The organism is candidate division WOR-3 bacterium, from assembly GCA_039802205.1.
Taxonomy (GTDB): domain Bacteria; phylum Hydrothermota; class Tepidihabitantia; order SM23-42; family JAOAFX01; genus JAOAFX01.
The window spans coordinates 1-41,613 of sequence record JBDRWD010000017.1 but is presented as its reverse complement, the minus strand read 5'-3'; the positions used below and the strand labels follow the sequence as shown (position 1 = coordinate 41,613).

Sequence of the window (41,613 nt, the reverse complement as noted above, 5' to 3'; positions counted from 1 at the left end):
GCCTGGATCGAGTTTGCCGTTGTTATTGTTGTCATTGACGACTGAGGTGCGGGAAAGTACTAAATAAGGTTTATTGCCCAAATAGAGCAATTGCACATCATCGGCGAAGACCTTCGCCAATTGCTGTGCCCCTCAGCAAGTATGGGCAGTGGTATCATAAAAAGCAATTTCAATCTTTTGAACATTCGCCGGATTCACACCAGGTAGATTCTGCAACTCACTCGATAAACTAAATGAATGAGTATGCCAGAGCGAATCGTTCACCATAATCAGATGGCAGGTTGGAGTATTCTGCCAAGGACAGGGTGCAGTAAACTGACAGATTCGAGTCTCACCTAAAAGAACACCACTTGAATTACGATAGCCAATGATAACCGCAGCAGCCGCGAAGGTCAATGTATCCGCATTATTATCATAGGCATAGAGTTTTGCCTTGACCGAAAAGGTGATATTATTTACCGATGGAATATCAACAATCTGTTTCACCCGGGCATAACCACTACTCGTCTGTTTTTCTACACGCAGCTCATAATCAGGGTCTGGTTCATAATCGGTAGCACGGTCGATATAGATAGAATAACCTGAAGTATCCTTAGTCCACCCTACACTTATATCCTGCTCAAAATCTCCATTGACGAGCAGATTTTGAGCAAGAGCACATACAAAAGGGATTAGAGTTATTACGATTGTTCTCATAACACCCCCTTTCATGCTCAATATAGTGCCTAAAGATTTTTTATGTTTCACCTCCCTGTTGTTAATAATATCATATTCAAAATCCTGAAAAAGTCAAGACGGCGAGTGATTTTCTGACTCCACTCCAATTTTTTTGTCAAATTATTTTTATGCACTGGATTATTAGCGGTAGCCGCACCCTTCAGGGTGCGAAATATTCTGGGATGTAAAAAGATTTACCCGCAGGCTAAAGCCAGCGACTACCATTTTACCGGTTACTATCCGATGACTTCAAATTGGCATCTCTTATTTATGCAAGGTGAAACCCTTGTCCAACAAAAATACCAAACGCTAAATCATTGATTACCTTTACAAATTTGCACATGAGATATTTCTTTACAAATTTGCACATGAGATATTTCGGCGCAGGCTGAAGCCTGCGACTACCGGGTGGATCATCAATAAAATTCGGTGCAGGCTAAAGCCAGCGACTACCATTTTTGCGAGGCTACAATCTCGCCCTAAAAATTCATTTTTCTTGACAGGCGGAAAAATATCAGTAGAATAAATTCAGGAAATGGTAAAATGACCGAACCGATTTTAAAACCACTTCTTTTTCCTGAGCAATCGTAGAAAGTAGGGTTGATACAATGGACCTTAAACCTCAGGAAAGAAGACTTATCACCATCATCTTCGCGGACCTTTCGGGCTTTACTGCCTTATCTTCCCAACTTGACCCTGAAGATGTCCAGGAAGTTGCAAATACCACTTTTGAGATATTGAATAAACCTATCATTGACCAGGGTGGCATAGTCCATAAGTATGAAGGCGATCTGGTGATTGCTTTATTCGGACTGCCTTTTGCCCATGAAGATGACCCGGAAAGGGCAATAAAGGCGGGATTAAGAATGCTGGAACTCATTCCCGAGGTGAACGAGTGTATCAGCAAAAAATTAAAGAAAAAGACGGATCTGGGCCTCCATATAGGTATCAATTCCGGGATTGTGGTCGCAGGCGAAGTCGGTTCCGAAGAGAAAAAAGAATGGACAGTGATGGGCGATGTAGTAAACTTGACTTCCCGATTAAAAGATATTGCCCAGAGGGGTGAAATCATCGTCTCAGAAACGGTCTACCGGGCTTCAAGGTATCTTTTTGAATATGAGATATTGGACCCAGTGGTGGTGAAAGGCATAGAAAAACCGGTGAGGATTTTCAAACCTTTGAGGTTAAAAGAAAAACCCGAACCCAAAAGAGGAATTCACGGGATATCCTCACCCCTTGTAGGAAGGGACGAGGAGTTGGCATTGCTTCAGGAATGGGTAAAAAAGATAGCAAAAGGTGAATTTGGCGCCGGCTTTATCTTGGGCGATGCCGGTATTGGCAAATCAAGGCTTTTTATGGAATTTAAAAAATACCTCTCCTCTGAAGTCTCAACACCCTTTCTGCTTCTTGAGACTGCTTGCCTTTCCTTTGGTGATGCAATTCCTTTTCTGCCGATTTTACAGATAATAAAGCAAATCTTTAAAATTTCTGATGCCGATTCCTTAGAAGTGATACAAGCAAAATTGCTCAAAAAGGCTCAGGAATTCTTCAGAGATGAATATGGAGAGGTGCTCCCCTATTTAGGCTATCTTTTTTCCATCCGTTTTTCTGAGGAATTAGAAGAAAAGATTAAATATCTCACACCCCGGGATTTGAAACTCCAGATTTTTTTGAGTGTATGCAGGCTTTTTGCCCGGATAGCCCATGACCAGCCGGTTATTCTCGCAATTGACGATTTCCACTGGATAGATGCCGAATCCCTGGAATTATTGGATTTCATCTTCTCTTCACCCCGGCCCTTTCCCTTTTTTCTGCTCGCGATATTGCGGCTTGAAACAGAACTGCCGGGTTACCGTTTTATAGAAAAACTAAAGAAAAGACTGCCGGATATTTATTTGAAAATAATCCTCAAGCCCCTTGATATCCATGCCAGTAGCCAGATTATCGCTAATTTATTAAAAAGTCCCGGTTTTCCTCAGACACTGTGCGATAAATTGCTTAAAAAGGCTGAGGGCAACCCTTTTTATCTGGAAGAACTCATACGGTCTCTTATTGATGGTGGCTATCTGGTGCTGGAAGCTGGTGTCTGGCGCATGACCGCTGATATCCAATCCATTGCCATACCGGATACGCTCCAGGCTTTACTCACTGCCCGATTAGACAGGCTCAGTCCAGAACTCCGCAAAATTCTCCAGGCTGCTGCGGTGATGGGCAGGAATTTCTATGTGCGGATATTAGAAATGCTCAATGGGTTTGAAGAACTCATGCTCACATTCCATTTAGCCACCCTGGAGGAGATGGGATATATCAGAAGATTGGAGACTGAATCGGATTTAGCCTATACCTTTAATCATCCCCTGATTCAGGAGGTGGTGTATAACAGTCTGGTGAAGAAAAAACGCCGGGAACTCCACCGCCGCGTCGGCGCGGCGATAGAGCAGGCATTTTCTCACCGACTGGATGATTTCACCGAGATTCTCGCCTATCAGTATAGCCAGAGCGATGAACTGAAAAAGGCGCTGGAGTGGCTAAAAAAGGCTGGAAAGAAGGCAAAAGACCGGTATGCGAATGAAGAGGCAAAGGGATATTTTGAAAAAATTTTATCGATGATAAAAGAAGAACAACCTCCAGAGACAGATTATCAATCGGTTTTCATTGAGGCATTGGAAGCCCTCGGCGATATTTATGCCCTAAAAGGGGAATATGAAAAGGCAATCAAAAATTATGAAGAGGTTTTTAATGTAACTGATGATACAATCACTAAAGTGATGGCACAAAGAAAGATTGCCGGAGTCTATCAGAATCAGGGAAGCTGGGATGAGGCATTGATGGTGCTGGGCGAGGAGTTAGTAAAGTTGACAGATAATTCTCCAGAAGGACTGATGGAAAAAGCCGAAATTCATTTCTCAAGAGCCACCTCCTTAAGAATCAAGGGAATGATGGAGGAGGCACTAAAAGAAATCGAAGAAGGATTGAAGATAACTGAGAAACTGTCGACGACCCATCTAAACCCGAGGTTGGAAAACATACGTGCGAAAGGGTTCAATAACTGGGGAACGATTCTCTATGATAAAGGGAAGTATGACCAGGCAATTGAAGCCTATAAAAAATCATTGGCAATTTATGAACGAGTAGGTGATAAACGCGGCACTGGCATTGCCATGAATAATCTGGGCAATGTCTATATGGATAAGGGCGATTATAAAGATGCAATAGGTGCATACCAGCAGGCTCTAAAAATCTTTGAAGAAATCGGTGACCGGAGAAGTCTGGGTATCGCCCACATCAATCTGGGGATTATTTACTACAAGGAAAATGCCTATGATAGGGCGATAGCGGTGTATAAGAAAACCCGGGAAATTTTTGAAGAAATCGGTGATAAACATGGTTTTGCTGTTACCGGGAGCAACTTAGGATTGGTGTATTATGATATCGGGGCATACGACCAGGCAAGGGAAGTCTATCAGCAATCGTTGGCAATTTTTGAACGAACCGGTAATCAACAGGGCATCGGCATTGTTAATAACAATCTCGGAATGGTGAATTTGAAAATTGATGAACTGAAAGAAGCCGAAGGTTATCTTTTAAACGCAAAAGAAGTTTTGGAACTGATTGGTGATAAATCCACGCTGATACATACCTACTGTTTGCTCGCCCAAGTTTTACTGCGCCAAGGGAGAGATTTTGAAGAAGTAATCGGGTTGGTGGATAAGGGCTATAAATTTGCTGAAGAGATAAATTCAAAACCGGAAAAGGCAAATTGTTATTTCACCTACGGCAAAATATACGCACATTATCCGGATGCCCACCATTCCCCGAAAGCAGAAGAATATTTCTTAAAGGCGATACAAATCTACACCGAGTTAAGGCAGAAAAAAGAACTGGCAGAATGCTATTTCGAGTATGCCTGTTTGCTGAAAAATCTTGAGGAACAAAAATCACCGGTCATGATAACAGAAGGGTCCGCCACTTATTTTGCAAAGGCGTCAGCCCTTTTTAAGGAACTGGGATTGATACACCGCATTGAAGAAGTAGCAAAAGATTTTAAACCCGGTTCTGGTGCACAGAAAAAATAATAGAGTATAATCGGTTTTTGAAAATTTATTCAGACTTGATTAACAGCCGTTATTGGATATAATTAAACAAAAGGAGCGATAATGGATGAAGAAAAAAGACCACCCATCAATATTGAATTAAGTCCCGAACACTCGGATGGAGTATACTCTAATTTTGTGCTGATTGCCCATTCACCTTCGGAGTTCATCCTTGACTTTGCACGGATGCTACCAGGGCTCCAAAAAGCAAAGGTGTTCTCAAGAATCATAATGACCCCACAGAATGCCTATTTATTGAAAGAGGCCCTTGAAGAGAATCTCAAAAAGTATGAAGAACGGTTTGGAAAAATTAAAATCTTTGGTAAAGAAGAGAAAGAAATCGGTTTTAAGTAAGGTCGTCGATTTCTTTCTTAACTCAGAATACGAAGCTTACCTGGTCGGTGGTATCATTAGAGACACCCTTTTAGGAAGGAAGACCAGGGATATTGATATCGCAGTCCATGGGGATGCATTGAAAGCTGCCCGGGAATTAAATAAAATCCTCCAGGGCAAACTGGAAATCCATCCGGACTTTGGCACAGCGACGATTTTTAAGAATCGAACCCGGGTTGATATTGCGATGACCAGAGATGAAATTTATCCCAAGCCCGGTGCCCTGCCCCAGGTATTTGAATCCGATATCCACGGCGACCTACGGCGCCGGGATTTTTCGATAAATGCAATGGCTCTTGAATTAAAAAAAGAACGAATAAGATGGCTTGATCCTTTCTTAGGTCGCATCTATCTTGAAAAACGCTGGATACGGGTAATCCATCCCAAGAGTTTTTTGGATGACCCCACCCGGATCTTCCGGGCATTACGCTACAAAAACCGGCTTAATTTCAAATTAGAACCCAAGACCGAGAAATTAATCTATGAAGCGGTATGGTTGCGGGTATTGAAAAAAGTATCAAAACAGCGCATCCTGAATGAACTGCGTTTGATTTTTGAAGAAAAAACCTATCTGCGTACTTTAAAAGATCTCCATAAATACGAGGTCCTGGAATTTGATATCAAGAAACTCAACTTAATTAAAAAAATTCCCGAGGATTTGAGACTTTACTATTTTTTGAGTCTTCTGGAGGATAAATTTCCTCTGAGCAAAGAGGAAGAAGAACTCGTGAGCAATTTTCAGAATCTCCAGCGCATCCGGAATACATTAAAGGATGCGAAACTGAATAGCGAAATCTTTTATGCCCTGCGTAATGTCAATCCCCGGGTCATAAGGTTGCTGGGTAGACTGTATAAAAGTTTGCGAAAAAAAATAAGGAGGTATTATATCTTAAGCAAGATAAAACCCCTTATCCGGGGCAATGACCTGCTGGCGTTGAATCTAAAACCCGGACCGATATTTAGAGAAGTCCTCTCCGGGATCCATAAGATGCAACTCGATGGATTGGTGAAATCAAAAAAAGAGTCGTTGGAGGTGATCAAAAAATGGCTGAACGTATCTTAGAGTTATTATTGTCGCTTCCCCCACTTCTCCTCGCCCTCACTGTCCATGAATACTTCCACGGGTTTGCTGCCTTACGAATGGGCGATCCAACCGCAAAGTGGCAGGGACGACTGACCTTCAATCCCCTGAAACATATTGACCCGATTGGATTTCTTGCATTTTTGTTCTTCAGATTTGGCTGGGCAAAACCGGTTCCAGTAAATCCGTATAACTTTTATAATCTTAAAAAGGGAATAATCTTCACCTCCCTTGCCGGGCCAGGTGCAAACTTCCTCCTCGCCATGGTCTCGGGCTTACTCCTGCGTCTGCTTAACACCACACATTTCAGTCCTGCTGTCATTTTTCCAATATTGCTAATGTTAAAATTGAGTCTCTATTTCAATCTTGTGCTCTGTGCTTTTAATCTCATCCCAATTCCACCTCTGGATGGTTCCAAAATACTATTCAACCTCCTTCCTTATCAATATAAATCCCTGGAGTATGAAATGGAACGGTATGGTTTTTTCTTACTCCTTGCGCTGATATTCATCGATAACCTGGGCTTCCCGGTACTCTGGGGCTGGATTGGCCCATTTGTAAAATTGTTCAGCGTTATTTTTTCCGGGCATATTTTGATTTAAAAGGAGGCGGAGATGAAGAAATTATTAAAAATTTTAGGGATCATTCTCGGAATAATCGTACTTTTAATCGTGATCGGTTATATCGCAATCCGATCATTTCTCACACCCGCTTATCTCAAGAATTTAGTTGCCCGGATGGCATCTGAAGCCATCAATTATCCGGTAGATGTAGGAAATGTTGCGTTGAAATTAGGATTTAAGATTTCCATCGGTATTGAAGATCTATCTTTGAAGAATCCGCCCGGGTTCAGTGACCGAAAAATGGTGGAGATAAAAGAAGTGCGATTGAATTTGCGGCTCTTTCCCCTATTCAGGCGCCAGGTTGTTGTCAATAGCATCACCATTGACGGTGCCAAGTTCAACATTGAAAGGAATAAGGATAATTACTACAATATCACAATCCCGCGCTTACAAAAATTTGAGGGACCGGATTTTCGCATCGTCATTGACCGGATTGATATTGAACGGACAAGCCTTTCCTATGAAGATGCGATAACCAATACCACCTTCAATATCCAGGATATAAAACAGCAAATCACCATCGCCAAAAACCTCCTTACCATCAGCGGCCAACAGACTATGGAGGCAAAAAGTAAAACGCTACCGGTGGTCGCCTTGAAGATAAACAACACCTTAGAGTATGATACCCTGACCCGAAATATCGACCTGAAAGAATTAAAAATTGTCTATGATCCGATCGAAGTCCAGGTTTCGGGCACAATTGAAAAAGCAGAATTATTGAACCTGAATGCACATTTACTCATCCCCGAAATAGCGAAATTGCGGGAGCTCTTTCCACAAAAGGTAAAGATTGAACGCTTATCCGGCTCAATAAGGGCTGAGGCAAAAATCCTGGGTAATACAAAAGAACCCAAAATAAATGGTCAATGTGAACTGGTGAATATCACAATTAAATTACCCGAACTGAAACAACCAATCCAGAAAATCAACGGTAGTTTTTCCTTCGACCTCAACTCCATCAAGAATATCATCATCCAGGGGCTGATAGGAAACTCACGGTTCGATATCACTGGATCAATAAATGACCTAAAAAAGCCCCTTCTTGACCTCATTGTAAAATCAGCGCTGAATCTTAGGGATATTGAAAACCTCTCAGACCAGAGTGCGGGTATGAAATTATCTGGGGATGTCAGTTTGAATATTGCCCTGAAAGGAAGTATAGAAAAGATTACTTATTTTGGCGAGTATGCAATCACCGATGCAACCATTGATGGAATCGGACTGGCAAAGCCGATAACCAATTTCCGGGTTAAAGGGACCGTTCAGAATGACGGAGCAAAGATTACCGAATGCTCAGGGCACATCGGCCGGTCAGATTTTTCCTTGAATGGTTATGTATCGAACTTCCAGCACCCTATCATCCAGATCAATAATTCATCCAATCTTATTGATTTAGATGAATTATTCCCAAAAACCCGCCAAGAAAAAAAGGCTGAACAGAAAGGAATTCCCGTGACAATCCAGGGTAATGTGAAGATAAACCGGCTCACAGGGATGGATATGGAATTCAAAAATATCAATACCACCATTAAATATGAAAACGGGATCATTGACCTCCGGAATTGTAGTGCTGAGACATTTGATGGCAAGGTCCAGTTTGATTTTTACTACAATATCAACAGTCCAGAACCCTACCGGATTCACAGCTTGATGGAGAATATAAATGTCCAGAAAATCTTAAAGCGCTTTCTGAAATTTGAAAACCTGACCGGCAGACTCACCGGTGTGAACAATTTCAGCGGTATGGGTTTCCAGCAGAAACAGGTGATCGCCAACCTCTCGGCTTCAGGTAATGTAAAACTCCTCAACGGAGCCTTTAACAACTTTGAATTTCTCAATCGGTTATGCGAATGGCTTGGCTTCAAGGAGAGAAGGACCATTAACTTCAATGACCTTGTCTTATCTTACAAGATTGAGAATGGCCGTGCCCATATCGAAGACTGGTCTATGGCGACCGATATAGGAAATTTTCTGGTTGATGGCTATGTAAAACTTGATGGCGACATAAGACTCAACCTCACCCTTACCCTTAATAAGAGGGAATCGGACCTGCTCAAAAATTACCATGCAGACTGGTTATTATCCTATGACCCCCAAGGAAGGGCAACACTGGATATCCTTGCCACTGGCAAGTTATTCTCCCCTCAGTTCAGGCTGGATACAGATAAGATAAAAGAACGCCTCAAGGGTAAGATAAAAGAAGAATACGATAAAAAGAAGAAGGAACTGGAGAAGAAACTAAGAGATTTGTTCAAGAAATAATGCCAGAACTACCTGAGGTTGAAACGATAAAAAGAGAATTAAAATCAGAAATAATAAACCAGAGGATTCTTGATTGTGAAATTCTAAGAAGAGATATAATCGGCTATCCCTTACCCGAGAAATTCTGTAGGAATTTGATAAATGAAAGAGTCTTAGATGTAATAAGAAGGGCAAAATATCTCATCATTGTTTTGAGCAATGGGAAAAGATTGATATTTCATTTGCGATTGTCAGGAAGGATATTCATTCTAAAAAAACCAAAAATCGCAAATCCTAAACAGTTTTTAAACTCCAAATTAGAAACATTTGTGTTTAATGAAAAAGCAAAATTTGTGAGGTTGATAATAGAGTTAGAAGATAAATTGCTTCTCTTCAGTGAGCCGAGGGCACTGGGAAGGGTTTATTTGATAGAAGAAGACGAAAGGCCAAGGGTTTTAAAAGGATTCTTTAACCTGAGTTATGAACCATTATCACCGGAATACGACTTCGCGTATTTCAAAGATAAAATAAAAAATCGCAAGGCAAAGATAAAATCTGTATTGCTTGACCAGTGTATATGTGCGGGTGTGGGGAATATCTATTCAGATGAGGCACTGTTCCATGCTGGAATAAGACCGACAAGAAGGGCAAATACATTAAAGACCGATGAGATATTCAAACTCCTATTGGCGATAAAACAGGTATTAAAGAAAGGGATTGATGAATGCGGAACAACAGTATCTGATTACAGAAGGACGGACGGAAAAACCGGTAATTTCCAGAATTTTTTGTATGTTTATGACCAGGAAGGCAAACCCTGTAAGAAGTGTGGGGCAAGGATCGTGTTGACAAAGGTAGGTAATCGGTCAACGCGATATTGTCCAAAATGCCAGAAGTGATTGAGAACGGCATTGCGGATTTCGAAAAATTGAGATGCGGGATCATTTCATTCGCAGGAGTGCTACGCTTGTTCCTACTAATCTCGCTCTTTCCCCCTTTAGAAAAGGGGGACTAAAGGGGATTTTAATAGATAAAATCCTTACGGATTAACTCCATATTTAAAACCAAAGACCAATTATTATACCAGCATCCATGCCCAATAACCATCTTTTGTGGTAGTCGAGTTTGCTCGACATTGATTATTGCAGAGTAAGCTCTGCCACTACAGATATGGGAATGTGAAAAATAAGGATATATTGACTTAAAGAAAATTCTATGTATATTTAATATATGGAAGATTTCTCAACCCGATATGAACCGAAAGGGATTGAAGACCGGATATACGATTTCTGGTTAAAAGAAAAGCTATTCACCCCGGATTTAAATTCAAACAAACCAACTTACACAATCACCATTCCTCCACCCAATGTAACAGGAAGGCTCACCCTTGGACATATTCTCAATAATACAATACAGGATGTTCTGATTAGATATAAGAAAATGTGCGGGTATGAGACACTCTGGGTTCCGGGAATGGACCATGCGGGAATTGCAACCCAGGTAAAGGTAGAAGAAGAAAGACTCTTGCCAAGAGGGATTAAAAAGGAAGAACTGGGCCGGGAAAAATTTTTGGAAGAAGTCTGGAGATGGAAGGAAGAATATGCCGATGTAATAAGGATGCAGTTAAAGAAGATGGGCTGTGCATTAGACTGGACACGGGAACATTTCACCCTTTCTGAAGAATACTCAAAGAAAGTGATAAAGGTCTTTGTTGACCTCTATAAAAAAGGGTTGATATATCGGGGTGAAAGAATCATCAACTGGTGTCCCCGATGTCTTACTGCCCTCTCTGATGAGCAGGTGGAGAACGAAAATAAAGCCGGAAAACTTTATTATATCAAATATCCTATAAAGAATACCCCGGAATTCATCACGGTGGCGACGACCAGGCCCGAGACGATGCTGGGCGATACTGCAGTCTGTGTGAATCCTGACGACCCGAGATACCAGAATTTAATAGGTAAAACCGCAATCCTGCCGATTATGGACCGGGAAATTCCAATTATTGCGGACAGTTATGTGGACCCCGAATTTGGAACTGGCGCCTTAAAAGTAACTCCTGCCCATGACCCGTTTGATTTTGAACTTTCTCAAAAACACAAACTGGCAATTATAAATATCATGAACCCTGATGGCACTCTCAATGAGAATGCAGGCGAATACCAAGGGATTGAAAGGTTTGAAGCACGAAAAAGAATCATTGAACACCTTGATCGGCTAAAACTTTTGGAGCGGATTGAAAATTATACAGTGCCCATGGGTATCTGCGAGCGTTGTGGAACACCGATTGAACCACGGCTGTCAAAACAATGGTTTGTCCGGATGAAACCCCTGGCCGAACCTGCACTCAGGGTGGTAAAAGAAGGCAAAATCAGAATCTACCCCAGACGGTGGATAAATCTTTATAATCATTGGCTGGAGAATGTAAAGGACTGGTGCATCTCCAGGCAACTCTGGTGGGGTCATCGGATTCCGATATATTACTGTAAAAAATGTTATAACCCGGAGGCAGAGAAAAACGGCGTGATCCAAGGGATTATTGTTGCCGAAACCAAGCCCGAGAGATGCCCGAATTGTGGTTCCACAGAGATTTACCAGGATGAGGATGTGCTGGACACCTGGTTCTCATCCTGGCTCTGGCCTTTTGCGACTTTGGGTTGGCCTGATGATACTGAAGACTTCAGACGTTTTTATCCTACCCAAACCTTAGCCACAGGTTGGGATATCATCTACCTCTGGGTAGCAAGGATGATCATGGCGGGATTGGAGTTTACCAAAAATATACCCTTCAGCAATGTTGTCTTTCACCCGATGATTCGCGATGAGAAAGGTCGGAAGATGTCAAAAAGCCTGGGGAATTCACCCGAACCCATGGATTTGATTGAAAAATACGGTGCTGATGCCTTGCGCTTGGGACTTATGCTGATCACTCCCCGGGAACAGGATGTCCTATATAGTGAGAAATCAATCGATGTAGGAAGGAAATTCTGCAATAAACTATGGAATGCGAGCCGGTTGATCTTTACCTCTTTTGCCCATCTGCCCGAAGATCTGCCCGAGGTATTGAATGATTTTGATATCTGGATTTTAAACGAATTCAATGATTTATTAACCGACGGTGAACAATTTTTGAATAATTTTGAGTTGAATGCCTTCAGCAAGCGGCTCTATGACTTCTTCTGGCATACCTTCTGCGACTGGTATTTAGAGATAATAAAAATCCCGCCCTATGATAAAAAGAATTGTGCAAAATTTCTGCTCAAACAATTATTAAAAGTATTCCACCCCTATATCCCCTTTATCACCGAAGAATTATACCAGAAATTCCACGATAAGAAAAAGAGTATTCTACTCGATGAATATCCCCGTAAACTTGATATCCCACAAACCCCTCCATATGTCTGCGAAATTATAAAATTGATTGAAGAATTGCGCAATATCCGCGGGTTATTCTCAATCCCGAGTGGTGAAAAATTGAATATTGTGGTCATGACCGATGACGAAAGAAAAAAGCGCATTGATTTCAACACCCCCCTATTCCAGAGACTAGCACAGATAAATACGCTTGTCTTTGGTAATAAGCCCAAGGTCTCCTGTGCCACAATCGTTATGCCTAAAATCGTTGCCTATGTGATCCTCCAGGGTATTGATACCAGAAAAGAAAGAGAGCGTCTGGAAGCCGAGATTGCTTTCCTTACCAGAAGAATTGATGAAATAAAAAACCGGTTGAATAATCCAATGTATGTAAATCAGGTAAAACCCGAAATCAAGGAAAAAGAGGAAAGGCGCTTAGAGGAATCTCTGGAACGGCTTTCCTATATCAAACAGGCAATTGAAAATCTATGAGATACATTCCCTGGATTTTACTTGTCATCTTTATCATCTTTGGTTATTTATTTTACCGGACCCAATATCTACCAGTTAAAAACAGCACCGACCGATTGAAGGAAGAGATAAAGATGTGGGAAGAGACGATAAAGAGCGAGAAAGGCATAAGGAGTGATTTTGAACGATTACCGGTAGAAAAATTATTCCAGGATGATAAACTAACTCCCTATGGAGAGGTAGAAATAATGCGCCAATTTGACCGTCGGTACCAGGGGATTGAAATCTATATATCGGCCCCCAATGCCTTGAAAAGACTTGCGGATCTGCTTCGCTTCATGCATGAACAGCGGCTGGCTTACCGGTCAATGTACTTTACCGCAGTAATCGACTCCATTGAGCGGTTTGACTATAAGTATACAAAATAAGTCCGCAGAAAGATGAGACTCTTCGATATCAAAAAGCTCTCGGTTTTAATATTTTTGACTTTATTAATCAATCCATTATGGGGCGGGAAAAAATCTGCGGGCAAGGCGATGCTTTTCTGTTTGCTCCCAGGGGGTGGGCAGTTTTATACCGAACGGTATCTACCCGGCGTGTGTATTGGTGCTGGTGAGATAGCCCTCGGTTATTTTGCCTATAAAAATCATCAGGAAAGGGACTATGCAGCACGGAATTCCTTTCTGTGGTGGGAATTGTTTTTATTCGGATATGCGGTTGCCGATGCCTATGTGGGTGCGAAGATGTATAACTTTGATGTGGAATGCAATATTGATAAAGTCAGCGTGTTATACAAAATAAATTTTTAATGGCGGGGATTCTGTCGAACCTTTTCTACTGCCTTCAATAGTTCTACCAGGACCTGCGCTTGTATCTGGTCCTTGCTGAGATTAAACATCGTCATGATATGACCAACATCACTGGCTACATACATGGCGGGGAGATTATTTAATGTCAGGGTCATGATATCCTGGTAACAATTGGGGCAACGGCAGATGGTCGCATCGCGTTTGTAAAGATTATCCAGTTCCTCCCGGACGATTTTTTCAATATAATTTTCAGGCTTTATCTCCATCCAGCCTCCTCAATATTCAATTTTGCAAAATAAGTTCTACCACTAACTTGGGATTTTTGTGCCGGATTCTTATCATTTTTTAAAACCCTTGATCATCTTTAAAAATTCCTGTTCATCAATTATCTTCACCCCGAGTTTTTTTGCCTTTTCATACTTTGAACCAGGTGCGGTGCCCACTACCACATAATCGGTATTTTTGGAGACCGAACTTGAAGGATGACCGCCCAGTTTGCGCACTATTGCCTGCGCCTCCTCACGGGTCATTGAAGATAGTTCTCCGGTGAAGACAAAGGTCTTATTCTTTAACGGACCCTCGGATACCACTTTTTCTGTCTCAAATTTTAATCCTGCCTTTTTTAAATTTTCAATGAGCCGCCGGTTTTTGGGGCTCTTGAAATAATTTATAATCCCTTCGGCAACAACCTCACCGATGCCAGGAATCGCAGTGAGTTGTTCAAAACTGGCATTCATCAGATTATCAATATTCTTGAATTCGTTTGCCAACAGATTTGAAGCATTTATGCCAACATTGGGTATCCCCAGGGCATAGAGAACATTCACAAAATCGCGTTCTTTGCTCTTTTCGATCGCATTTATCAAATTCTGGGCGGATTTCTCTCCCATCCTTTCCAAATCGGCAATCGTCTTCAATTGCAGTTTATAAATATCATCAAAACTCTTTACTATTCCGAGATCCACAAGTTTATTTACTAAAACCTCACCCAGTCCTTCAATATCCATTGCCTGTCTGGAGGCAAAATGTAAGATTGCGGCTTTGATCTGTGCCGGACAGGAAGAATTGACACAGCGCCAGTCAGCCTCGCCTTCCAGACGATAAATTTTCTCGCCACAAACCGGACATTTTTCTGGAAACTTAAAAATTCGCTCCTTGCCGGTGCGCCGCTCTTTCACCACACCCACAACCTTAGGTATTACCTCACCACCTTTTTCAATTATCACATAATCACCAATCCTTATGTCCTTTCTTTTAATTTCGTCCTCGTTATGTAGTGTTGCCCGGGAAATCGTCGTGCCCGATAATGGCACCGGTTCTAAAATAGCCACCGGCGTCACCCGTCCGGTTCTCCCCACCTGTAATTGGATATCTTTTAACTTCGTTATTGCCTGGCGAGCGGGATATTTATAAGCTATTGCCCAGCGCGGGCTTTTTATCGTATAACCTAACAGTTCCCGGTCTGCAAAATTATCGACCTTGATAACCAATCCATCTACTTCATATTCAAGCTCATCACGCTTATCCTGCCACTTTTTCATATATTTTATGACTTCATTGATATCGTTGCATAATTCAATATGGGGCACTACCTTAAAACCAGCAGTTCCGAGTTTCTTTAAAGTCTCAAAATGTGAGGTATGATGTGGTCCGGGCTGGACCGGAATGGTATGAATAAAAAGGTCAAGATTTCGTCTGGCGACTTCTTTCGGATCCAGAAGTTTTAAGGTCCCAGCCGCAGCATTACGCGGATTGGCAAAAATTGGTTCGCCTTTTTCTTCACGCTCTTTATTAATCTTCTCAAAATTTTTCTTGGAAAGATAGACTTCTCCCCGCACCTCAATATTCTTCAATTCCGGATCATCGGTAAGCAATTCCAATGGCACTGACTTGATAGTTTTTATATTCTGGGTGATATCATCACCGTGGATGCCGTCGCCCCGGGTGGCACCGAGGACAAATTTACCATCTTTGTAATGAAGAGTAACTGCAACGCCATCAATCTTAAGGGTCACCTCATACTTAACTGTTCGCCCCAGACCTTTTTTTACACGACGATCGAATTCCAAAAGTTCTTCTTCGGAATAGGTATTATCAAGACTGAGCATCTTTATTTTATGTTCTACTGTCTTGAATTCCTTTAAAGGTTCACCTCCCACGCGCTGGGTAGGCGAATCCGGGGTGATCAATTCCGGAAATTTCTTTTCCAGTTCCACCAATCTTTTATATAACTGATCATATTCGTAATCCGAAATGACGGGTTGGTTAAGAACATAGTAACGATAATTGTGGTAGTTTATCTCTTTGCGCAATTTTTCAATCTCTTTTTTTGCCTCTTCAAGTTTCATTAAGATATTATAAATAATTTTGAAATGATGTCAAGACTGCAGCATTCTCTAGGCCCCTCTGTTTTTTGTCAAATTAATTTTATGCGCGCTGGATTATTAGAGGTAGTCGCTACCTTCAGAATGCGGCTATCAACAAAATTTGAATCATTAAACAGTCTCTTTAGATTTACATCTTCTATTTCCTTTAAGCTGGAACCTCGCCTCACATTATTTATTTTCTAATCCATAATATCTTCGGGAAAAAGAAATAATTCTTCAGACTCCAGCAGACCTCTGCCTTCGATTAAATCAATAAATTTCTGTGTTTCTTTTTTCAGTGCTGGGTAATCAGATTTGAGATACTTCTTAACAATTTCAGCAAGATGTTTCTTGTACTCAGTTGTCTTTTCCTTGTTATCCATTTTTGCGTATATCTTCGCCATTGTCTTTATTAAAAGGGCAAGATAGTGTTCTTTCCGCACGGTCTTTAATTCTCCCTCTACCCTATCCAGCGCGTATTTGCCGAGTTGTGCCATTCCTTCCATTGCTGCAACTTTTACAATATAAGATGAATCCGTTAGAAGTTTAACCAAAATCGGCAATCCTGTTGTGTCTTTAATATTCTGCAGCGCCTCAGCAACACGCAGTCTCATTCTTTCGTTCTTGTGTCTGTAGTATTGATTAAAAATTTGAATCGCAAGGGTATCCTTCAATTTCCCGAGTGTATAGATCAAAACACCAGCAACCTTATCTTCGGGCTTCTTCTCAAGCATCAATCTCAATGTATCTTTTGCCTTTGTGTATTCGAGTTGTCCAAAAAGATAAATAGAATTTCTGACAATTGTATCATTTTCATTATGCAGACCCTGGTATAAATAAAAAGCAGCGGTGTCCTTGAATGCCTTGAAAACTTCTTCAATCGCCCGAAGTTTGAGACCATCAAATGTCCGCATCTCATTTTTAAAGATATACTCAACAGCCCTTTCTTTGAACTCATTTATTAAGATCCTTCTGCCTGTCTTTGCCTTAGGAATATCCGCCCGGACCTCCCACAACGAACCATAATAAAAAAGCCTTGCCATTTTCGCGGAATCACTTTGCATTGTATCAAGTTCGGGGAATGTGGTAATCGTATCTTCCCAGGGTTCTTTTTTCGGTTCTACTGCCTCAAGGTCCATTCCTAAGGCATAGGTGCCAGAAGTCCAAATATGATTATTCTTACCCTTGTCTTTCTCTGCATATCTATCTTCACCCTGCAAATCAATAAACAAACCTATCCCACCAGTCCCCCTTGACCAGTTTGCACCCCCTTGACTCATCCCTTCCCTTGAACAGTAATCATCATTACCCCTGGTATCAACAAATATTCCAACAGAGTTTGTAAGACCTATCCCCTGCCCACCTGATGCATAGTATACATCATCACCGTCCTTATCTAAAAGCCAGCCAACTGCCACATCATGACCTTCGCCCTGGGCAGGACCAAATCTACTAAAATAATGGTCATCCCCTTCTAAATCCAGAAGACCACCGACTGACAAATGTATACCTGCACCCTGAGAATATTGGGCTGCAGAATATAAATCATTTCCCTGTTCATCAAGGAGCATACCGAGTGCAAACCAGTATGAGGTTGCCTGCCCATAGACCTCAGAGATATATTTATCATTCCCAGAACAATCATACAAAAATCCAATCCCACCTGATGCTACATCCCGCCAACCAAAACCAAAACCCTGGGCAAATGAACGATACTGGTCAGGATCCAAGGGCATATGGAGATATTTGCCACCCGCATAATACAGATCATCACCATCTTTATCAAAAAGTAGTCCATATCCCCAAACACCCCCCATCCCTTGTGCCCAACAATATGAATGATAAATGTCATCTTCTTTATAATCAATTAAAATTCCTGAGCCAAAATTTCCCGCTCCCTGAACAAAGTAACCACCCCGATAATTATCAAAACCTTCTTCGTCAATGAGCATACCGATTCCGAATAATCCTGCACCCTGACTGATATGGAATCCAGTATATGTATCATTCCCTGATAAATCCCATAGTATCCCTGCACCAAATAAACCAGCACCCTGATTGACAAGTTTGTTATAATTCCTATATACATCATCACCAGAAAGGTCAATGACAAAGCTCACCGGAGTATTCAATTCTCCGACCGCACCGGCACACCGACCAAGATATGTATCATTGCCGCCCAGATCAATGATTACTGCAAAATCATCGTAATAGATATTGTCATCAATACCACCGATAACACCCTTAAATCCGCCGGGCAGTTCAAAAGAATCGTAAACAAGTCCTTTAACCCCTGATATCTCTTTGTAAGATAGATTTTCTTGCTTAGATAATTTTTCAGCAATCGCTTTTATCTTTTCAATTCCTTGGGCAAGAATGATACCCGCACAATGTATTTCACAAATATCTATCTTTTTGGCTAATTTTAATAATTCAACAGTTTCAAGCGTGGTCCCGGTGTCACGCTCAATGCCAAATTCTTTGTGCAGAGCACCCGCATAACCACGCTCAATAGAGTCGGCCTCATCTGCCCAGAGTGATGGGGCGGTGTAGATTAGACTATCTTTTTGTTCGGGTGTGATTTTCATAAATGCCTTATCAAGATGTTTTTTTGTGTCCGTATAGACATCTTTTATTAAAGAGATCAAAACATCCGATTTAAGTTCTGCAAGGCTAAAGCCTTGCCCTACGGGTATTTTGGTTTTGTCTGCAAGGCTGACGCCTTGCCCTACATTGAATGTCCTAGATAGATTTTGCCCAATAATCTCTCCAGCACAAAATTTAATATAATCCGATGGGGTTTTTAAATTTTTTATTGTGTTTCCCGAATGTAAAACATAATCAGGAACCGACATTGGTTTATCCATTAAATTTTTAATGACCTTTAGCCGAAAACTATCCTGAATCCAGTGTTTATCATATTCTAAGTCAATTTTTGATAAATTTAAAAGTTCCAAACCTTCAAAAATATATTTCTGCTCTACCTTCCATAAGGTATCAGGTTGTGGTAAGGGCAGGGTCAAAAATAAAATGAATGTGGCCATGTAACCCCCTTTAGAAAAAAATACCTAAACACCTAAATTCCTAAATACCTAAATTCAACATCCCTTCTTCACCCTTGTTTACCCTTCTTTTCCTTTTTTTACCCTTTTTATCGCCTTCTGCCCTTTAGTCATCTTTCGCCTTTTTGACCTCTTTAGTCCTTTTTCGCCATTTTTGGTCCTTTCATTTAAATGTCGCGATCCAGTCACCAATGAAATGGGTTATGACTATAACCACAATCGTGATAAATAAATGTTCTCCTACTATCGTCCAAGGATTGGAATTTTGTTCTTTGCCCATCATAAAACTGAAAAGGCAGATGAGGAAAAGCCCCCATATAACACTGACAATGATTGCTGTAGCAAGAGAAAAGATTAAAACCGGAACAAGGAATGTAAGGGCAAATAAGAATTTAGCAATAAATGTCATTATCGTTGATTCCCATATCTCTTTTGTGGTATGTCTATTTTCGGACTCTTCAGAGATGTGAATACCGAGGGCATCCGAGAAGGCATCGGCTATTGCAATTGTCAGGATACCACCGATAACTACAATTTTTGAATGGGTTCCTGAATGGAGTCCCACCATTAACCCCAGGGTTGTTATTATTCCGGATGTTGAGCCAAAACTAAATCCGGTTTTTAATGAATGTTTAAGCATAAATAGCTCCTTTGTTCGCAAGGCTAAAGCCTTGCCCTACGGAGATTTTGGTTTTATCTGCAAGGCTAAAGCCTTGCCCTACATCACTGGAATATTTCAACATGTAGGACAAACCTTTAGGTTTGCTTAACATCAAACTCAAAAGACCCAAGAAATTCATAACTCTTATAATCATCTACCAATCCCCTTCTCACAGGATTACCCAAAATGTATTTTGCTACGGCGATCGTATCTTCATTTTTACGAAGCACATGTTCATAATATCCAATCTGCCATAATCTTCGCCCTTTTATTTTTCTGTAATAATATGCTGTTATCTGTTTGTATTGACCGATAAATTTTCTAAAATCAGAATTTTCTCTTATCCCCTCTATTAGTATATGTAAATGATCGGGCATAAAGCAATATGCCCAAACTTTGAACCCAAAAGATTCCGATGACCCACGAAGTAATTTTATTAACCAATCCACAATTGATTTTTTTACGAAAATCATGCCTTTATTAGCAGTACACAGCGTAACAAAATACCGATAGGTTCCTTTATAATCAAAATTTTTCAAACGAATACGTTTTTTATATTTGATTTTTGGGGTAGAGTATTCTTTCTTATTTGTCGCAAGGCTAAAGCCTTGCCCTACATGGGGCGAAATCATATCCTATATGTCTATTCCAAACACTTTGCGCATTGCCAAGCCTATCAAAAAGTTTATCGCCGCAACACCAAGGCTTATCCCTGCCATTTCAAGAAATCTATCTCTAAATTTCAATTCTTTAGCAACTGCAACATAGTAATTAAAAATATATATGAGGAGGAATACAGTAATAATTGTGAATCCCAAACACATAACAATATTTCTCAACAGAAAATACGGTAGAACAAGAATTACGATCGTGCCGATATAAGCAAGGCCAGTGTATAAACCTGCTTTCATTGGAACCTTATCCGAAGTCTCTTCCTTGGCTGACAAATAGGAAGAGGCACCCATGGAAAGGGCACCAGCGATACCGGTAATCAAGCCAACAATTCCAACAATCTGTGTTTTCTGAAGTGCCAGAGAAAATCCTACAAGTGCCCCACTTATTTCTACCAGGGCATCATTCAAACCAAGCACGATTGAACTTACATATTTCAGACGTTCCTCTTTTATTAAACTTATTAATTCATTTTCGTGTCTGTTCTCATCCTTGATTATATTATCTATTTCAGATGCGACTTTTTTTATTTCATCATATGTTTGCTGTGCAAGGTCCTCGCCTTTTTCCATAAGTTTTAGTCCAAAATTTATACCAAAAATCCGTGCAACCCCGACATAAAAAAAGATTTTTAATCCATCTGGTTTTAGTTCTTCTCCTGTCAGGGATTTAAAAAATTGATAATGTTTGAGTTCCTCATCAGAAATTTGCATAAGAATCCTTCGGTACTCTTCTTCTTTAACAAAATTAGAAAGCTTTTTGTAGATATAATGCTCGGTTAGTTCTGTTCGCTGGCTATTAATTATTTTTTCTCTAAGCACGCTATCTAATTCAGGCATAGTAATATCCAGTTTGGCATCTAAGGTAGATTATACTGATTCTTTTATGTTTTTCAAGAATAAAGTTTTGTCTCCAATGCTAACCTCTGGTTCTGAAAGAACCATCGGTTTTTGATGAAAGCCTTGCCCTACGGAGATTTTGGTTTTGTCTGCAAGGCTAAAGCCTTGCCCCACACCCCTTTTATTCTTTCAATTCAGATGTGCAATTAGGGCAGCGCACTGCTTTAATGGGAATAGCAGTAAAACAAAATGGGCATTCCTTGGTCGTCGGTGGAGCGGGTGCCTGGGGTTTAGGTGCAGTCCATCGGTTAACCTGCTTAATCATGAGAAATAGCGCAAAGGCAATAATTATAAAATTAATCACCGTATTTAAAAATAGCCCATAATTTATTGTTGGAGCACCGGCTTTTTTTGCCTCTGCCAGACTTGTAAACGGCTGTCCGGAAAGGTTTATGAATAGATTTGAAAAGTCTACTTTATTCAGCAGCAACCCTATAGGCGGCATAATGATATCATTCACCAGCGAGTTTACAATCGCACCAAAGGCACCGCCCATAATAAAACCGACTGCGAGGTCAATAACATTACCCCGCATTGCAAATTTTTTGAATTCAGAAAACATAGAACCTCCTTAGAATTTAAACCACAAAAGGGGAGGTGTTAAACCTCCCCTTTTTTAAAATATAAGTGGATTCTTATTTAATTATCACAAATTCAACCCTGCGATTCTTCGCCATATTCTCAGGTGTAGTATTCGGCACAACTGGTTTGGATTCACCGTATCCCTTGGGAATTAAACGATTCGCATCCAGATTGTGTTTAGTAACGAGATAATCTTTGACTGCGTTTGCCCTATCTTGAGATAGTTTAAGATTGTAACTATCAGAACCTCTGCTATCGGTATGACCCTGAACTTCAATAGTTGTGGTCGCATTCCCTGCAAAGATCTCGGCAATTGTTTTCGCGGCATCGTCAAGGACTGGATACGATTCAGGTTTTATCTCGGACTTTGCCGTTTCAAAATAAATTTCTGGCAATACAATTTTGAATTCTTTCTTCACAAGTGCAATTTCCAGTTCTAATTTTTTGCCCGCTTCTATTGTTACCGTTCTCTCATAAGGTAGATAATTCTCATCGGTGACACTTGCCTTTATCGTATATGTGCCCGCCTTTAATGTCTTGGTCATTGAAGATGTCATCTCTTCTACAACATCACCGATAGTAACCTTCGCAACCATTGGCTGACGGGTTGATAAATCAATTACATTAACTGTCAGTTCACCTTCGGTCGGTACCGGCCTCAATCTCAAACTCAGAGGTATCTTTTCTCCGACACCGACCAGCAATTCAATTGACTCATCATAAAACCCATCAAGTGATGCAACAATGCGATAATTACCGGGTTCAAGTTCCTTTAATTCAAATTGACCAAAGGTATTTGAAGTAATGGATTTAACAAGAGAACCATCACGGTAAAATGCTACATTAGCAACGAGTGGTTCATCTGTCTTATCATTGACAACAGTTCCAGCAATAATTGCCAATTTTGGACCTTCAGGTTTGAAATCAACACAATAAGAGAATCCTGCAATCACTGCCCAGGGTGGTGCAACACCCCAGCCGGTGGTAATATTTGTGCTGTCGGTCAATGCAGTTGGAAATGCGTGGTCATTCAATCCTTCCCAGGCGCGAACATCAACTGCAAGATTCAAACTGAATCTACCAGGTCGGAAACTGATACCCGGGGTATAATAAACCTCATTCGCGCCAAAGATTGCATCATCATCAATAAATGTAAAGAACTGATCTTCACCACAAAAATCAATTCCACCGACTTCAATAAACGGAGTAATTTTACCCAGATCCCAGCTCAATGCCGCGCGATAAATCGTGTAATTATTACGCCAGCCCATTTCATCATCGTTCTTATTTCGGTCAATGTAACCTCCATTCAAATCAAGGGTCATCAGTTTGGACTTAAAAGATACGCCCATTAAAACACCGTAATCTATTGCCCCACTGGAGAAATAACGAAAAACACCACCATCATTACCATAGGCTTCGCCGAAAATCGGGTAGTTTCTCTGTGTAAGACTTGTCCCGCGGTCTGAACCTGTCGGTAATGATAAAACCGGTCCGATTGCCCAGGCAAAGTTTTCTTTACCAAGGCTCAGTTTCAAACCGAGTTTTGTATCACCCCAGCCTAAACTTGCCCGATTGTAATCGGTTGCGGTATAGTTAACACCGTCTCCATGTAATGAAGTCGCAATATTGAATGCCAGGTTATCGGTAATCGCATAACCAAGACCAAAAAACATATCACCACCACCATGGACTGCTTCGCCTGCTGGCTCACCGATAATTGCCACATCCCTTGTTTCGGTGAAGTAGCGTCCGAACCAACCGATATGGAAATGTCCAGCACCGCCATTCCAGGCAGACTCAGTGCGGAATAGCCCGTATGCACCCTGATTATTAGAATAAGCAGTGCACAGAGCAATAACAACGAATAGCGTTATAATGTTGCGTTTCATTTAACCTCCTTCCCCTTTCACTTATAACACTTATTTAATTATAGCCAGTTTTCTTAATATGTCAAATGTGCGTTTATGACTTAAGTGTAATTTTATATTGCTTAAATCTAAGATTATTATCTCGGTTAAAAGAGTCCTAAATCTCTTTTTTTCCTATGAATCTCCGGAAGCAATCTGCGGAATCTTTCTTTTGTTGTTAAAATCCAGTCTTTAAAATGTTCTTCCATTTTTTCTTTGGTCCAGCGATGTTTATTCAAATCCTTTGCATCAAAATAAAATCCATCTTCAACCGCTTTCGCAGTCGTCAAACATACCGGGCAGCGATATAAATCACCTTTTATACGCTGGAAAATATCACAAAAATCTATTGGGCAGTATTTTGAAACGACTGAAGCAAAAGGCTCGCATTTAAAATCAATCAGACCATTAATTGATCTTTCGAGTTTGGTTATCCCATCTTCCAGCAATACCTCTCCCTGTCCTGCACCGTAGATAAAGAAACTATCAACAACCCGGCAACCAAACGCCAGCAAGAAAATATTCATCAGGGGCAACTGGAATTGATTCCAGTCTATGGGCGATGCGACACCGATACTTATTGCGGGCCATTCGGGTTTGTCTTTAATCAATGGATAAAGGCACAAAAATCTATCAAGAAAAATTTTTAATTTACCCGGAATTGTTAATACATAGGTTGGTGCAAATAAGATTAAACCATCAGTATTTATAATCTTTTCGGCAAGTTTATAAAGGTCATCATCAATTTTACATTTTGCGTTCTTAAAAACACAGGACATACATCCCTGACATTGTTTTATCTCAAAATCTTTTAGATATACAAGATTTGGCGTAACTCCTTTTTCTCTTAAATATTTTTCCGAGTACCTTGCGAGTAAGTCACAATTACCATTCTTCCTTTCTGATACAATGATTATTCCAACCTTCATTTTCCCTTCCTTGCAGCATAAAAAATGGATAAAAATAATTCTGCCATAATTTATCTGAAGAACGGTCTTGGTTATCAAAATAAAAATAATCAACAAGCACCTCACGCAATCGTAAAAATTCCTTTAAGCGTCTTTTATTTTTAGGATCGGTAATCGTCAAATCAATAAGTTCGAGCGCCCTTTCTACCGCATTTATACTGCATGCACGATTTTTCTCGCGCCAGCTAACCACCCTATTAACTTCACCACCAATATGTGCCATCTGTTCAATAAAAGCAAACTGAAACCATCTTCCTTGGGCAAGTTCTTTATCCTGGTAGTTCATCTTGCTATCAAGTTATTCACAATCTCAATTATTCTTTTTCTTATCTCCAGATTATCCACGCCCTGCGTTTTTATTACCCTGAAAAGACCGCGAATTCATCAATTTGATTTCGTTAATCCCGACTTTTTCTCGCACAATTAGCATCCAACATCAGGTTTTCGGCTCAATCACCCTGCCAACGAAAAGGATAATACCAGTATTCTTCTCCTGAATTATAAAGATAAACGGATGGTCAGCGCGGAATACCGGAATTATCGGTCCCACCGAAGTAATACCGACAACAGCTCCAGTGGCAGCCGCGGCCTCAGTTCCTTCTTCATTTACATCCACATATGCTTGGTGGACCACTGAACGGATGTATAAATTTTTAGTCCCATCAATCCCGGAAAAATCGCAATGGGGTGCAAAGGCGTTGGGCATGCCTAACTGAGCAAGGTAAGGGGTCAAGAGATAGCGGGTTTTAAAGGTAAATCTTGGCAGATAAACCTCTACTCTTGTGGGAGACAAAAGTTTTTTCAACTCCTCAAACTTTTCGTAGGTCAAATCTTTTTCAATTGAACTCAAATCATTCTTCCGAGGTAATAATATAAACATCGCCAGGTCACTACCATCATAGGGTAGTTCCAACAACTGGAGTTCCTCGGTTTCGGCATAGTTGAATTTTGCTTCCGGGTCAATACGCTTCATCATTGGCACCTTGACCGCTCTGGTCCCGGTAACCCAGAAGTCCTCTTCGGTAGTCAAAGTTTTGTCAAATTCCTTGAGCCATTGACCTCTAAAATATATTGCATTCGTGACGACTAATCGGGACTGCTGATCAATGGTTCCAGGTGGAAAGAGGTCTTTTATCTTTTGATTGGTTTTGCCTTCCACCCATTTGTTTATCAATTGTCGGGTCGGCTCAGGTGCGGCAATAAAATCAACATTCCGGGCATAACCATCATAAAATTTCTGGATTGTCTTCAAATACTTGGGTAAAAATGGATAATCTTTTTGTATCCATAATGCATTGGCAACATGCAATTTATATTTGGCGTTCTTCTTATTGAGCTGTTTATAAAGGGCAAGAAAGGATTCCCGACGCTTCTGGTTATTCAGGGGGAACTTAAAGACTTCGTGCATCTCACCCTGAACCCAGCCCCTTGCCCCTTCAAAGACCATTCCCATTGCCATGGTAATGCTGAAAGGTGAATAAAAAATGTTTTCCACCTCTTTTTCCCTCAACTGTTGATAGAGTTTGAAACAAAATTGATTGTTGCCGTTAACAATCATATTCATATCCGGAGAGGTATCCTGGGAGAGCTTTGCCCTTCCCCCCATACCGGTCAGGAAGAAAACCAATATCAAATCAGTTAAAAGCAATTTCCTGAGCATAACACCTCCTGTGTTTGTTAAAGATTATCCATATTTTAAAAAAGAAGTCAAGGGAAGATTGCCCCATGGTGTTTTCGGAATTTGATTTACCAGTATCTGATGTCTGCAGAAATCTGCTGGGCATTTTTATAAATCATTGTCAAAATAATTTTTTGTCGCCCTTGATTTTCAGTAATAGAAATTTACCCCCAATTTTAAGATATTCCCGGGGGTCTGGAGTTTTATTTTATCTTCACCCAGGAGGTGCATTAAATCCAATCCCCAGGCTAACCAACCAAAGTCGAGTTTTATTCCAATATTTTTCACCGGATAATATTCGGCGGTCCCCTTCGCGCCAATATCCATCACAAGTGAAAATTCCGTAGTATCAATACCAGCACTTTTGAATGTCCACCAGCCAAAGACATCCCTAATTATTAACCCTGGAGAGAAAATTGCCCGATTGGGGATGCGGATTATCCCAAAAGAAACCTCACCCGAAAGAATAATCATATTTAACTTCAGAGTGCTCACGCCTTCTTTAAGTCCTCCATCCCAGTAGGCAAAAAAGAATCCTGCCCGGTTATTACCCGGCGTGGGAAGACCAATCCCCAGCGAGAGATAATCGTTGGTGCCGATCCGTTCACCCCTGAAGGTGTTCTCAAACTTATCATTTAATTCCGCCAATGATGGACTATACCAACCGTATTCAAAACCTACCCATCTTAATCCTTTGGTTTTGGGCTTTGTCATGGGCACTCCCTCCATGCTTACATCTGGAGGCGGACCAGCAAAAATTACGGAAGTACTACATATTAATATGAATATAATTCTCTGAATCCGGAGCATTATCTAACCTCCATCTGCCAGATATTCATCACCCCCTCTTTTTCTTCACCCCTGCAAGCTAAGAAATAGATGTATTTTCCATCCTGCGACCAAACCGGGCAGATATCATCCCCAGGGTGGAAGGTCAACTGTAGCAGGTTGGAGCCGTCAATATTCACTGCCCATAAATTGCTGTTAAGACGGGTCCCCGTGTTTTCCTTTGTGCCTTTATTGGAGGCGAAGACAATTTTTTTCCCATCCGGTGCAATACTGAAATAACCGACCCCCCAATCTTCACCTCCAGTAATCTGGGTTTCCGAGCCGGTTGCAAGATTGAGCATCCAGAGTCCATACCAGCCTTTCTGGGATAGGCGCTTGAAGATAATATTCTTACCATCAGGGGTGAACTTGGGCATCAATCCTTGGACATACTGAGTAAAACTACCAGTGGTGATATCATAAATCCAGATATACTCGGAACCGATCTGTCGTGTCCATTGTTGTGTTTTAGAATCCCAAATAATATTAAAAGAATTAAAAGCAAGCAGATTTCCGTCCGGCGCGAAATCAGGATACTCAGCATTCTGTGGAGTAGAAGTAGTAATGAACCTCACCGCGGAACCCCCTTCCGCTTCTATCAGACAGATTTTCCGTGAACCTTCTTTCCAGACGGAAAAGGCGATCTGTTTTCCATCCGGAGAAAATACCGGTTGGGTCTCCGTTTCAGAACTGAATGTCCGCTGGATTGATGTCTTGCTTCCGGTGCCAAGGGGCCGAACATAAATGTCACCATTACCGCTGCGCCAAGAGATAAATGCAATCTTTGTTCCGTCTTTGCTTAATCCAAATGGGGAATCAGTATCTACCAGGTCTTCGCGGGTGGTTATTTTGGTCAATTTAAGATAACCTTCTTCGCTCGAGGTCGTCAATTTCCAGTACTCAAAATGAACAGGACATCCAGAAAAGAAAAATAAAAGAAAACAAATGGCCATGTGTGAAATTTTTACATCCATTGTTTCCTCTCCTTTTCTAATTTTATTTATAATCCAGAAAAAGTCAACAAGAATTTAATCTGATCCTCTCAATATTTTTTATATCTTATGAAGGGGCGATAAAACTCATGGGCAAGATTTGTAAGGGTAATCAATGATTTGGCGCTGGGATTTTTGTAGGGCAAGCTTTCGCCTTACATAAATAAAAAATGCCAGCCTGAGGTGGTCGGATGGTAACCGGTAAAATGGTAGGCGCAGGCTTCAGCCTGCGGATAAATATTTTTAACTCACCGGGTATTTCGTACCCTGAAGGGTGCGGTAACTCTAATAATCCAGCGCGCATGAAAATGATTTGACAAAAAGTTGAGAGGACTCAGAGATTTAATAACCTTAAAAAATCTTTTCACTATTGCCGAAAGCAAAATTTTGAATATCATTCTTCATGCCGACGTGGAAAACCGTGGGAATACTTTCGGTTTTAGGTGCCAGTATCATGTGGGCATTGGAACCGATTTTTGCCAAGCTATCTTTCCAGACCGCGGATGTTTTGAATACATTTGCTGCCCGCATTTTCTTCGGTTTAACCATTATCACGATTTATACACTGTTAAAAAGTCCCAGAACATTGAAGGTTGGCTCAGAAAAAATCAAATGGCTGATTTATCTCTCTCTTGCCGCAACACTTTTTGCGGATTTCATTTATACCTACGCCTTCACCAAAGTGATGGTGATAAATGCAGTCGTTATTGGCCATATCCAACCTATTTTTATTGTAATTCTCGGATATTTCTTCTTGAAATCTGACCGGCTGACAAAATTCGATTATCTGGGCATCATTTTTATGATAACGGCGGGAATTTTAGTATCAACCAGAACGGTGGAAAACCTGAAGAATTTAAAATTTGGTACTTTCGGCGACCTCCTTGTGCTCTCAGCAACCTTTGCCTGGGCAACGACGGCAATAACCACCAGAAAATATTTAAAAGATCTGCCTGCCCAGGTCATTGCATTTTACCGATTCTTGTTTGCTGGTGTGGGATTCTTTCTTTATCTTATGTTAAACCACGGAATAAAAATCACCAGTATCTATCAAATTTTGTTGGGTTTGGTGATTGGCATCGGCACAATTCTCTATTATGAAGGTTTAAAACGTATCAAAGCCGCCCAGGTTTCCGCCCTGGAACTCTCCACTCCTTTCTTTGCTACTTTTCTGGGATATGTGATTTTAAAAGAACGCTTTACTGCCGAACAATTCCTCGGACTACTATTCTTGCTCGCCGGTATCTATTTCATCTCCAAGAAAGAAGAGGTTTAATTGTTTTTCTGGTTAATCAGCGTATAATTCAGTACTTAAATACCGTTCACCGGTATCGGGTAGGATAACGACTATCATCTTGTTTTTATTTTCCTGCCTTTTTGCTACTTCCAATGCCGCCCAGGTGGCTGCACCTGAGGAGATGCCGCAAAAAATTCCTTCTTCTCTTGCCAGACGCCGGGCGGTTGCAATGGCATCATCATCTGATACCCTGATTATCTCATCGATCAATTCTGGACGAAATATCTCTGGTACAAATCCAGCACCGATGCCCTGGATTTTATGGGGTCCGGCCTGCCCGCCAGAAAGAACTGGCGATGATGCAGGTTCTACCGCAATTGCCTTAAACTCTGGTTTTTTTGATTTGATAACTTCACTTATACCAGTAATTGTGCCCCCTGTTCCTACGCCAGCAACCAAGATATCAACCTTACCATCGGTGTCATTCCATATTTCCAGGGCGGTTGTTTTTCGATGAATCTCAGGGTTGGCTGGATTCTTGAACTGCTGGGGAATGAATGAGTTTGGAATTTCCCTGGATAATTCTTCCGCCTTTCTTACTGCGCCACTCATTCCCTCTGCCTTTGGGGTTAAAACCAGTTCGGCTCCAAGTGCCTTGAGAATCCTTTGTCTTTCAATACTCATATGTTCAGGCATTGTAATAATTAAACGATAACCCTTTGCAGCACAAACAAAGGCAAGACCTATACCAGTATTACCCGAAGTTGGTTCAATTATTACCGTATCTTTGTTAATATACCCTTTCTCTTCAGCATCCTTAATCATTGCATAGCCGATGCGGTCCTTGATACTCGAGAGCGGATTAAAAAACTCAAGTTTGGCAATGACCTCCGCATCAATCCCCCTGGTCATTCTATTCAATCTCACCAATGGTGTATTGCCAATCAACTCAGTTATATCATTAGCAATTTTCATCCCGAGTCTCCAATTATACTGATACCCCACTTATCCTTAACTCTACTGATATACCGATCCTTAGCTATCATTTTATCACTTCAACAATTGTAGAAATAATAAATTAATAATCACGAAACTTGATTCGTTTAACTAATTTTTCCAATTCATCCATAACGGTCAGAACCTTTTCATCCTTTATCCAGTATATCCTCTTTTTCCATTTTACGATATATCTCACCAGATCAATTTGTCTTAATGAGCGGAGAGTCATGGAAACTGTAGACATACTAACACCCAGTGCTGACGCTATCTCCTCAGGTCTCATCATATTATTCCTTAACAAATGTAGAATTTCATAAGCAGTAGGATTGCCTAAGATCCGACATATCCGCGATGCCCGATAATGAACTTCTGGTATTTTCTTTCTTCTTTCCATAATCAATAATACATAAAATCATCATTTTGTCAATTGTAGAAATGATGAAATGAGAATATTCTTTGGCATTGTGGTAAAATCAAGCGATAGTTTGGAACAGATATCCAAAAATCAAAGAAAGCAAGGAGATGGCTATTAGATATACAAAGAGAATTTTGAATCCGAATTTTTTACGCATCACCAGAATTGTTCCATAACTGGTTATCGGACCAACAAGCAACACTGTCATTCCAGCGCCGGATGATAACCCGCGAGTAATAAATGCATCAACCATTGGTGGGCTTGAGGTCGCACAAATATACATCAAAATACCAAAGATGAGGGCAAATAAAAATCCCCAGTAATTACCGAGATAGAGTTTTACAAACCTACCGACCGGGTCTGATGAAGCAACAATCGCCGCAATAACAAGTCCGATTAGTGTCTCTAATCCGATGTCCTTTATCATATCAATAAAGGCAAATTTTAAAACTGATAGAATATGCTGCGATATTGTCTTATTTGTCTCGTTTTCACAACAATGACATCGTGATTCTGCACTATTATTCACCCCAGAAACCGAAAATAGATTGCCAATCAACCCCATTACAATACCCATGATGATAACCGCAGCAAAAATATACATTGCAAACTTCAATCCAAGCACAGACCAGGTTACTAAGACAGCAGAAATAGAGGTTCCAGGCGTTGCCACTAAAAATGCTAAGATTGGACCTAACCTTGCGCCCTTCTTCTGAAAACTCACTGCCAGAGGCAATGAACCCCAGCAACAGATTGGTAAGATTGAACCAATGAGCGTCGCAAGCAGAATTGGTTTTACTCCGTCACCCCCAAGATATCTTTCCACCCATTCTTCCGGCACAAATTCATTGACAATACCACTCAAAAGAAAACCAATGACCAATGGAGGACCAACTTCAATGAGATAATGGAATAAAGCCTCAAAAAATCCCGGTGTCTCAGGACAGCATTGGTTAAAGATAAGATTTATACCCCAGGTCATGCTTTTTCCAATTTTCCATAATTCTGCAGGGCGTCGTAGAATGCCTTCCAGAATGGGTCGACTTTGGGATGTTCAAGGGGCTTTTCTTTCCCTTCTTCTATTAAAACCATCCCATATTTTTTATCAATTAGCTCACCAACAATAGAAGCCCTTATCCCTTTTTCTTTTAAGGTTTCTATCACTTTTTCTGCCTTATGTTCACGGCAGGTGATGATCAACGTCCCTTCACTGATTGACTTATAGGGATCAATTCCAAAAAAGTTACAGATTTCTTTTACACAATCCTCAATCACAATCTTTTCTTTCTCTATCCGAACGCCAAGATTTGCCGCCTGGGCTATTTCATAGAGACCACCCCATACCCCGCATTCAGTAGCATCATGCATTGCTGAAATACCATTATCACGGACACCCACTTTTACAGAAGTCATAGCATCTTCAACGACTGACATTTTATAAAATAGATTTTCGGCTCTTTTCGCAAATGTTTCGCCAAATTCTTTTTTCAGTAAATTCGGAAACATCGTAGCAAATATACCACTTGCCTCAATTGCTGGACCTTTAGTAATGATTATCTTGTCGCCTTTGCGGCAAAATTTTGGTGAAACATACTTATCTAAATCACCAACAGCCAATACTGTAGCACCGCCAACCATTGGATAGAAACAATTATAATAACGGGCAGTGTGACCGCAGACAATCGCCATCCCCATCTTTTTACATTCTTCATCTATCGTTGTCCAGATTGTAGTAAGTTCATCTTCCGTCATCGACAGTGGCAGGTTCAAATCGATTGTTAGATAGGTCGGGGGCAGACCAGAAGTTACTACATCTGACGCAAGGATGTGTATCGCAAACCAGGCCGCCCTTTTAAATCCATATTCAGGCACGATAAAGACCGGATCCGAGGTCATCGCCACTGCCTTTGTTCCGATCTCAACAATCCCCACATCCACTCCATGCTGAGGACCAACAAGAATATGTTTATTTTCTGCTCCTAAATGGGGATAGATCAGTTCATTAAATACTTCCGCCGATATCTTACCAATCTCTGGTAGTTTTGCCATTTAGCCTCCTCATTTCTATGATACTAAAATATTTAACATAACATTTAATTCCCGTCCGGGCAAGGGAACACCCTGAAAATCTTCATATCTTTTATCTAAAAGATTGTCAATAATAAAACGAGAATCCAACCCAATCTTTTTGGAAATTCTAAATTTTTTGTTTAGAGCGGTATTGAACAGGAATCGGGTATCATTCTCATCATAATATTGCCACACCAGATTGAAGTCAAGTATTGATAGAGTAGTAATGGTTAAGTAGCTATTAATCTTCGGAATCTGTAAGGCATACTTTGATACATACTCCCCTGGTAAGTCTTTGGTTATATAAATATAACACATTCCGGTCTTCAGTCTTAGCCAGGGGTTGGGATTCAAATTTACCGCTGATTCAAGACCACTGAACCTTGTTTTACCTATATTCATCACCTGCCATAAAGTTTCATTAGATTTCTTCACCCAATCAATATCATCCTCGGTCAAACGATTGAAAAGCGTAATCTGAATAGATGTGCTTTTATTCTGAAGGTCGGCACCGAACTCATACTCAATACCCGATTCCGGTTTGAGCAATGAATCGCCTTTGTTTGCTGGATCTCGATAATAGAGTTCAGTGAATGAAGGCACCCGAAATGAACTGCCCAAAGCAGTCCTCAATTTTAGTGATGGAAGAATTCTGTAGCATAAACTCAAATGGGGATTTATGGAATTCTCAATTTGTCGGTAGTAATCATCACGGATGCCAGAAATCAAAATTATTCTATCTTTTAATAATTTATTTTCAATCTGGAGAAAGAATGCAGTTCTTTGTTGTTTTCGCTGTCCGAGTCTTGTGCTATTTAATGAATCAATAGATAATTCAGCCCCTATTGCGATAATACCCACCCTTCTGGTATCAAGAGTTCCAATAATCTGTCCACCATAGGTAAAAGTTTGATGGTGATTGGCATAAAATGATGGGTTGTTTCGGTCAAGAACAAATGTGTCAATGTGGGTGCGAAATGATAGGTCAGTGTTAAGGATAAAATTGGGCGAAACAATCCATTGGCTATTCAGACTAACAAAGATTGCCTTATTCGCCTCCCAGGAAGGATAGGGTGCATAAAAGTTTTTTGCGCCGAATATCTTATTTAAATAGCCGATTGAGAAATCATTTTTAATATTCCTGCCAATGGGTATATTTACTTTACTAAAAAGATTATGTATTTGATACTCATAACCAGGTTCATAGCCCGCAGATGATTTGTTTTCAAAATCTATGTAGAAACTTTTATTACCTATACTGGCACCAAGATTATGATAGGAGAAACTGCCAATCCCTAATCGCCCATTAATCTGCCCAGACTTTTTGGTAATGATATTTATTACACCACCACAGGCATCAGAGCCATAGAGTGAAGAGGCGGTGCCCTTGAGAATCTCTATCCTTTCAATCTCGCTTAAGGGCACAGGGATATTTAAATTATGATGGCCGGTCTGGGGGTCATTGACCCTAACACCATCAATCATCACTAAAACCTGCTGGAATGTTGCACCCCTGATACTTGGGTCGGCCTGAATATTATCGCCCCTTATTTTTATGTCAATTCCGGCGATTCCATCAAGTAATTCAACAAGCGAGGTGTGTTTTATTATTTCTGTAGAATCAATAATCGTGACTGTCCTTGTGATTTCCATAATATTTTGGGGATACCGCGTGGCAATAACGACTAATGGCTCAATCTCGTAAACTTCCTGTGCAAAACATAGAACAAGGATATCTAAAAGGGTTATTGCCATTGTTTTACGGATAGATAACATTGCCATATTACTCCTTTCCTTTTTATTCTGATTCTTCCCAACCTTCCAACCCTTCTTTAAATAAAAATAGCGCGATTATTAAAGGGAATAGGACATATGATATCCTTTTATGTTGATTCAGACGCCAGATCAAAACTAAGCCCGATAATGATTCAACTATGCTATCAAGACCAAATCCAACCAAAGCGATGGAATTTGCAATCCTTCCAAATGTGATTGAGACAATGGCTTCAATGACATTATAACCAACGGTAAAATATTCAAGATGTAGCCCTTTTTTATATAGTCGTTCCATAATTAGTTATATTTGTTTTTGCTTCACCGCTATCATATTTGTGCCAGCGCCTGGTCTATGTCCTCAATTAAATCATCACAATTTTCAATGCCAACTGACATACGAATTAGTGTATCAGCAATGCCGGTTGTATCAAGAATTGTATCATAGACCATTTTAATATGCACCATCCTGGATATATTTAAGTCCAAGTTTCATTGAAAGTTCAGCCTTTATTAGTTCCTTTCCAAGATAAGCGGCGTGAGAGAGTTGATTAACCCAGCCATTTTCAATAATCGTCTTATAGGTACTTGCCGCATCTTTGCCTTCAATCACCCGCAATAACTCATTTCTATTAGAATAATGTTCTACAACTATAATCCCTTTTTGTGCCTGTGGAATAATTACAAAATAACCGGCTTTGTCCATCTTTACTTTTTTTGTCTCTTTTGCCTGGATAATTGGCGCCGCAACTGTCCTGGTAAATTTACTTCTGCCGGTTATTTCTTTTAATGAAAGAGAACCGAGCTCTTTGATTTTCTCAACGATTAGACTTGCATCTTCGCAGCCGATCATATCTACAACTTGAACTTGTTCCCTGAATGCACTTATTTCTTCCCTGGTTAGATTTCTAAATATTGGCAGTCGGCCAGGAGAGCCAACAACTTTCATTCTTTCATCAACACCGTTTTTGGCTAAGGCAAGGAATGTCTTGCCACTATAATGACCCTCTGGATCTTTGCCGATCAAGAGGAGAAGTGGTTGATTATGTTCTTTGGATTGTTGCCTGCAATATTCTGCATTGAGCATAACCAGAAATACAAGTATAAATTTACAACTCTTTATCATATTTTAAATCTCAAAATTTCCTGAGGCAGCATCGGCGTTGCTAAAATCAATTCTTTGCCGCCAACATTGACCCAGGTTGGCATTTCTTTTTTATAATCGCTGTAAGTGAGGCAGAGTCGGGCCGCAATTTTAACATCATCTTCGTTTTTGTGTTTATAAAGAAGTGTTATTGGTCCAACAAAATCCTTAACCTCAAGTGCAATATAGGCGTTATTTCTTGCGTAGTTTGTTAATATGGTATTTTCTGACTCATTCCTTCCCACGATTACCTTTGCACCACTGGGCAGGCGGAAGTGGCGGCCGTATCTCAAAAGCATAATATCTTCAAAAGAATCTTCATTGTGCTCAAATGCCTCTTTTAATCTTCGGGCAAAATTCGGGTCGGTTAAGCGACAACCACCAGCAGGACAGGAATAGTCAGAGATATTCTTCTCTTTTGCAAGTGAAATCTGGGGCTTTCGTGAGCGACCACTGATATTGAGCAATTTTTCACGATTTACAATCCCTGCTATCTCAGGAATCGTTAGTTCAAAAAATTTTGCACTCAAAGGTCTCAATAACCTTCCTTTAAGTCCGGATTCTTTTTCAATTATCTCCATCGCCCTTAAATTCTGAGACATTGGTCTCTCGCCGAGCACTTCACCGGTGAAGACAAAATCCGCTTGCATTTCTTCCATATATTCTCGCGCCTTTGAAAACATATAAATCCTGCAATCAATACAGGGATTCATATTCTTGCCATAGCCATACTTGGGATTTTTTACCAGGTTAATATATTCTTCTTTAAGACCGATAATCTTTAATTCAATACCTAATTTTTCGGCAACCTTTTTTGCCTCATTCTGACAACCCTTTTTTGTGCAGGTGCAGAAAGGGGTAACAAAATTTAAAGCAATAACTTCTATCCCTTGCTCAATCATCAGTTTTACCGCAAGGGTTGAATCAAGACCACCAGAGAGTAAACCGATTGCCTTAGCCATATTTAGGGAATTTTTTGCAAATGTCAGCAAGGGTATGGTCTCTAAAGAATTTTTCTATTGTTCTCTTTAATTTCAGCCAGTATGGTCGTGCTGGACAGTTTCTACTTCTCGGACAGGATTTTGACTTTTTATCCGCAACACAGAATACCGGGGCAAGGGTTTCTCCTACTGCAGACATTATATCTATTAACTTTATCGCCGAAGGCCTCTTTGTAAGTTCATATCCACCACCGGGTCCCTTCTTTGTCCTGAGAAGTCCTGCCTTATTCAATCTATAAAAAATCTGCTCTAAATATTTCTCGGTTATCTCCTCGCTACAGGCAACCTCTCTAAGGTTAACTGTCCTCTTGCCGAACCGACATCCCAAATAAGCCATTGCCCTTACCGCATATCTGGTTTTAGTTGTTAACTTCATAGCATAATAGTATATCAAAAAAGTAGGGTTTTGTCAAGGTTTAATTTTCCTCTCCCCAAACCAGGAATATACGACCGGAACGATGAACCAGGTTATCATATGAACAACCATACCACCGAAACTCGGTATTGCCATTGGTAGCATTATTTCTTTGCCGGTACTGCCAAAGATAAAGATTGGTAGTAAAGCCAGAAAGGTTGTAGTAACGGTCATAAATGCAGGTCTGAAACGTGCCTTACCAGCCTCAACCGTCGCTTCAATGACTTCGCTTTTTGTCTTTGGTTTTCTCCGGGCAAAGACCTGGTCCAAGTATGTAGTAATCAAGATTGCATCATCATCGGCAATGCCAAAGACTGCAATGAATCCAACCCAGACTTAAGAAATCTGTTGACCGTTTACCGAGTCTACATCTTTATTCCAGGTTTCATGCATCTGGTTGATATATTTTTCGGGTCCTTGAGAAACTGCTTGTCACACCCCGGACAGCAGAAATAGTATCTTTTTCCCTGATAATCAACGAACCTTGTATGCTGGGTGATCTTAAACTTTTCACCAGTGACAGGACAGATGACCTCTTTACCAATCATTGAGGCATCAACTTTTTCTTTATTGACTCCAGCACAGGAGATTAAAACTGTGCTCATCATTAAAAAGAGCAAAAAAGGAAATGAAAATCTATTAAAAATTGCTTGTTTCATTCTGACCTCCATCATAAATACTGACGATGATAAATTGAAAGAGTTACGAAGATTTTTCACGATTTAGGTAATTGACCATAAGACTATACCCAATGAGCATATTGGCGACTATGTCATCAAACTATGAATTTGCTGGAGTTAATTTAGTAAGAATTTTATATTTGTAGTGGTCAACCTTGCCTGCTATTAGTTTCGTTAATTAAAAAATTTTGTGATTGCTTGAGTCCTCTCCGCTTTTTGTCAAATTAATTTTATGCGCGCTGGATTATTAGAGGTAACCGCACCTTCAGGGTGCGAAATACCCTAAGATTTAAAAACATTTATCCGCAGGCTAAAGCCTGCGCCTACCATTTTACCGGTTATTCCCTCGGGTTGGCATTTTTTATTTATGCAAGGCGAAAGCCTTGCCCTACAAAAGTATCCAACGCTAAATTATTGATTACCCTTACAAATCTTGCCCATGAGTTTCATCGTCCCTTCATAAAGATATAAAAAATAGAGAGGACTCAGTGTGATTGCCCCTTGACAATTCTCAAAAAGTTATTATACTTAAATTAGAATTATAAATGAAGTCCTCTCCCTTGAAGGGAGAGGATAAAGGTGAGGGTGAAAGGAGGTAAAGATGCTACGCGCTATCTATCGGACTATTGAGTATTCTCTTTGCTCAAGGTTCATATACCCTATCCTCTGACCTCTCTCAATTTGAATTTTCGATTGAGAATGAGTTTGATAGGGTAAGAGGAATAGCGATGTCCGCCCCAACGGACATGTACACATCCGAATTTCTGTTTAGATATACTCCTGTAAAACAACTATTGTGGCAACTTCAAAGAACAGAAACATTCAAGGTTAACCTGAACGATGCCTTTGCTGTTGATGTCGTGCCTGGGCTAGTTTATGCTGTCGGTGATAGTGGATATATCATCAAACACGACCCTGTTAGTAATAACTGGATTCGGCTAAATTCCCCGAGTACAGTGAATTTGATGGGTGTTTTCTTCTTAAATGCACTGGAAGGATGAGTTTGTGGTGAAAATGGTGTTATTCTTCACACTAATGATGGCGGAAATACTTTTGAATTCCAATATCCACCAACAACATTGTGTATCTCTGATATTCAATTCTTAGATAACCAAAACGGTTATGCCTTAGTTTGGCTAACAGCGAATAACACTGGCACCCTCTTATTTACGACCAACGGCGGCGTTTCTTGGTATTCTCGCGAGATCCCGAACCTACCGTCGCCTCCTGGACCAGACTATAAATTCGTCTTGTCCGACTTGGAGTTTGTCTCTCAAAGTGAAGGGTGGGTCACAGGATATATCTGGTTAGATCCACAATCTTCAAAAGATGGTGAGGAATTCGTATGGGATAGATTTCCCCCTGGCATTATTTATCATACTACTGATGGCGGTATTTCCTGGACCAACCAAACTCCTTCTGCTGATTATGGTTATTCTGAGATTTGCTTTGTAAATAGCGAAACTGGCTGGGTTGTCTCACATACTTCGTATGCGTGGCAATCACAAGCCTTATTTTACACTACAAATGGAGGTGATAGTTGGTCAATTCAATTTCTCTGGGAAGGTCCTATCATTGATGTCTGCTTTGATAATGCAAATGAAGGCTGGTTATTAGTTCTTAGGAGTTACTACACGAGTAATTATCATCCGGCAGTGCTAAGAACAACTAACGGCGGTTCAAATTGGCTTGATGATATGAACTTCAAGTGCCATAGTTTTAAAGTCAATCAGATTACTACTTCTCCTAATTTTGGTTGGGTAGTCGGAGACAACGGTTTGATAATGAGTCGTAGGTTCATGGTTTGGAACATAGAAACTTGGGGTGGTCTTACTCTCTGCGATGTCAGTTTTGTAGATGCACAGAATGGTTGGCTTCACGGTGACCATGGTATGATTTTGAGAACCACGAATTGCGGGACCATTTGGGGATATCAGTATATCAATGAATTAGAAGCGCAGATTATTGGTAGAGGAATTGATTTCATTGATAATCAGAGAGGCTGGACCTGTGGCTACACTTTAGCAGGGACCGGAAGTGGCGTTATTGCCTATTCCTCTAATAGTGGCAACACTTGGGATTATATCTCCCGCCTTCCTTGGCAAGCATTAGTTGATTTGGACTTTGTAAATCAAAACGAAGGTTGGGCGGTTACTCAAGGGTGGTACAACCATTCCACCGGTGCGATATTGCATTCATCCGATGGTGGGTATACTTGGGAAGTTCAACTACAGAGCATATCCTTCTCTCGAGTAAGATTCTTTGACCAAAACTATGGTTGGGCAGTGGAACCTCCTTTAGGTGTGTGGTTCACAGCCGATGGTGGGGAAACTTGGTCTTTGAGACCCCTTGCAAGAGCTTGGATTGATGTCTGCCCATTATCTCCAGATTCAGCCTGGATAGTTGGAGTAGAACCAGTAACCAGAAATCCAAAAGTCGGGTTTACTACTGACCAAGGGTTAACCTGGGATGTTAAGGCGCTGGATTATCCCGGACATGGCGGAAGGGCAATTGAATTCATCGACCCAACATTCGGCTGGATAGTAGGGCAAAATGGATTAATCCTTGGCACAGTTGATGCAGGAAATTCTTGGTTTCAAGAAGACGGTGGCATTGAAACAGACCTCTTGGAAGTCTGTTTCCCTGACCCCTATCACGGATATGCGGTAGGTGATAGAGGGACAGTTCTCTATCGGTATCTGCCTTATAATCTATCATCATCGCCATTATCCACAGCCTATGAAGCAGCCAAGATTGCATATCCCACAGCACAACCAAACTTCTGGACAGTATATCAAAGTGCTGGTAGGATATTTGCCTCCCTCTATACCGCGACCAACGCTATTCATCGTCGGATGCTTGGAGAAGGTGAAAATCCTTGTCTTGCAATGAATGATATTGGTAACCCCTGTGTAATCTGGCAACGGAATATTGAACCGACACCACAGGTTGCTGGCGGTGAGTTGTGGTTTTCAAGGTATGATGGGACGAACTGGAGCGAACCATACCTACTTGCCTCTTTTACCGGTCCATTCAATCTTGATGTCAATCCACCCAGTTTCATAATTGACCCTTTAACGAATATCGGTTATATGGTCTTTGAATGGCGCGACCGGTTTATGAATGGACCAACTTCCCATCTCTGTCTCGGATGGTTTGAGATTAATAACCCTGCAAATGTTCAATTCAGTGAGTTAGAGTCTGCCATTGCTCCAATTCGCTGTGGGTTTCCATCAATCAGTCAGGGTGGCAATTATCTCTATATTGCATTCCAGCGTGAAGACAAAATCTTCAGGATAAAATGGGATATTGTGAATCATCAGGTTGTTGATAGAAGTCAGGTTTCACAAGATGGAAGATTCGCACACCATCCCTTTGTTGATGTTCACCCCAATGGACTGATAAACTATGTTTACGAAGACTCAACCGTGAATAATATTGAAATATATAGGGCATACGAGTTGAACGATGTGATTTA

37 protein-coding genes and 1 pseudogene are annotated in these 41,613 nt (G+C 40.7%); 12 read left to right on the top strand and 26 right to left on the bottom strand.

All coding sequences use genetic code 11. From position 1 onward, the window contains the following. Positions 1-132 precede the first annotated feature (132 nt). Entirely contained in the window at positions 133-696 is a 564-nt protein-coding gene (locus ABIL39_05485; protein MEO0165572.1) for a hypothetical protein, read from the bottom strand. Positions 697-1,325: 629 nt separating this feature from the next. On the opposite strand from ABIL39_05485, the gene ABIL39_05480 reads away from it, so the two are divergent. The 9 genes from ABIL39_05480 (at position 1,326) to ABIL39_05440 (ending at position 13,783) form a co-directional block, all read left to right on the top strand. Continuing rightward, positions 1,326-4,793, top strand: a complete 3,468-nt coding sequence (locus tag ABIL39_05480) for a tetratricopeptide repeat protein (protein ID MEO0165571.1) — start codon at positions 1,326-1,328, stop codon at positions 4,791-4,793. A gap of 81 nt (positions 4,794-4,874) precedes the next feature. Then, on the top strand, positions 4,875-5,165 hold the full coding sequence (locus tag ABIL39_05475) for a DUF3467 domain-containing protein (GenBank protein MEO0165570.1): 291 nt from the start codon (positions 4,875-4,877) through the stop codon (positions 5,163-5,165). Then, positions 5,101-6,267, top strand: a complete 1,167-nt coding sequence (locus ABIL39_05470) for a hypothetical protein (GenBank protein MEO0165569.1) — start codon at positions 5,101-5,103, stop codon at positions 6,265-6,267. The genes ABIL39_05475 and ABIL39_05470 overlap by 65 nt, the downstream gene beginning before the upstream one ends. Next, complete coding sequence (locus ABIL39_05465; GenBank protein ID MEO0165568.1) at positions 6,249-6,887, top strand: site-2 protease family protein; 639 nt, start codon at positions 6,249-6,251, stop codon at positions 6,885-6,887. Before ABIL39_05470 ends, ABIL39_05465 begins: the two co-directional genes overlap by 19 nt. 12 nt (positions 6,888-6,899) lie before the next feature. Beyond that, complete coding sequence (locus ABIL39_05460) at positions 6,900-9,170, top strand: AsmA family protein (protein MEO0165567.1); 2,271 nt, start codon at positions 6,900-6,902, stop codon at positions 9,168-9,170. Next, the gene (gene mutM, locus ABIL39_05455) at positions 9,170-10,048 is read left to right on the top strand and encodes a bifunctional DNA-formamidopyrimidine glycosylase/DNA-(apurinic or apyrimidinic site) lyase (protein MEO0165566.1); all 879 of its coding nucleotides are present in this window, start codon (positions 9,170-9,172) and stop codon (positions 10,046-10,048) included. The genes ABIL39_05460 and mutM overlap by 1 nt, the downstream gene beginning before the upstream one ends. Positions 10,049-10,379: 331 nt before the next feature. After that, complete coding sequence (locus ABIL39_05450; protein ID MEO0165565.1) at positions 10,380-12,995, top strand: valine--tRNA ligase; 2,616 nt, start codon at positions 10,380-10,382, stop codon at positions 12,993-12,995. Beyond that, positions 12,992-13,402, top strand: coding sequence for a hypothetical protein (locus ABIL39_05445; GenBank protein ID MEO0165564.1), 411 nt, complete (start codon positions 12,992-12,994; stop codon positions 13,400-13,402). Before ABIL39_05450 ends, ABIL39_05445 begins: the two co-directional genes overlap by 4 nt. A gap of 12 nt (positions 13,403-13,414) precedes the next feature. Further along, a complete protein-coding gene (locus ABIL39_05440) occupies positions 13,415-13,783 on the top strand; it encodes a hypothetical protein (protein ID MEO0165563.1) in 369 nt (122 codons plus the stop codon). Here ABIL39_05440 and ABIL39_05435 read toward each other — a convergent pair. From ABIL39_05435 to ABIL39_05375, 13 genes are all read right to left on the bottom strand, one after another. Further along, entirely contained in the window at positions 13,780-14,049 is a 270-nt protein-coding gene (locus ABIL39_05435) for a late competence development ComFB family protein (GenBank protein ID MEO0165562.1), read from the bottom strand. The genes ABIL39_05440 and ABIL39_05435 overlap by 4 nt on opposite strands. 72 nt (positions 14,050-14,121) lie before the next feature. Then, a complete protein-coding gene (gene ligA / locus ABIL39_05430; GenBank protein MEO0165561.1) occupies positions 14,122-16,131 on the bottom strand; it encodes an NAD-dependent DNA ligase LigA in 2,010 nt (669 codons plus the stop codon). Positions 16,132-16,349: 218 nt separating this feature from the next. After that, positions 16,350-19,193, bottom strand: a complete 2,844-nt coding sequence (locus ABIL39_05425) for a HEAT repeat domain-containing protein (GenBank protein MEO0165560.1) — start codon at positions 19,191-19,193, stop codon at positions 16,350-16,352. A 181-nt stretch (positions 19,194-19,374) separates the two neighbouring features. Then, positions 19,375-19,851, bottom strand: coding sequence for a VIT1/CCC1 transporter family protein (locus tag ABIL39_05420; GenBank protein MEO0165559.1), 477 nt, complete (start codon positions 19,849-19,851; stop codon positions 19,375-19,377). Between the two features lie 116 nt (positions 19,852-19,967). Continuing rightward, positions 19,968-20,504 (bottom strand): transposase, encoded by a 537-nt coding sequence (locus tag ABIL39_05415; protein MEO0165558.1) that lies wholly within the window; start codon positions 20,502-20,504, stop codon positions 19,968-19,970. 3 nt (positions 20,505-20,507) lie between these two features. Next, positions 20,508-21,383 carry a VIT1/CCC1 transporter family protein gene (locus tag ABIL39_05410; GenBank protein ID MEO0165557.1) on the bottom strand — a complete coding sequence of 292 codons (876 nt, stop codon included), beginning with the start codon at positions 21,381-21,383 and terminating at the stop codon, positions 20,508-20,510. 181 nt (positions 21,384-21,564) lie between these two features. After that, positions 21,565-22,005, bottom strand: a complete 441-nt coding sequence (gene mscL / locus ABIL39_05405; protein ID MEO0165556.1) for a large conductance mechanosensitive channel protein MscL — start codon at positions 22,003-22,005, stop codon at positions 21,565-21,567. Between the two features lie 73 nt (positions 22,006-22,078). Next, entirely contained in the window at positions 22,079-23,917 is a 1,839-nt protein-coding gene (locus tag ABIL39_05400; GenBank protein MEO0165555.1) for an OmpA family protein, read from the bottom strand. 125 nt (positions 23,918-24,042) lie between these two features. Continuing rightward, complete coding sequence (locus ABIL39_05395; GenBank protein MEO0165554.1) at positions 24,043-24,864, bottom strand: flavodoxin family protein; 822 nt, start codon at positions 24,862-24,864, stop codon at positions 24,043-24,045. Next, the gene (locus ABIL39_05390) at positions 24,821-25,189 is read right to left on the bottom strand and encodes a hypothetical protein (GenBank protein ID MEO0165553.1); all 369 of its coding nucleotides are present in this window, start codon (positions 25,187-25,189) and stop codon (positions 24,821-24,823) included. The genes ABIL39_05395 and ABIL39_05390 overlap by 44 nt, the downstream gene beginning before the upstream one ends. 150 nt (positions 25,190-25,339) lie before the next feature. After that, positions 25,340-26,563: a serpin family protein gene (locus ABIL39_05385; GenBank protein MEO0165552.1), complete on the bottom strand. Its 1,224-nt coding sequence runs from the start codon at positions 26,561-26,563 to the stop codon at positions 25,340-25,342. Positions 26,564-26,731: 168 nt separating this feature from the next. Continuing rightward, a complete protein-coding gene (locus tag ABIL39_05380; GenBank protein ID MEO0165551.1) occupies positions 26,732-27,295 on the bottom strand; it encodes a hypothetical protein in 564 nt (187 codons plus the stop codon). A gap of 95 nt (positions 27,296-27,390) precedes the next feature. Then, positions 27,391-28,383, bottom strand: coding sequence for a hypothetical protein (locus tag ABIL39_05375; protein ID MEO0165550.1), 993 nt, complete (start codon positions 28,381-28,383; stop codon positions 27,391-27,393). A 421-nt stretch (positions 28,384-28,804) separates the two neighbouring features. Between ABIL39_05375 and ABIL39_05370 the strand changes: the two genes are divergently transcribed. Next, the gene (locus ABIL39_05370; protein MEO0165549.1) at positions 28,805-29,677 is read left to right on the top strand and encodes a DMT family transporter; all 873 of its coding nucleotides are present in this window, start codon (positions 28,805-28,807) and stop codon (positions 29,675-29,677) included. A gap of 12 nt (positions 29,678-29,689) precedes the next feature. Here the strand turns inward: ABIL39_05370 and cysK are convergent, their stop codons facing one another. The 12 genes and pseudogenes from cysK to ABIL39_05310 form a co-directional block, all read right to left on the bottom strand. Next, the gene (gene cysK, locus ABIL39_05365; protein ID MEO0165548.1) at positions 29,690-30,613 is read right to left on the bottom strand and encodes a cysteine synthase A; all 924 of its coding nucleotides are present in this window, start codon (positions 30,611-30,613) and stop codon (positions 29,690-29,692) included. Positions 30,614-30,716: 103 nt separating this feature from the next. Further along, entirely contained in the window at positions 30,717-31,031 is a 315-nt protein-coding gene (locus tag ABIL39_05360; GenBank protein ID MEO0165547.1) for an ArsR family transcriptional regulator, read from the bottom strand. A gap of 79 nt (positions 31,032-31,110) precedes the next feature. Beyond that, positions 31,111-32,034: a permease gene (locus tag ABIL39_05355; GenBank protein ID MEO0165546.1), complete on the bottom strand. Its 924-nt coding sequence runs from the start codon at positions 32,032-32,034 to the stop codon at positions 31,111-31,113. Beyond that, on the bottom strand, positions 32,031-33,101 hold the full coding sequence (locus ABIL39_05350; protein ID MEO0165545.1) for an AIR synthase family protein: 1,071 nt from the start codon (positions 33,099-33,101) through the stop codon (positions 32,031-32,033). The genes ABIL39_05355 and ABIL39_05350 overlap by 4 nt, the downstream gene beginning before the upstream one ends. Before the next feature lie 15 nt (positions 33,102-33,116). Next, entirely contained in the window at positions 33,117-34,904 is a 1,788-nt protein-coding gene (locus tag ABIL39_05345; protein ID MEO0165544.1) for a TonB-dependent receptor, read from the bottom strand. Positions 34,905-34,920: 16 nt separating this feature from the next. Next, positions 34,921-35,193 carry a hypothetical protein gene (locus tag ABIL39_05340; protein MEO0165543.1) on the bottom strand — a complete coding sequence of 91 codons (273 nt, stop codon included), beginning with the start codon at positions 35,191-35,193 and terminating at the stop codon, positions 34,921-34,923. Between the two features lie 32 nt (positions 35,194-35,225). Next, positions 35,226-35,321, bottom strand: a pseudogene (locus ABIL39_05335) (PLP-dependent transferase). A 28-nt stretch (positions 35,322-35,349) separates the two neighbouring features. Then, positions 35,350-35,982, bottom strand: coding sequence for a DUF4346 domain-containing protein (locus ABIL39_05330; GenBank protein MEO0165542.1), 633 nt, complete (start codon positions 35,980-35,982; stop codon positions 35,350-35,352). A 35-nt stretch (positions 35,983-36,017) separates the two neighbouring features. After that, on the bottom strand, positions 36,018-37,001 hold the full coding sequence (locus ABIL39_05325) for a 7-cyano-7-deazaguanine synthase (GenBank protein MEO0165541.1): 984 nt from the start codon (positions 36,999-37,001) through the stop codon (positions 36,018-36,020). Next, positions 36,994-37,416: an Rrf2 family transcriptional regulator gene (locus ABIL39_05320; protein MEO0165540.1), complete on the bottom strand. Its 423-nt coding sequence runs from the start codon at positions 37,414-37,416 to the stop codon at positions 36,994-36,996. Before ABIL39_05320 ends, ABIL39_05325 begins: the two co-directional genes overlap by 8 nt. 33 nt (positions 37,417-37,449) lie before the next feature. Further along, positions 37,450-37,776: an efflux RND transporter permease subunit gene (locus ABIL39_05315; protein MEO0165539.1), complete on the bottom strand. Its 327-nt coding sequence runs from the start codon at positions 37,774-37,776 to the stop codon at positions 37,450-37,452. 44 nt (positions 37,777-37,820) lie between these two features. Beyond that, positions 37,821-38,114: a YHS domain-containing protein gene (locus tag ABIL39_05310; GenBank protein MEO0165538.1), complete on the bottom strand. Its 294-nt coding sequence runs from the start codon at positions 38,112-38,114 to the stop codon at positions 37,821-37,823. A 749-nt stretch (positions 38,115-38,863) separates the two neighbouring features. Between ABIL39_05310 and ABIL39_05305 the strand changes: the two genes are divergently transcribed. Next, positions 38,864-39,136: a hypothetical protein gene (locus ABIL39_05305; protein ID MEO0165537.1), complete on the top strand. Its 273-nt coding sequence runs from the start codon at positions 38,864-38,866 to the stop codon at positions 39,134-39,136. A 249-nt stretch (positions 39,137-39,385) separates the two neighbouring features. Continuing rightward, on the top strand, positions 39,386-41,613 hold a 2,228-nt coding region (locus tag ABIL39_05300; GenBank protein MEO0165536.1), incomplete at its 3' end, for a hypothetical protein.

Coding starts and splice junctions, on each gene's coding strand:
- mscL (MEO0165556.1), bottom strand. CDS start 22,005: ATGTTTTCTGAATTCAAAAAATTTGCAATGCGGGGTAATGTTATTGAC.
- ABIL39_05390 (MEO0165553.1), bottom strand. CDS start 25,189: ATGAACTACCAGGATAAAGAACTTGCCCAAGGAAGATGGTTTCAGTTT.
- ABIL39_05450 (MEO0165565.1), top strand. CDS start 10,380: ATGGAAGATTTCTCAACCCGATATGAACCGAAAGGGATTGAAGACCGG.
- ABIL39_05435 (MEO0165562.1), bottom strand. CDS start 14,049: ATGGAGATAAAGCCTGAAAATTATATTGAAAAAATCGTCCGGGAGGAA.
- ABIL39_05400 (MEO0165555.1), bottom strand. CDS start 23,917: ATGAAACGCAACATTATAACGCTATTCGTTGTTATTGCTCTGTGCACT.
- ABIL39_05375 (MEO0165550.1), bottom strand. CDS start 28,383: ATGGATGTAAAAATTTCACACATGGCCATTTGTTTTCTTTTATTTTTC.
- ABIL39_05470 (MEO0165569.1), top strand. CDS start 5,101: ATGAAGAACGGTTTGGAAAAATTAAAATCTTTGGTAAAGAAGAGAAAG.
- ABIL39_05410 (MEO0165557.1), bottom strand. CDS start 21,383: ATGCCTGAATTAGATAGCGTGCTTAGAGAAAAAATAATTAATAGCCAG.
- ABIL39_05440 (MEO0165563.1), top strand. CDS start 13,415: ATGAGACTCTTCGATATCAAAAAGCTCTCGGTTTTAATATTTTTGACT.
- ABIL39_05350 (MEO0165545.1), bottom strand. CDS start 33,101: ATGGCAAAACTACCAGAGATTGGTAAGATATCGGCGGAAGTATTTAAT.
- ABIL39_05310 (MEO0165538.1), bottom strand. CDS start 38,114: ATGAAACAAGCAATTTTTAATAGATTTTCATTTCCTTTTTTGCTCTTT.
- cysK (MEO0165548.1), bottom strand. CDS start 30,613: ATGAAAATTGCTAATGATATAACTGAGTTGATTGGCAATACACCATTG.
- ABIL39_05380 (MEO0165551.1), bottom strand. CDS start 27,295: ATGACAAAGCCCAAAACCAAAGGATTAAGATGGGTAGGTTTTGAATAC.
- ABIL39_05480 (MEO0165571.1), top strand. CDS start 1,326: ATGGACCTTAAACCTCAGGAAAGAAGACTTATCACCATCATCTTCGCG.
- ABIL39_05360 (MEO0165547.1), bottom strand. CDS start 31,031: ATGGAAAGAAGAAAGAAAATACCAGAAGTTCATTATCGGGCATCGCGG.
- ABIL39_05340 (MEO0165543.1), bottom strand. CDS start 35,193: ATGGAACGACTATATAAAAAAGGGCTACATCTTGAATATTTTACCGTT.
- ABIL39_05420 (MEO0165559.1), bottom strand. CDS start 19,851: ATGCTTAAACATTCATTAAAAACCGGATTTAGTTTTGGCTCAACATCC.
- ABIL39_05460 (MEO0165567.1), top strand. CDS start 6,900: ATGAAGAAATTATTAAAAATTTTAGGGATCATTCTCGGAATAATCGTA.
- ABIL39_05330 (MEO0165542.1), bottom strand. CDS start 35,982: ATGCTCAATGCAGAATATTGCAGGCAACAATCCAAAGAACATAATCAA.
- ABIL39_05465 (MEO0165568.1), top strand. CDS start 6,249: ATGGCTGAACGTATCTTAGAGTTATTATTGTCGCTTCCCCCACTTCTC.
- ABIL39_05415 (MEO0165558.1), bottom strand. CDS start 20,504: ATGATTTCGCCCCATGTAGGGCAAGGCTTTAGCCTTGCGACAAATAAG.
- ABIL39_05475 (MEO0165570.1), top strand. CDS start 4,875: ATGGATGAAGAAAAAAGACCACCCATCAATATTGAATTAAGTCCCGAA.
- mutM (MEO0165566.1), top strand. CDS start 9,170: ATGCCAGAACTACCTGAGGTTGAAACGATAAAAAGAGAATTAAAATCA.
- ABIL39_05355 (MEO0165546.1), bottom strand. CDS start 32,034: ATGACCTGGGGTATAAATCTTATCTTTAACCAATGCTGTCCTGAGACA.
- ABIL39_05320 (MEO0165540.1), bottom strand. CDS start 37,416: ATGAAGTTAACAACTAAAACCAGATATGCGGTAAGGGCAATGGCTTAT.
- ABIL39_05345 (MEO0165544.1), bottom strand. CDS start 34,904: ATGGCAATGTTATCTATCCGTAAAACAATGGCAATAACCCTTTTAGAT.
- ABIL39_05370 (MEO0165549.1), top strand. CDS start 28,805: ATGCCGACGTGGAAAACCGTGGGAATACTTTCGGTTTTAGGTGCCAGT.
- ABIL39_05425 (MEO0165560.1), bottom strand. CDS start 19,193: ATGGCCACATTCATTTTATTTTTGACCCTGCCCTTACCACAACCTGAT.
- ABIL39_05445 (MEO0165564.1), top strand. CDS start 12,992: ATGAGATACATTCCCTGGATTTTACTTGTCATCTTTATCATCTTTGGT.
- ABIL39_05395 (MEO0165554.1), bottom strand. CDS start 24,864: ATGAAGGTTGGAATAATCATTGTATCAGAAAGGAAGAATGGTAATTGT.
- ABIL39_05485 (MEO0165572.1), bottom strand. CDS start 696: ATGAGAACAATCGTAATAACTCTAATCCCTTTTGTATGTGCTCTTGCT.
- ABIL39_05385 (MEO0165552.1), bottom strand. CDS start 26,563: ATGCTCAGGAAATTGCTTTTAACTGATTTGATATTGGTTTTCTTCCTG.
- ABIL39_05305 (MEO0165537.1), top strand. CDS start 38,864: ATGTCCGCCCCAACGGACATGTACACATCCGAATTTCTGTTTAGATAT.
- ligA (MEO0165561.1), bottom strand. CDS start 16,131: ATGAAACTTGAAGAGGCAAAAAAAGAGATTGAAAAATTGCGCAAAGAG.
- ABIL39_05325 (MEO0165541.1), bottom strand. CDS start 37,001: ATGGCTAAGGCAATCGGTTTACTCTCTGGTGGTCTTGATTCAACCCTT.